Below are 57671 nucleotides of genomic sequence, written 5' to 3' on the forward strand. Positions count from 1 at the left end.
CATTAAATGTTTTGTATAATTCAAGAACAAAAGGATTGTCCGTATGGGTTTCCCTGATCCGGTTTTTTAATTTTAAATTGGCTTCAAACCACTTCAGGTATCTATCTCTCACAATATTTTCATTTTTCTTAGTCTCTTCCGCTGTGACCCAGTGGAATCCGGCAGTTTGATTACTCAAAGCCTGGCTGAAAAAATCTAATATCATCTGAACAAATGTCTGTCGTGAGTTTTGGATATGTGTACCGTCTTCTGGATATTCATCGAAAAACCATACATCAGGATTATCCGACTCATTTAAATAGAAAAACCTAAAAAAATCATATCTTCTGTGAGATATGGGAAAAACTTCTCTTTCAAAAGTAAAACCTGTTTCCGTTAAAGTATTTGTGACATATTCATTGATATCATCATAATCTTCAAATGACATTTGTTCCGCATCAAAAAATTCAAAAAGAAATTTCTTTCCTACGCTTTTAAGGTATTCCTTATAAGCTTCCGGTAATGCCGTTCCTATTCTACTTTCTATCGATGCTATCTCATGATCAGAACATCCAACAATTTTTCCATGGTCTATTCCCAATTCAATGATGAAATATTTTAATTCTGAAAAAAAATCATGATACCTATTCTCAGTCATGGTTAGTTTAATTATGCTTGTTTAGAGGGGTTGTATATGGTTCTCAAATTTACGTATTTCAACAATCAAACTTCAATAGATTACAGGAGATTATTTTAATTAAAAGTAAAAATTAGGTAAGGTAGAACCCTGGCGAGCCCAACATTGCTATAGAATTGATTGAGATAAAAAAAACCTCATAGACTTTTGAAATCTATGAGGTTTATAGGGTTATGTTTTTTTGAAAATTACATGGTTTCCATTTTGAAACTCATGCTTTCAATTACTTTCAGAATAGCTTCTACCGTATCCATTGACGTTAAACAAGGAACACCGTTCTCCACACTCATTCTTCTGATCTGGAATCCGTCTCTTTCAGCCTGCTTACCTTTTGTAGTGGTATTCACAACATACTGAACTTTTCCTTTCTGGATCAGGTCGATAAGGTTGACACTTTCTTCTCCGATCTTGTATCCTATTTTGCAAGGAATACCTTTTTCTCCGAAGAACTTCGCGGTACCTTCTGTAGCCCAGATTCTGAATCCTACCTCATGGAATCTTGCTGCCAGAGCTGCAGCTTCTTCTTTATGTTTATCTGCTACTGTAAATAGGATAGAACCATGCATAGGAACTTTTCTTCCTGCTGCAACAAGACCCTTGTAAAGTGCTTTTTCAAGCGTTGTATCTTTCCCCATAACCTCTCCTGTAGACTTCATTTCAGGTCCTAAAGAGATATCAACTTTCGTCAGCTTAGAGAAAGAGAAAACAGGAACTTTTACAAAAACACCTTCTTTGTTAGGAACCAGCCCGTCTTTGTAACCAAGGTCTTTCAGTTTTTGTCCTAAAATTGCTTTGGTAGCAAGGTTAGCCATAGGCACCTCTGTAATTTTAGATAAGAAAGGAACTGTTCTTGAAGAACGTGGATTCACTTCAATTACATATACATTTCCTTCGAAAAGTACGTACTGGATATTCATTAATCCGATAACTTTCAGTCCTTTTGCCAGTCTTTTTGTATAGTCTACCAAAGTATCAATCTCGCTTTGTGAAATATTTTGTGGTGGATACACTGCAATAGAGTCTCCGGAGTGAACTCCTGCTCTTTCGATGTGTTCCATAATTCCAGGAATGATTACTGTTTCACCGTCACAGATTGCATCTACTTCAATCTCTTTTCCTACCATATACTTGTCAACCAAAATTGGATGCTCAGGGCTTGCCTCAACCGCAAATTCCATATAATGCGCCAATTCTGCTTCTGTGTATACAATCTCCATCGCTCTACCTCCTAAAACATAACTTGGACGTACCAATACCGGATAACCGATTTCGTTGGCAATTTCTATCGCTTCTTCTTTTGAGGTTGAAGTCCTTCCTTTTGGCTGAGGAATTCCAAGCTCTTGTAATGCTTTTTCGAATTTATCTCTGTTTTCAGCTCTGTCAAGATCTTCCAGTGAAGTTCCTAAGATCTGTACTCCGTGAGCTGCTAATTTATCTGCAAGGTTGATCGCGGTCTGTCCTCCGAACTGAACCACTACCCCTTTAGGTTTTTCAAGATCGATGATGTTCATTACATCTTCTTCCGTAAGAGGTTCGAAGTATAATTTATCCGAAATCGAGAAGTCTGTAGAAACCGTTTCAGGGTTATTATTGATAATGATCGCTTCGTAACCCATTTCTTTGATTGCCCAAACCGAGTGAACAGTAGCATAATCAAATTCTACTCCCTGTCCGATTCTGATAGGTCCTGAACCCAGAACGATGATCTTCTCTTTATTGGAAACAACACTCTCATTTTCTTCTTCATAGGTTCCGTAGAAATAGGGAGTTTCACTTTCAAATTCTGCTGCACAGGTATCTACCATTTTGTATACCGGCATCACTCCGTTTTCTTTTCTGAAATTGAAAACTTCACGTTCCGTTACATCCCAAAGAACAGCAATATTGATATCTGCAAAACCTAGTTTCTTAGCCTGAATTAAAGTTTCTTTATCAAATTTATGATCTGCGATCACTTTTTCAAAATCAACTAATTTTTTCAGTTTCCAGATGAAGAACTTATCTATTTTGCTCCATTCTACAATCTGCTCCCAGTCATACCCTCTTCTTAAAGCATCTCCGATGATGAACAATCTTTCGTCATCACAAACTCTGATTCTTCTTTCAATTTCTTCCGCTGTAAGAGCCTCTGCCTGTTTTGTTTTTAATCCAAGGTGTTTGATTCCTGTTTCCAGTGAACGGATCGCTTTCTGTAAAGACTCCTCAAAATTTCTTCCGATAGCCATTACTTCACCCGTTGCTTTCATCTGAGTAGAAAGTCTTCTGTCAGCAGTTTCGAACTTATCAAATGGGAATCTTGGGAATTTCGTTACTACATAATCCAACGCCGGCTCGAAACATGCATATGTTTTTCCGGTCACCGGGTTCATAATTTCATCAAGTGTCAATCCTACCGCAATTTTTGCAGCAATCTTTGCAATAGGATATCCTGTTGCTTTACTTGCAAGTGCTGAGGAACGGGAAACCCTTGGGTTTACCTCAATGATATAGTACTCGAAAGAATGTGGATCCAACGCTAATTGTACGTTACATCCTCCTTCAATTCCTAATGCTCTGATGATTTTTAAAGAAGCATTTCTCAATAACTGATACTCTCTGTCTGAAAGTGTCTGAGAAGGTGCTACTACGATTGAATCTCCGGTATGAACTCCCACCGGATCTATATTTTCCATGTTACAAACCACAATCGCATTGTCGTTTGCATCACGCATTACTTCATATTCAATTTCTTTGAAACCAGCAATTGATTTCTCAATAAGACACTGTGTTACAGGGCTATATTTCAATCCCAGTTCAGCAATCTCCTTCAATTCAGCTTCAGTGGAAGCAATACCACCTCCTGTTCCTCCCATGGTAAAGGCAGGACGAACAATGACAGGATATCCGATTTGATCAGCAAAAGCAATTGCTCCTTCTACTGTATTAACGATATCAGATTCTGGAACCGGTTCGTTCAGCTCTCTCATCAACTCACGGAAAAGGTCTCTGTCTTCCGCTCGGTTAATTGCAGAAAGTGTAGTTCCCAATACTTCCACCTTACATTCTTCAAGAATTCCTGATTTCTCCAGTTCTACCGCCATATTCAGTCCTGTCTGACCTCCCAATGTTGGTAACAATGCATCCGGACGTTCTTTTCTGATGATGTGGCTTACAAACTGTAATGAAATCGGCTCGATATATACTTTATCTGCGATCTCCACATCCGTCATAATCGTTGCAGGGTTTGAGTTGATCAAAATTACCTTGTAGCCTTCTTCTCTCAAAGACAGACAAGCCTGCGTTCCTGCGTAATCAAATTCAGCTGCCTGACCAATGATAATAGGTCCTGAACCGATTACTAAAATTGTTTTTATATCTGTACGTTTTGCCATTTTTCTTTTTTTTAGATACAAGATGTTAGATTTCAGATGTCAGATTTCTAACATTATGTTTACTTTTTTAAGTTAGATTTGAATGAATAAATCATTCTTTGAATTTCATTCAGATTTGATATTAAACTGTTGACCGTTTCTAAATTTACCAGCTCTAATTCTTTTATTAAAATCAATTGGGTTTGCAATTCAAATGAAGAAGCATTTGCTACTCCAAGAAAATGATAAAATTCACTATCATTGTTCCTCCCTGCTCCTTCAGCAATATTTGAGGGGATTGAGATTACAGACCTTTTTATTTGAGAAATTAAACCAAACTTTTCATCTTTTGGTAGCTCAGCACAAATTATATAAACTTGTTTTGCAAGTTCTATAGATTTCTGCCAAAAAATTAATTTCTCAAAGTTGTGCATGATAAAGTCTGTTATCTGATGTCTAATATCTGAAATCTTATTACTTTTTAAAGTTCTCCATCATTTCGATAAACTCATCAAACAGGTAGTTTGCATCTTCCGGGCCTGGGCTCGCTTCAGGGTGGTACTGAACGGAGAAACAAGGATGGATTTTGTGTTTTAATCCTTCATTTGTTCTGTCGTTCAACGCGATGTGGGTTTCAATCAGATCTGTTCCTTTTAAACTTTCCTGATCTACTGCATACCCATGGTTTTGAGAAGTAATAGCCACTTTGTTTTTCTCCAGATCCAATACCGGGTGATTTCCTCCTCTGTGTCCGAATTTTAGTTTGAAGGTTTTTGCTCCGCAAGCTAATCCGATCAGCTGGTGTCCTAAACAGATTCCAAAGATCGGAACTTTCCCTAGTAATCCGCGGATCATATCCAATGCGTGAGGTACATCTTCCGGGTCTCCAGGACCGTTTGACAGCATAATTCCGTCAGGATTCATTAATAAGATCTCTTCTGCTGTCGTATCCTGAGAAACAACGATAATATCGCAATTTCTTTGAGACAGTTCTCTGATGATCCCCAGTTTAGCTCCAAAATCTACTAAGACTACCTTGAACCCACGGTTAGGGTTAGCATAAGGTGTTTTTGTAGAAACTGTTTCCACCTGGTTGATAGGGAAACTTGTAGTTTTTAGTTCTGCAGCAACTGCACTTTCATCAGCATCAGCATTCACAATTTTACCTTTCACTACTCCATAGTTACGAAGAATTCTTGTCAGTCTTCTGGTGTCAATTCCAGAGATTCCTGAAAGGTTTTTCTTTTTAAATAATTCATCTAAAGTAATCTGAGTACGGAAATTAGAAGGAAGATCGCAAAGTTCTTTTACGATAAGTCCTTTAATTGCAGGCTCGATACTTTCATAATCATCACGGTTAATACCATAATTTCCGATAAGCGGATAGGTCATACAAACTATCTGACCGCAATACGATGGGTCAGAAATCAATTCCTGATACCCTGTCATTCCGGTATTGAAAACTACCTCTCCTGCAGTTTCCAACTCTGCTCCGAAACCTTCTCCATGAAACACTTCACCGGACTCCAGTATTAATTTTTTCTTCATTTTTAAAAATTAGATATTAGATTTTAGAAGTTGGAAGTTAGACTTCCTTGTTCTATATTATTTTTTCTTTATTCTTTAATATAATGTCGGGTGTACACTGTATAATGTACTTCACCCCGACTTATATTTTGTTCATTATACTTTTTACCATTTACTTAAACGTAAATCCTTTTTCTTCCAGCGCTTCCTTCAGGATCGCCATTCTTGCGAAAACTCCGTTCTGCATTTGTTTAAAAACTCTTGAACGTTCGCATTCTACAAGATCTGAATCTATTTCTACCCCTCTGTTGATAGGTGCAGGATGCATAATAATTGCTTCTTTTTTCATCGCCTGCTCTCTTTCTTTGGTAAGGCCATATCTTTTATGATAATCCGAAGCTGTAAAACTCATCGCATCATCATGCCTTTCGTGTTGTATTCTTAACAGCATCAGAACATCTACATCAGCAATCAGTTCGTCTACGGAAAGGTAGGTTCCGTTGATTAAAGCTCCCTCATCAAACCATTGTTCCGGTCCTGAGAAATATACTTTAGCTCCTAATCTTCTTAAAGCTTCAGCATTGGAATTGGCCACCCGGCTGTGTTTTACATCTCCTACAATCCCTACTTTTAACCCTTCGAACTTTCCAAATTCCTGATAGATTGTCATCAGATCCAGCATACACTGTGAAGGGTGATTTCCTGTTCCGTCTCCTCCATTGATCACAGGAATTTTAATATTTTGTAATTCCTCAAAGTACCTGTCCTTTTTATCGCGGATCACTACTAAGTTTACCCCTATACTTTCAATGGTTTTCACCGTATCATAAAGACTCTCGCCTTTGTTTACCGAACTGTGTGAAGCATCAAAAGGAACAACCTGAAGTCCCAGTTTTCTTTCTGCAATATCAAAGCTCGTCTTTGTTCTTGTACTGTCTTCAAAAAAAAGGTTTGAGCAAAAAACTTCTCCTTCAATTTTAGCAGTTTTTCCATTCGCAAAAGCCATTGCTTCTGTCAGTATACTGTTGATTCTCTCGGTGCTTAGTTCTGTAATCGTAAACATAATTCTTAATTTTTGAGCATAAAAAAAGCGAAGACAAGATCTTCGCTTAATAACAATAAATATCGTAAAGGGCGCTTTCGCCCGGTAAATCTAATGATATAAATGCTTTTTTATTCATTAGGTGCAAAGATACAGTATTTTTACGAATCTACAAAAACAAAGTTTTAAAAAAATTTAAAACCTCAGTATTTTCCTATTCTCATTTAAAATTAATATTTTTGTTACAACTCAAATTAGTTTATGGATTTAAAAGACAAAATGATTCTCAGCATTATTCAGGAAGACTCTACTCTATCTGTTAAGGAAATTTCAGAAAAGATAGGCCTTACCTTTACTCCAACCTATGAGCGGATCAAACAGCTGGAGAAGCACGGAATTATTGAGAAATATGTAGGTCTTTTAAACCGTGAAAAACTGGGTTTGAATATCATAGTTTATTGTAATGTCCGTCTTAAAGAGCAATCCAAGAAAGTATTGGAAACCTTTGAGAAAAACATCGGAAAATATGATGAAGTACAGGAAATCACCAGCCTTTCCGGAGAATATGACTATATGCTAAAAATTATTGCAAAAGACATTAATTCTTATAACGAATTTGCAGTCAATGTCATCTCAAACCTTCCCAATATCGGACAATACCATAGCTCCATCGTTCTTCATGAGGTGAAAAAATCCACTAAATTCAAGATTGACCTGGAATAGTTCTTTATTGTAAATCGCTAAGAAATTGTAAGTGATTTACAAACATCTAAGAATTCACTACATCTTTGTTCTTACCACTACCTTTTCGGAATACAATAAAACCATTAAGATAACCTAAGCAGCTAAGATTTATTAAGATTAAAGATTCACAAACGAGTGTAAGGCAGTATGCTAAAAAAATAATTTTTAGAAATTATACTGATTCTGCTTAAGTGTTTCTATGACCTTAATGGTTTATATTATATTCTAACCCAATAATTTATTTTTCAGCTTATTAAACTGGTATTCTATTTTATCCAGACAGAGGTTTCCTATACTCCCCTGATGAGTATGATCCAGATTTCCCGGTTCAAAATCGAATGCATTATTTTCAATCTCCTGTCCTACTTTCACATAGGCGTCACGGAAAGAACTTCCGTTTTTCACTTCTTCATTGATCTTCTCTACGCTGAAAAGATATCTATATTTTTCATTTTCCAGAATCCCGTCTTTTACCTGGATATTGGGTAAGGTATAGCTTAAAATTTCCAGACATTCTTTCAGAGAGTCAATCGCCGGGAAAAGAATTTCCTTAGTCAGCTGTACATCTCTGTGATATCCCGACGGAAGATTATTCGTTAGCAGGATAAGCTCATTCGGAAGAGACTGGATTCTGTTGCATCTTGCACGAACCAATTCAAAGATATCCGGATTCTTTTTATGGGGCATAATACTGCTTCCTGTCGTAAATTCTTTCGGAAAACTTATAAAATCAAAATTCTGATTTAAATACAGACAGACATCATAAGCAAACTTCCCCAGTGTTCCTGCCAATGTTGCCATTGACATTGCCAGTAATTTCTCTGATTTCCCGCGGGTCATCTGTGCATACACTGAGTTATAGTTCATCGACTGAAAGCCTAAATTATACGTCGTACTCTCACGGTTAATCGGGAAAGACGAACCATAGCCTGCAGCAGATCCCAATGGGTTTTTATTGATGATATTTTTCACTGAAAACAGCATTTCAACATCATCCAAAAGTGCTTCTGCATAAGCTCCAAACCAAAGTCCGAAAGACGAAGGCATAGCAATCTGAAGATGGGTATATCCGGGTAACAAAACATTCTTATGCTGATCCGCCAGTTTGATTAAAATCTGGAAAAATTCATCTGTAAGAGCCGTTATTTCACGGATCTCATCCAACAAATACAGCTTGATATCCAGCAACACCTGATCATTTCTTGATCTTGCGGTATGGATTTTCTTTCCTGTATCCCCTAATTCTTCAATGAGAATAGCTTCTATCTGAGAATGGATATCCTCAGCTTCTTTATCAATTTCAAAACTACCTTCTTCAATTTTTTCTAAAATTTCATTCAAAACAAATAACATCTGCTCTGATTCTTCATGGGAAATGATCCCTGTTTCAGCAAGCATTTTACAATGGGCCATAGAGCCTTTTACATCGTATTTTGCTAAACGTTCATCAAAGTCAAGATCTTTTCCTACGGTGAACTGATTGACTAATATATTGGTGGCAAGGTTATCCTTCTGCCATATCTTTTTCATATGTAACTATTTAAAATATTAATTGGTTTTGACATGCCCAGCAGGCATTCCTTAAAATTACTATTAACTATAAAAAAACATTTCCTCAATAAAAGTTTCCATTTTTAATTTTCTTTTTTGCATAAATCCTTATTAAAAACTTAAACTTTCTACCTGCTGAGCGTTGTCAAAACATATATTTTTAGATATTCAGATGTCAGACTCTTTGATTTGTATCTGAGATCTGAGATTTAGTATCTGATATCTTTATAACACTTTTTCCAGAATTTGGATGTAGATCGCAATCCCTTCTTCTATTTCATGAACATAGATGAATTCATCCGCAGTGTGAGAGCGCCTACTGTCTCCGGGGCCTATTTTCACTGATGTACATGGAATAATGGCCTGATCCGAAGAGGTGGGAGAACCATATGTTGTCCTGCCAATTTCAAGACCTGCCCGTACAAACGGGTGATCCATTTCGATTTTCGAAGAATTGAGTCTGAAAGATCTAGCTGTAAGTGTTGATTTCATTTGAGACTGAATCATTTCAAAAGCTTCTTTATTGGAGTATTCATCTGTCACCCTTACATCCAGTGTAAAATGACAGGATTCAGGGACTACATTATGCTGTACTCCGGCATTAATACCTGATAAAGTCACTTTCACCTCTCCCAGATATTCTGAAACTTTTGGGAATTTAAATTCTAAAATATGCTGCAGATCCTGCATACATTTTATAATCGAGTTATCATTATTAGGATGAGCAGCATGGGAAGGGGTCCCTTTCATTTCTCCATCAATCACAAGCAGTCCTTTTTCAGCAATCGCCAGGTTCATCTGTGTGGGTTCTCCTACAATGGCAAATTCTATGTTGGGTAACTGTGGAAACAAAGCTTCTATTCCATCGAATCCTGAAATCTCCTCCTCTGCAGTTAAAGCAATTACCAGATTATATTTTAAATCTTCTTTATCATAAAAATGCAGGAAAACCTGTGCCATAGAAACCAGAGAAGCTCCGGCATCATTGCTTCCCAAACCATAAAGCTTCCCGTCTTTTTCGATCGGCACAAACGGATCCAAAGTATAGGCCTTATTAGGTTTTACCGTATCATGATGGGTATTCAGTAAAACAGAAGGTTTAAAAACATCAAAATTTTTATTGACTGCCCAGATATTATTTTTAAAACGCTTGGTCGGAATCTGATGCTTTTTGAAGAAATTTTCAATCTCCACCGATGTATTGAATTCATCTTTACTGAATGAAGGAATTTCAATCAGATTTTTCAGCAATTCAACTGCATTTTTCAGCAATTCTTCTTTATTATAAACAGATTTCAGTTCCTGCATGATGATTCTCTATATGATTTTTCAATTGGGTTTCTTTAATCAGAAACACCTTATTTACGTTATTTTTTATCGCTCCAAGAGCATTTTCAAGTTTGGGTAAAATCCCTTTATGCAGCTTTCCTTCTTTTTTCAACACATCAAAGTCTTCACCGTTCATACTTTTGATCAATGATTCCGGATCATTTACATTTTCCAGGACACCTTCTTTATCAAAACAATACAAGAGCTCAACCTCAAATTTCGATGATAAAGCCTGTGCCATCACCGATGCAATGGTATCTGCATTGGTGTTGAAAAGATTTCCTTTTTTGTCATGAGTAATCGCTGAAAATACAGGAATAAGATCGAGCTTCATGAATTTTGAAACCAATTTCTTATTCACACTTTTTTTATTAATATCCCCTACAAAACCAAAATCAATATCCGGATGCTCTCTTTTTTTAGCTTTAATCAAATTGCCATCCGCACCGGAAAAGCCTATTGCATTACAGTTTTTTTGTTGCAGTTTTTCAACAATATTCTTATTGATCCCTCCCGCATATACCATCGTTACAATATCCAATGTATCTTTATCCGTTATCCGCCTTCCATTAATCATCTTCTGCTCAATTCCCAGTTTATCAGCCAAAGTTGTTGCCAATTTACCACCGCCATGAACAAGGATTTTCTTTTCCTGGATTTCAGAAAATTGTTCTAAGAATTGAGTTAATAATTCCTCATCATCAATTAAAGCTCCTCCAATTTTTATGATGTATAACTTTTCCTTCATTTTGTAAACGTTTTGAGATACTAGCTCTTTTTGATCCTTGTCAAGGTTTAAAACCTTGACAAGGATCATTTGGCTTTTAATTCATCTAAAATTCCGCTGAATACTGCCTGCGCCGAGAAAATACGGTTCTTTGCCTGTTGGTAGATAATAGAATGCTCTCCGTCCATCACTTCATCACTCAGCTCTACGTTACGACGAACAGGGAGACAGTGCATTACTTTTGCCTGATTGGTATTCGCCAGTTTTTCATTCGTCAGCATCCAATCTTCCTGTACTTCCGGCATGGCTGCATAATCATCGAAAGAAGACCAGTTTTTCACATAGATAAAATCAGCATCTTTTAATGCTTCATTCTGATCATGGATTACTTTTACATCTTTTGTGAAATTTTTATCCAGATCATAGCCTTCAGGATTTGCAATCACCAATTCAACATCCATTTCCTGCATCCATTCTGCAAAAGAGTTTCCTACAGCCTGAGCAATTGGCTTGATATGCGGAGCCCACGTAAGCACTACTTTTGGTTTATAATCTTTTTTCCAGTTTTCAGTGATGGTAATACAATCTGCCAAACTTTGTAACGGATGACGGGTTGCTGATTCCAAAGAGATAACGGGAACTTTGGCATGCTGCTGAAACTGGCTTAAAATACTTTCATTGACGTCATCTTCTTTGCTTTTCATTCCTGCAAAACAACGCACAGCAATAATATCGCAATATTGATTTAATACCTCAATAGCATCTTTGATATGCTCTACCGTATCTCCGTTCATCACCGCTCCATCAGCAAATTCAAGATTCCATGCTTCCTGTGCTGCATTCAGTGTCAAAACATTTAACCCTAAATTTTGCGCTGCAATCTGGCTGCTCAAACGGGTTCTTAAACTTGAATTTAAAAATACAAGTCCTATGGTTTTCCCCTTTCCTTTTTCTGTTTCTGAAAGTGGGTTTGCTTTTATCTCTAAAGCTTTTTTTATGATTTCCTGTAAGTTTTCAACATCACTTACAGAGGTAAAATTCTTCATTGAATGAATGTTTTTAAAAATTGACTGACATATTAATTCTTTAATAAACCACAAAAGACATAAAAGTTTAACACCCTGAAAATATTAAAGTTCATATAAGATGAAAATCAAAGATTTTCAAGAACTTAAGTGTACTCCTTAAGCGTTTAATATTTTTCTTACAACCACTTAAGCGTTTATCTCTTTTGTAACTTTTGTAGTTTAAATTTTTTCCAATACTATTTTCAAAGCATTGATGAAAAGGTCGGTTTCCTCTTTCCTGATAGTAAGTGCCGGAAGAATCCTTAAAACACTTTTATCATTTGAGTTTCCTGTAAAAATGTGATGATCATACAACAGGCTTTTCCTTACTTCCGAACAGTCTCTGTCGAGTTCTATTCCAATCATCAGTCCCTTCCTTCGGATTGATTTAATATGTGGTAAATCCTTAATTTCATTTTCAATATACTCACCCATTTGCTGGGCATTATCGATAAGATTCTCTTCTTTCATGACATCCAGAACCGCAATAGACGCTGCACAAGCCAGGTGATTCCCTCCAAATGTCGTTCCCAGCAAACCATTACTTGCCTGGAATTTAGGATGAATTAAAACACCTCCCACAGGAAAACCATTCCCCATTCCTTTTGCCGTGGTGATGATATCCGGCTCTATTCCGAATTCCTGATGCGCAAAGAAATATCCGCTTCTTCCATATCCGGACTGCACTTCATCTAAAATCAGTACAGTGTTGTACTGATCGCACAATTCCTTAATTTTAGTCAGGAATTCTACTGTTGGAATCATGATTCCTCCTACACCCTGAATTCCCTCGATGATCACAGAAGAAATTTCGTTTCCAAATACTTCAAAAGTCTTTTCAAGCTGTTCGATATCATTCCAGTCCGACTTGATAAATCGTTCTGAAAAGTTCACCGGTGCCACAATTTTGGGATTATCTGTCACAGAAACCGCTGCAGAAGTTCTTCCATGAAATGAACCTGAAAAATACAGCACTTTGCTTTTCCCATTATGGAAAGAAGCCAGCTTTAAGGCATTTTCATTAGCCTCAGCTCCGGAATTACATAAAAAAAGGTTGTAATCTTCATAGCCCGAAAGCTTCCCAAGTTTCTCAGCCAGCTCAGTTTGCAATTCATTCTGAACAGAATTAGAATAAAAAGAAATTTTCTCTAACTGTTCTTTTAGTTTTGCCTGATAATGAGGATGATTATGTCCAATGGAAATTACCGCATGACCTCCGTAAAAATCAAGATACTGTTCTCCCTTATCATCCCACAGGAAAGATCCCTGAGCTTTAACCGGGTTTATATTAAATAATGGATATACGTTGAATAAATTCATGTCTTGTTATAAATGATAATTGATAAATAATGAACGATACGGAGTCCGAGTTTCTGGTCACGAACCGACGTACATTTTACTTTTTACTTTATACCTTAAAATGCGATTGGTTTCAGATTCAGCCCTTCATTTTCTTCCCAGCCCATGGCAATATTCATATTCTGTACTGCCTGTCCTGAAGCACCTTTCAACAAATTGTCAATCGCTGAATGGATCACTACTACATTTCCACATTTTTCGATCTGAATCACACAGCGATTGGTATTGACAACTTGTTTTAAGTCAATTGCTTTTTCACTTACCTTTACAAAAGGCGCTCCTGCATAAAAATCCTGATACAACTGATATAGGTCAGAAAGTTCCAAATCTGTTTTTACCGTAGAACTTGTAAAAATTCCTCTTGCAAAATCCCCTCTCCATGGTACAAAATTCAGGCTGACCTCTTTATGGTTAAACAAAACTATTTGTTGTAAAATTTCGTCCACATGCTGATGAGATAACGTTTTATACGCCGAGACATTATCGTTTCTCCAGGTAAAATGCGTAGTCGCCTGTAAAGACTGTCCTGCTCCTGTAGATCCTGTAATTCCTGTTGTAAAAACCTCATCCAGCACCCCTTTTTCAGCTAATGGTAAAAGGGCTAGCTGAATCGCCGTTGCAAAACAACCAGGGTTAGCAATACTCTTTGACCCTGACAGTTGTTTTTTATTGATTTCAGGCAATCCGTAGATAAAATCTCTGTTTCCGAAATCTCCTTGCAAACGGAAGTCATTTCCAAGATCAATCACCAAAGTCTCATCTTTCACAGGATTCTGGGTTAACCAATTCTGGCTTTCCTTATGTGGAAGACACAGAAAAAGAACATCCACCTCTTCAGGCTGATCCGTTAAAACCTGTTCGCAAACCGTCGTCAAATCCGGGTACAAGTCCGATATTCTTGTTCCCGAATTCGAACGACTATATAAAAAACTCAATGTCACATGGGGATGAAAAGCCAGTAAGCGTATCAACTCACTTCCTGTATAGCCGTTGGCTCCTACAATTCCTACTGTTTTCTTCATATTGATCGGATAGGATAACCTATCTTTATATTAATGTCCTTTCGGAACTAGTTGATATTTTGGTTAATTTGGTGGTATATATTTAAAGAGTTGCTTACAATTTTTGTATACCCTTTTACATCTTCCCCTGTCCATGCTCTGTTTGCCTCTCCATAGCTTCCAAATTGATCAGACATTAAATCATGAACAGATTCAATCCCATTTAAAACAAATCTGTAAGGATGAAGGGTAATAAATACTTTTCCACTTACTGTTTTTTGAGAATCCACTAAGAAAGATTCAATATTTCTCATCACAGGATCTAAAAACAATGCTTCATGAAGCCAGTTTCCATACCAATCGGATAGCTGAGATTTCATCATCTGCTGGTATTTTGAAAGAGTATGCTTTTCCAATAAATGGTGTGCTTTAATAATTACTGAAGCTGCTGCTGCTTCAAAACCTACTCTTCCTTTTATCCCTACAATAGTATCTCCAACATGGATATCCCGACCAATACCATAAACAGAAGCTAATTTTTCTATTTTCTGAATAGCATATACGGAATGTTCAAAACTTTCCCCATTCACAGCAACCACTTCTCCGTTTTTAAATTCGATCTCCAGTTCTGAAGCCTGAGTTTCCTGAATTTGAGAAGGAAATGCTTCTTCCGGCAGGTAATTTCTTGATGTCAAAGTCTCCTTTCCTCCTACAGAAGTTCCCCAAAGCCCTTTATTCACTGAATATTGCGCTTTATGAAACTCCATTTCATAGCCATGGCTTTTCAAAAACTCAATCTCCTCTTCACGGGATAAAGCCATATCCCGGATCGGGGTAATGATCTCCACATCGGGACACATTACCTGAAATATCAAATCAAAACGAACCTGATCATTTCCGGCACCTGTACTTCCATGAGCAATAGCATCTGCCTCAACTTCAATTGCATATTTTGCAATCTCCTGCGCCTGAATAGTACGCTCAGCACTTACAGAAAGAGGATAGGTATTATTTTTCAATACATTCCCAAAAATCAAATACTTCACACAAGAATTATAATAATCTTCCTGAGCATCTACGCACCTGTATGCTTTCACCCCTAGATTAAGGGCTTTTTTCTCCAGTTCCTTTTCTTCTTCTTTAGAAAAACCTCCGGTGTTTACAGTTACTGCATATACATCATACCCCAGTGTTTCACTAAGATATTTCGCACAGTAGGAAGTATCTAAACCTCCGCTAAACGCTAAGATGACCTTCTTTTTCATCTGAATTCTTTTTATTTTTGTTAATGGCCAGATGAAATTCACCAGGAGAATTTTGAGCAGAATACCCCAATCCCGTTTGGTTTATTTCATCATATTTATCTTTAGGCTGATCATTCACAACCTCATTTTTTGTTATATTTTCCGGAACAAACAACATTGCCGTACACAGGCAGTTTTTACGTTCCTTCTTCATTAAAATTTCGTAATTGACACAGTTTTTACAACCGCTCCAAAATTCCTCATCCTGAGTAAGCTCAGAATAAATGACCGGCTTGTATCCTAAATCACTATTGATTTTCATCACTGCCAGACCTGTAGTCAACCCAAATACTTTAGCTTCCGGGTACTTTTCTCTAGATAATTGGAACACTCTATGCTTGATCTGAGTCGCCACTCCTCCATTCCTGAATTTCGGAGATACAATTAATCCCGAATTGGCAACAAACTTTCCATGTGACCAGGTCTCTATATAGCAGAAACCCACCCACTCACCGTTTTCAGTAGCTACCACAGCATTGCCTTCTGAAATCTTTTTACTTAAATATTCGATGGAACGTTTTGCGATACCCGTTCCTCTGCGCTGTGCAGAATCATACATTTCCTGCTGTATTTCACTCACATACATTAGATGTTCGCATGAGGAAATTTCTATTTCCATTTATTTATCTAATTTTTTTGGCAAATTTAAAATATAATTTCTATAAAAACCAAATAAAAAAGATATTTTTTTTGTTTTAAAAAATTACACAGGTAAAATTATCTTTACAGGAAATTATATATTTGCTAATTTATTATATATTTGCTAAAAAAGTATAGCTATGGAAAATACATGTCCTAAATGCGGTAGTAATAAAGTAGTTAAAAGCGGGATCATCAATGAAAAACAACGGTTCCACTGCAAGAACTGCAAGTATTATTTCACGGTCAAAAAACTGGGAAAGCAGATTGACGACTACTATGTAACCAAAGCTTTGCAGCTCTACCTGGAAGGTTTAAGCTACCGTGAAATCGAAAGAATTATTGGGGTTTCCCATGTTACGATCAGCTCATGGATCAAAAAATATAATATTACCAGACCTCCCCATTCTGAATTCCATCCCGTTTATAAAATATTAAAACAGAATGAATTAATTGAATACATCGCCCAGGAAGAAAACATTAAAAACTCAGGCATTATCATTACCCAGTTTGCCGATAAGTACATGCTGATCAAATGGGAGAGATTTAAGAAGTAGAGAGAAGATGTTAGAAACTAGATATCAGATTTTAGACAAAGTCACTTAACTGTATTTCTCGATCTCGCAACACACATCTCGCACCTCTTATCAAAAAAACTATATAGTTACCACTAATATATATTAAATTTTTATAAATAAATTATTAATTCCAATTTGGCATTCACAAAAAACAACGCCAAAAATTGATAATTTATGAAGAAATTACTTACATTCATTGGAGTAGCCTTAATCAGCAGTTCTTTATACTCGCAAGGTTCTCCTGATTACGGCAGCGGATTAAAAGTCAACCTCAACCCGGACGGAGATAAGTTCATCAGATTTATTTTATGGGACCAGCTCTGGTTAAGAAACACTTCTATGAACCCCGGTAGTATGGTGGGAAGTGAACCCACAGACAATTCCTGGAGCATAGGAAACAGAAGATTACGGGCTTTAACGTATGCTCAGATCTCCAAAAGATATATGATCCTCCTTCATTTCGGAATTAACAATCAGACCTTCATCAACGGAGGTGCAACAGGAACTTCGGGAACAGGAGGTTATGGAAACGGAAAGAAAACCCAGCTGTTTTTCCATGATGCCTGGAATGAATATGCAGTTATTTTACCTGGAGAAGCGGGAAAATTCAGTTTATCTTTAGGGGCAGGGCTCCATTACTATATGGGACTTTCCCGAATGACGATGGCTTCTACACTAAATTTCCTGACTGTAGACTCCCCTGTTTTTTCATGGCCTCTTATTGACAATTCAGACCAGTTTGCCAGACAGCTCGGAATGTTTGCCAAAGGAAAATATGGAAAACTGGAATATCGCCTCAGCTTAAACAAACCTTTTGCAACAGACCTGACACCAATGAATGTCACTGATCCTTCGAGAGCGGTAGCGGTAGATAATAATGGAAACCCAAGTTTTTCAAAGGCAGGGTATCTTGAATATCAATTCCTCGATGAAGAGTCCAATACACTACCTTTCAAAGTAGGTTCTTATCTGGGAACAAAGAAAGTTTTCAATGTGGGGGCAGGGTTTTATCATCAGGCAGATGGGACAAGAACTTCCGTTAATTCCAATATTGAGAAGCATGATATCACTCTTTTCGCAGTTGACGCTTTTGCAGATATTCCACTGGGAGAAGCCAAAAATAAAATGGCCGTTTCTGCTTATGCGGGATATTACAACTACAATTTCGGACCCAATTATGTAAGAAATCTGGGAACAATGAACATTGCTGCCACAGACCCCAATTTCATAGGTAATAAAGCCATTGCAGGGCCGGGAAACTTACAGCCTACTATTGGAACAGGTAATATTATCTACGCTCAGGCAGGCTTACTTTTACCCAGCCAGGCTGAAAAACCAAAGATCAGAATACAGCCTTTCGCAGCCTACACACATAAGAGTTTTGAGGCATTCGACAAGTCTTCCTCTCAGTTTGACGTTGGAGCCAACTGGTTTATCGATGGCCATCATGCAAAAATCACCACACAATATTCAACACGACCGGTTTATACCAGCCCCACTGAAAGTCCTTCTTCAAAAGGCGAATTCATTGTACAGTTTCAGATTTACCTATAATCCACCGTCAGCAATACACAGCATTAAGGCAATGAAAACAATATAACCTGATAAAAAATTCAGAGGAATTATTATCATTTTCTACTAATATCAAAAACTAATCAATATGAGCGAAAAGCACTACGAAAGCTACGAAAATATGACCGACAGGCAGAAAAACCGCACCATATGGAGCGTTATTACAGCCTCATCTCTCGGAACCCTGATTGAATGGTATGACTTTTACATTTTCGGAAGTTTAGCCATCGTTTTAGCAACAAAATTTTTCCCTGCAGATAATCCCACCGCTGCCTTTTTATCTACATTGGCAACATTTGCTGCCGGATTTGTAGTAAGGCCTTTCGGTGCTTTATTCTTTGGAAGGCTGGGAGATCTTATCGGAAGAAAATATACCTTCCTGGTGACTTTACTGATTATGGGGTTTTCCACTTTCCTTATCGGATGTATCCCAAGTTATGAAACCATTGGATTTATGGCTCCAGTTTTAGTTTTAATCTTAAGACTATTACAGGGTTTAGCTCTTGGAGGTGAATATGGAGGTGCGGCAACGTATGTCGCAGAATACGCACAACCTCATCGAAGAGGTTACTGGACTTCATGGATACAAACCACAGCTACTGCCGGACTTTTCATTTCTTTAATTGTTATTTTGATCACAAGAAAAACTCTTTCTCCTGAAGATTTCGATACCTGGGGATGGAGGGTTCCTTTCTGGATTTCTATTCTCATGGTAGGTGTTTCTTATATCATCAGAAAAAATATGAAAGAATCTCCGCTTTTTGCCAAGGCTAAGAGCGAGGGGAAAACGTCTAAAAATCCTTTAAAAGAAAGTTTTGGCAATAAATTTAACTTCAAATTTGTCCTGCTTGCTTTATTTGGAGCAGCGATGGGACAAGGGGTCATCTGGTACACCGGGCAGTTCTATGCTATGAGCTTTTTACAAAAGGTAATGAATGTGGAATCTTCCCAGGTAGATTTACTAATGGCAACAGCCTTGCTTTTAGGAACTCCTTTCTTTGTATTTTTCGGTTGGCTCTCTGATAAAATAGGCCGAAAAGCAGTCATGATGACCGGGATGCTGGTCGCTATTTTAGCCTACAGACCAATATACGACAGCATGTTTAAAAGCGTAAATCTTGAAAATAAAACCGTAGCAGCCAATGGAATTACAGAAAAAAGAACAGCCAAAATCCATAATGACATTGCTACAGACAGCTTGGTTACCATTCATAAAGAGACCCTTTTTACAGATGGAACTTTAGTTAAAAAAGACAGTATTGTCCACTGGTCACCGACCGGTCCGGTTATAAAAGACGGAAAAGCTGAGGAAGCAAAAGTATCCCAAACCGTAAAATTAAGTGATGACACGAAATGGTATCTGGTCTTCCTGGTATTTATCCAGGTGATATTTGTAACCATGGTTTACGGCCCTATTGCCGCATTCCTTGTGGAAATGTTCCCTGTAAGAATCCGTTACACATCCATGTCTCTGCCGTATCACATTGGAAATGGGGTATTTGGAGGTCTTCTTCCGGCAGTTGCCACGTATCTGGTGACTACAGGAAAAGAGGCAGGACATGCAACATGGTACCTTGAAGGTCTTTGGTATCCTATCGGAGTGGCAGCTGTCTGTCTTCTCATTGGATTAATTTATCTTAAAAATAAGAACAATAATCTTCACGATTAGGCATTGAATCACTCAAATTTTTATTAATTTTAAAACTATTAAAATGAACGGACTAAAAAAAATATTAGGCATTCTATGGATCGCAATTGCTGTGATCGTAGGATATTTCGGAACCACGGTAATGGGAATTCCCAAAATCACTTCCGGAAAACAGGAAGATCTGGTTTTTGGCATCATCATTTTGTTTGTACTGATGCCCATTGTCTCGGGTGGAATGGCCGTTTTCGGTTATTATGCGTTAACGGGAGAATATTCGGACGACAAAATTTAAAAAATAATATGGATAATTGATGGATGCTGCATTCATCAATTATCTTTTATCAATCATCATTTATGAAAAAAAGACACGAACAGAAACTCATTATCTTAAGCATCGGGCTGATGATTGCTTTCAGCATTCCCATTTCATTGATTTTCAACAGTGAGAAAAGTGTTTTGGGCTATCCTATGATTCTGGTATACCTGTTTGCGGTCTGGATGATTTCCATCGTGATATCTTTTGTAATCGTAAAAAAATATGATGAGTAGTTTCGCTTTATTTTCTGTAGTCTTGTTTTATCTGGCCCTTTTGTTCTTAGTTGCCTATCTGGCAGAGAAGAAGAAAAGCAAGGTCTGGATCAACAATCCTTACATTTATGCTTTGTCTCTTGCCGTATATTGTACGGCATGGACTTACTATGGAAGTATTGGTGTAGCAGCTACAAGCGGATTAAACTATTTACCGATCTACATCGGTCCCATCATGATTATTCCTGCATGGATTTATATCAATACACGGATTGTAAGGATTTCAAGAGTCAATAAAATCAGCAGTCTTGCAGATTTCATTTCATTGCGATACGGAAACAGCAGAAGCTTCAGTGCTATTATTACCATAGTATGTCTTTTTGCCATTGTCCCTTATATTGGATTGCAGATTAAAGCGATTTCCGAGACCTTCCATCTGGTTACCGAAACACCGATGTCAAAAGATATCCTTACTGACAATGCTACTTTTGTAGTCGTTTTAATTGCTTTATTTTCCTCTTATTATGGAACGCGATATGTAGACGCTTCGGAAAAACGGCTTGGAATTATTTCAGCCATTGCCCTGGAAAGTTTTTTAAAATTATTCTTCATTATCATTCTTGGCTTTTTTGTCATTTATTATGTATTTGATGGTTTTTCAGATATTTATCAGAAGGCAAGCCAGTTTAAAGATTTTAAAGAAAAAAATACATTCAACGGAACTGAGGGCGCTATGAACTGGATGCTCCTGTGTATGATTTCCGCTACAGCCATCTGTATTTTGCCCAGACAATTCCATACCGCTATTGTGGAGAACAGACAGGAGAAACATATTAAAACAGCTATTTGGTTCTTCCCTCTTTACCTGTTGATTTTCACTGTATTCATCTTTCCTATCGCCTGGGGCGGAAGATTGATTTTCGATGGGCAGAAAGTAAATCCGGAGTTCTATTCTATTTTAATTCCACAACATTTTGACAACACGCTGATTACAGTCTTGGTTTTCCTTGGCGGGTTAAGCTCGTGCATTTCAATGATCATTATCTCAGCCATTACTTTATCCATCATGTTATCCAATAACCTGATCATTCCTTATGGCTTGCTTGGAAAGTTCAAATCCGAAAGTGAAGAACAGAACACAAGAAATATTACCAACATCAGAAAATTCAGCATTTTCGCACTGATTATCATGGCTTTTGCCTTCTATAAATATTTTATACTGAAGACCTCTCTTGATTCTGTAGGTTTGATTTCATTTGTTGTCATCGGACAATTAGCTCCTTCATTTTTTGGTGCTCTATTCTGGAGGAGAGGAAGTTATAAAGGGGCTATCATCGGGCTTATCGCCGGATTGGCAATCTGTTATTTCGGATTGATTATTCCTCAATATTATTTTTCTTACAACCAGGAGTTCAAAGGAGTGTTGAGAGAAATGTATGATGCTTTCGGCTTTTTCACCATCCCTTATTTAGGGAGAATTCCACAGATATTTTTCTGGTCAATTTTGGTGAATACCGGTTTATTCACCATCATTTCCGTGAGTACCAAAGGAAATTACAGAGAAAGAAACTTTGCAGAACTGTATGTAGATATCGACAAATATATTCAAAATCACGAAAACGCTTTTATATGGCGAGGTACAGCTTATATTTCCGATATCCAGAATATCCTCGAAAGGTTTTTAGGTAAAAGTAAAACAGAGCAGGCTCTAAGAATTTTCAACTTAAAATACAATATCGATTCTAATACAGAAACGGCAGATTCAAGATTTATTAAATTCTCGGAAAATCTTTTAGCAGGAAGAATAGGCACTGCGTCAGCAAAAATTTTGATTGAAGGTGTAACGAAAGAAGATAAAATATCTCTAAAAGAGGTATTGAATATTCTGGAGGAATCCCAGGAAAACATCAGCTTAAATAAAAAATTGACAGAGCAGTCTGAAGAACTCCAAAAACTTTCTGATGATCTGCGTACCGCCAACGAAAACCTGATTGTCAAAGACCGTCAGAAAGATGATTTTCTGGATTCTGTTGCCCACGAACTGAGAACCCCGATTACAGCTATCCGTTCCGCTGGAGAAATTTTAGCGGATGACGACGATATCCCTTTTGATATCAAACAGGAGTTTTTAAATAATATCATCACAGAATCTGACAGATTAAGTGAAATCATCAACGATATTCTTTACCTTGACAAGCTTCAACATGGAGAAATCCTGCTAAGTATTCAGAAAAACAACATCATTGAAACTTATAAAAAAGCATTGAACCCACTCCTCCACCTGATCCAGCAAAAAAATATTCATTTAAGTGAAGTGAATCTTCTGAATCAGTTTATATTTGAATATGATGAAGCAAGGATGATCCAGCTTTTTCAGAATATTTGGGGAAATGCATTGAAATTCACCGATGAACAAGGTACTATACAAACCAAACTTTTTGAAAAGGAAAGCCAGCTAATCATTTCTATTTTCAACACGGGAAAACATATTCCTGAGGAAGACCTGGAAATGATCTTTGACAAGTTTTACCAATCCAAAAACCAGAATATTTTAAAACCTACAGGAAGCGGACTCGGGCTCGCGATTTCTAAAAAAATCGTACAGGCTCACGGTGGAAGTATCAAAGCTGAAAACAGCGGACTTGGCGTTACTTTCACCATCAGTATTCCTGAGAAAATAATAAAAGAGATTAAAAATGAAGTTGAACATTCTTAAAAAGCACCTATGAGAAAGATAATCATCGCAGACGACGAACACAAAATATTAATGTCGCTGGAATACAGCTTTAAGAAAAACGGATATGACGTCTATATTGCACGCGATGGAACAGAAGTTCTGGAGTTCTTAAAAACAATGGTTCCCGATGTAATCCTCCTCGATATCATGATGCCTAATCTTGATGGATACAGCACGCTGGATCTCATCAAACAGGATGACAAAATGAAAGACACAAAAGTCATCTTTCTCAGCGCCAAAAATAACCCGAGAGACATTGAAAAAGGTCTTGAAATGGGAGCTGACGCCTATGTAACAAAACCTTATTCGATTAAGAAACTGATGCAGCAGATTGAGGAAATGTTTGGATAGAGGTAAGATGCTGGATTTCAGATAAGAGATAAGAGATAAGAGACACGAGATATGAGACATGAGATGAAAAGAAGGGACTGTTTCGCCTTTAGATCACACTAAAACGACTACTTACCCTTGTCAAGGTTTAAAACCTTGACAAGGGTATTAAACCAAACACACGACTATTCTTATGAAGACAGATACGTTATTTAAACAAAGTATAGAAGATAAAGAAGGCTTCTGGAAAGACAAGGCCGCAGAAATACAATGGTTTGAGTTCCCACAAAAGATCCTTTCCAAAGATGGTAACAACTACCCTCAATGGTTTTCTGACGGAAAACTTAATATGTGTCATTTATGTATTGACAGGCATATTGAAGATGGTTTTGGGGATCAGAATGCCCTTGTTTATGATTCACCCGTAACCGGTGCGAAGAAAACCTATACTTTCAATCAGGCCAAGGAAGAAATTTCAAAATTTGCGGGAGGATTATCTTCTTTAGGATTAAAAAAAGGAGACACCGCAGTCATCTATATGCCCATGATACCGCAAACCCTTTTTGCCATGCTGGCATGCGCAAGAATTGGAGTTATTCATAATGTGGTTTTTGGCGGTTTTGCCCCTCATGAATTAGTGGTGAGAATTGACGACTGCAAACCGAAAGTATTAATCACCGCTACAGCAGGTATAGAAATCGCTAAAAGAATCCCCTATCTTCCTTTGGTAGAAAAAGCAATTGAACTGGCCCAGGATAAAGTGGACCATATTGTCGTTTACAACAGAAAATTGGTAGATAACCAGCATGAAATGTTTGACGGACTTATTGATTATGAAGAGCTGGTACAGAAGTCAGCACCGGCTGATTGTATTTCAGTGGAATCTACCCACCCCCTTTACCTTCTTTATACATCCGGAACTACGGGAAAACCTAAAGGGATCGTCCGTGATACCGGGGGCTATGCTACAGCCCTACAATTCTCTATGAAATATGTGTATGGAGTTGAACCGGGAGAAACCTACTGGGCAGCTTCTGATTTCGGATGGGCCGTTGGGCATAGTTTTTCTGTGTATGGACCGCTGATCAATAGAAATACGACCGTTATTTTTGAAGGAAAGCCTATCATGACTCCTGATGCGGGAACTTTCTGGAGAATTATTTCAGAATATAAGGTTTCCGTTATGTTTACGGCTCCTACCGCTATCAGGGCCATCAAGAAAGAAGACCCCAATGGAGAATTGGTCAAAAAATATGATCTTTCCCATTTTAAAAAACAGTTTTTAGCAGGCGAGCGCTGTGATGTAGCAACACTGGACTGGTTTGCAGAGCATATCGGAGTTCCGGCTATTGATCATTGGTGGCAAACAGAATCAGGATGGCCCATGCTGGGATTACTGACTTCAGATCAGTATACCATCAAAAGAGCTTCTGCAGGAAAACCTATTCCTGGATATGATATTAAAATTTTTGATGAAAACGGATTAGAACTCGACCCTCATCACGAAGGCTACCTTGTGATCAAACTCCCCCTTCCTCCGGGTGCATTACTTGGAATATGGAAAGACTATGAACGCTTTGAGGACAGCTATCTATCCCAATACAACGGTTATTATTTTTCGGGAGACGGCGCTATCCAGGATGAAGATGGTTACATTTTTATTACCGGAAGAGTGGATGATGTAATCAATGTTGCCGGACACAGGCTTTCCACCTCGGAAATGGAAGAAATTGTTTCATCCCATCCTGATGTCGCAGAATGTGCTGTTGTGGGTATTGATGATGATTTAAAGGGGCAGATTCCTTTTGCAACAGTGGTTTTAAAAAACGGAACACGAGTATCAGAAGAGGAAATAGAAAAAGAGATCATCAAAATGGTTCGTGAAAAGATTGGTGCGGTAGCCTTTTTAAAAAACGCTATGGTTGTCAAGCGCTTACCCAAAACACGATCCGGAAAGATTTTAAGAAAGCTGATCAGAACATTGCTTGATGGGAAAGATTTTCAGATCCCATCAACCATTGATGATGAGAAAATCATTGAAGAAATCCAGGAAAAAATCGAGGTTTATAAGGCTTAAACGAGAATTTAAACATAAATTTAAAGTATAATAAAATTTCAAAAAAACGAAAGGGATATGAGAAATTACTTAATAGAAGATTTACCACAATATTTTGAAGATTATAAAAAGTCTATCAAAAATCCTAAGAAATTCTGGGATAAAGTAGCGGATCAAAACTTCGTGTGGTATCAGCGATGGAGCAAGGTGGTTAAGTATGATATGAATGAAGCAAAAATCACATGGTTCAAAAATGCCAAACTCAATATTACGAAAAACTGTATCGACAGGCACCTTGCCATAAGAGGAGACAAAACAGCTATTATCTGGGAACCCAATGACCCTAAAGAAGAAGCTCAGCATATATCTTATAACGAACTCTACACCCGCGTCAACAAAACAGCCAATGTTTTACGGGATATGGGCATTGAAAAAGGAGACAGGGTCTGTATTTATCTCCCGATGATTCCTGAATTAGCAGTTACGATGCTGGCTTGTGCTAAATTAGGAGCTGTTCACTCTGTTATTTTTGCAGGGTTCTCAGCTGCTGCAGTAGCCTCAAGGGTGAATGACTGTGAAGCTAAAATGGTTATTACTTCAGATGGAAGTTATAGAGGGAATAAAGTTTTGGATTTAAAAAGCATTGTAGATGAAGCCCTGGAAAAAACCCCGACTGTAGAAAATGTACTGGTGGTAAAAAGAACTCATAATGAGATTAAAATGAAGGACGGCAGAGACCATTGGTTGTCTGATCTGTATGAAAAAGCATCTCCTGATTTCGTTACAGTCATTATGGATTCCGAAGATCCTCTTTTCATCCTTTATACTTCCGGATCTACCGGAAAACCGAAAGGAATGCTTCATACCTGCGCCGGTTATATGGTGTATACCGCTTATACTTTCAAAAATGTATTCAACTATAAAGAAAATGATATTTACTGGTGTACAGCAGATATCGGATGGATCACAGGGCATTCTTACATTCTTTACGGACCGTTATTAAACGGTGCTACTACCGTTATCTTTGAAGGAGTTCCTACCTACCCTGAACCGGACCGTTTCTGGGAAGTGATTGAAAAACACAAGATCACGCAGTTCTATACCGCCCCTACCGCGATCCGTTCTTTGGCTAAAGAAAGTGCAGAATGGGTAGACAAGCATGATTTAAGCTCTTTAAAAGTAATAGGCTCTGTAGGTGAACCTATTAATGATGAAGCATGGCACTGGTTCAATGATCATGTTGGAAAGAAAAAATGTCCGATTGTAGATACGTGGTGGCAAACCGAAACGGGAGGGATTATGATTTCACCTCTTCCATTTGTAACTCCTACAAAACCAACCTATGCTACACTTCCTTTACCTGGAATACAGCCGGTTTTAATGGATGACAAGCGCAACGAAATTACAGGAAACCAGGTGACAGGAAACCTCTGCATCCGCTTTCCATGGCCAGGAATTGCAAGAACAATCTGGGGAGATCATCAAAGGTATAAAGAAACATATTTTACAGCTTTCCCTGGAAAATATTTTACAGGAGACGGAGCTTTAAGAGACGAGGTGGGTTATTACAGAATTACAGGCCGCGTGGATGATGTGATCATTGTTTCGGGACATAATCTAGGAACAGCCCCTATTGAAGACAGTATCAACCAACATCCAGCTGTTGCAGAATCAGCAATCGTAGGGTATCCGCATGATATTAAAGGAAACGCTTTATATGGATATGTTATGCTTAAGGAGTCCGGAGAGGGGCGTGATAAGGAAAATCTTAAGAAAGAAATTAACCAATTGATTTCTGATCAGATCGGACCTATTGCCAAGCTTGATAAGATCCAATTCGTTTCAGGACTTCCTAAAACCCGTTCCGGAAAAATCATGCGTAGAATATTAAGAAAAATTGCGGAAGGCGACTTTAGCAACTTCGGAGACATCAGTACTTTGCTGAACCCGGAGATTGTAGAGGAAATTAAGAATGAAAGAATTTAATTACTTCCAGCATATAAATACAGAGGCTGTTTCAACCGTTGAAGCGGTCTCTTTTTATATTACCTGTCATCAAGCAGCATTGATTTTCAGTTTTTTTGAAAGTTAAACATAGTATACAAATACATGGAAAACCTCATAAATCAGCGAGAGATAAATTAGACTTACATCACGGCAATGATTTTCAATCCCTTGGTATCAGAGGAACCTACAGATGTTATATGAGAAATATTATGATTTACTTTAATCACAATATTAAACATGCGTTCAATAGACATTCTTAAAAATTTTAACATTGTATTATAGATAGAACATTAATAGATAAATTTTATTGTTTTTTATTCAAATAAATCAGAAAATTATTACTAACTTTAATAACAACTTTAAAACCCATTAATTATGTCAAATATATTAGCTGGGCTATTTGAGCACAACAGCGATTACAAAAAGCTTGAAAATGATCTGGAAAACTCAGGATTCGGAAATTCAGATTACATCATATACCTTAATAGCGAAGATAATCACGCACAATATCTGGCGAGTGTGGCGGTGAAGGACAGCAGCCAGGCAGAGAGTGCCCGGAACATTTTCAACCAGCATATTGTCTTAAAGACGTATTTGTTTGAAAATATGAGCATCGATCAGGCCAATTACGACACTATTAAAAAATATATCGATGCAAGAAATAGGGCTGAAATCCATAACAGTCCTGACATTAAGATCAAAACGTCAAGTGACGGTATGAATTCTGAAGTAAAGTTCTAATCAATATAAAAACCTAGTAACCGGGAATCCGTAGAAATATTCTACGGATTTTTTATGTTTGAAAAACGTAAAATTTTTCGTATTTTCGTCTAAATATAGGTATTTACACAAATGAGTTACGACTTAGAACAAGAGAATAAAGAAATCCTTGCGAGATATAAAGATCTGATTTCTAACACCTACAGGACTTTGGATGAGGAAAACAATAAACTCATCCGAAAAGCCTTCGATATTGCTTTGGACGCCCATAAGGATCAAAGGAGAAAATCCGGAGAGCCCTATATCTATCATCCTATTGCTGTTGCTAAAATTGTAGCGACTGAAATTGGGCTGGGAGCAACTTCCATTGCCTGTGCTCTTCTTCATGACGTTATTGAAGATTCCGACTATACCTATGAAGATCTGAAAAAAATCTTTGGAGAAAAAATCGCAAGCATCGTGAATGGATTGACCAAAATATCCATCATGAACCATCAGAATATCTCCGTACAGTCTGAAAATTACAGAAAACTTTTACTGACACTGTCTGAAGATTTCAGGGTAATTCTTATCAAAATTGCGGACCGTCTTCACAATATGCGGACTTTGGAGAGTATGGCTCCGGATAAGCAAAAAAAGATCGCTTCAGAAACAGTTTATATTTATGCACCCATGGCTCACCGTTTAGGTTTGTATAATATTAAATCTGAGCTGGAAGATCTTTCATTAAAGTACAACAATCCGGAGGTATATAATGAAATCACGGAAAAGTTGGAATTGGCAAAAGAAAACCGTGAAAGATATATTGAGGAATTCAAAACCGAGGTTTCAGAGAGACTGAAAGAAGAAGGACTGAACTTCACCATCAAAGGCCGAGCAAAAGCTATTTCCTCTATTTACAGGAAAATGCTGAAACAGGGTGTTTCTTTTGAAGAGGTTTTTGATAACTATGCGATCAGAATTATTTATAAATCTGATGCTAAAAACGAAAAATTCCTGGCCTGGAAAATTTATTCTATCGTTACCGACGTATACCACAGTAATCCTTCCAGAATGCGAGACTGGATCACACAGCCGCGTTCAACAGGCTACGAAAGTTTACATTTGACTGTTCTGGGGCCTGATAAAAAATGGATCGAAGTACAGATCCGTTCCGAAAGAATGGATGAAATTGCTGAAAAAGGAGTTGCTGCCCACTACAAATACAAAGAGGGCTATAAACAAAGCTCCGATGACAGGAATTTTGAAAAATGGGTAACGGAAATCCGTGATGTGCTTGAACAGCAGCAGAACCTTTCTACCTCCGAGCTTTTGGATAATATTAAACTTAATTTATATTCTAAAGAGGTATTTGTCTTTACACCAAAAGGAGAAATCAAGATTCTGCCAACCAATGCCACTGCTCTGGATTTTGCTTTTTCCGTTCACTCGGATTTGGGAATGAAGTGTTTAGGAGCGAAGATCAATGGGAAACTGGTTCCTATTTCCTATACGCTTCAAAATGGTGATCAGGTCGACATTCTATCTTCTCAAAATCAGAAACCAAAATCTGACTGGCTGGAATTTGTAGTGACTTCCAAGGCCAAATCCAAGATCAAAAGTTATCTGAATTCGCAGAAAAATCAGCTGGTAGAAGATGGAAAAGAAATTTTACAAAGAAAACTGCGTCATGCAAAGATCAACTTTAATGACGAGGAGATTAATAAACTTCAAAAATTCTTTAATTTAAAATCATCACAAGAGCTCTTCCTTAAATTCCAAAGTAACGAACTGGATGTAAGCAGCTTAAGAAAATACATTGAAAGTAAAAACGTATTCAACAACCTGCTTTCAAGATTCAGAAAATCTCCTACAAAAAATCAACATTTCGAAGAGCCGAAAGAGGAAAACCTGGACATGATTGTTTTTGGTAAGGATGAAGAAAAACTAAACTACAGCTATGCAAAATGCTGTACGGTAATTCCCGGTGACAAAATTTTCGGATTCATTACCATTTCTGATGGGATCAAAGTACACAGTGACAACTGTCCGAATGCCATCAACCTTAGAGCGCAATACGACTATCGCGTCATCCCTGCCAAATGGGTAAATGCAGAAAGCTTCAAAGACAGAGTGAAAATCGAAATTGAAGGACTGGACAGAATGGGAATGATTAATGACATCACAGCCGTCATCAGTGGAAGTATGGGAATGGATATGAAAAGTATGTCTATTGAATCGAACAATGGAGTTTTCACAGGAAACATCAACCTTGAAGTAAAAAATAAGGGTCAACTGGAGGAAACTTTCAAAAAACTTAAAAGTATTAACGGCGTTTCCATTGTAAGACGTCTACAATCATAAATATGAATTTATCTCTTTATTTTAAAAAATTTTTCAACAACAGTCAGGCTTCAGGAATCATTCTTATCTTCTGTGTGCTTATTTCATTGCTGATTGCCAATTCATCAGCTGCTGAAGCATTTCAGCACTTTTTAGACAAGGAAGTAGGGACTCACATATTTGGACTGGAATACCCTGTCAGCATCTGGATCAATGACGGTCTGATGGCTGTATTTTTTCTTTTGGTAGGGCTTGAAATAAAAAGAGAGCTTGTAGAAGGCGAGCTATCTTCTTTTAAGAATGCTTCGCTGCCTATTTTTGCTGCAGTAGGCGGAATGCTGGTTCCTGCAGTTATCTACAGTATATTCAATTCCGGAACGGAATATGGCAGTGGCTGGGGAATCCCTATGGCTACAGATATTGCTTTCTCATTAGCTATTATTTCAATGCTGGGAAAGAGAATTCCCAATTCAATCAAGATATTTCTTGCTGCCTTAGCAATTGTAGATGATCTGGGAGCGATCCTGGTTATTGCTATCTTCTATACGGAGCAGATCCATTGGAGCTATCTCCTGTTATCACTGGGAGTGGCTGCTCTTCTTTTCCTATTAAATTTTTTAAAGGTTACCCGTATTATATTTTATATTATTCCGGGGCTATTTTTGTGGTATTTCCTTCATCATTCAGGTATCCATGCAACGATCGCCGGGGTTTTACTTGCATTTTCAATTCCAACGAATGCTTCTCATGTAGATATTTCGCCTTTGGAAAAGCTTGAACATAAGCTTCACATTCCTGTAAGTTTTCTGATCATGCCTATTTTTGCATTAACCAACACCAATATTACTTTCTCCAGCGAAATGGTTGCAGGCATTACAAGTACATTGGGACTGGGAATTATCTGCGGGCTTATATTAGGAAAGCTGATTGGAATTAATTTATTTTCCTTTATTGCGATCAAAATGAAATTGAGTTCCTTACCCCAAAACAGTAACTGGGTTCAAATGATCGGTGTAGGTTTACTGGCCGGAATCGGATTTACCATGTCTATTTTTATAGCATTACTGTCCTTTAAAAACGAAATTCCGATCCAGGATGAAGCTAAATTTGCTATTCTGATTGCCTCATTCTTAGCTGCTGTGCTAGGATATACCATATTAAGTATGAGTTCTAAAGAACGTCCGGAGCTGGAAGAAAATTAATCTTTCTTCCGGTTTTCCAGCTTCCATTGATGTTCCTTATTATTCTCAAAATCCGGTTCTGTGATCTGAGTGTGGTAATGAGCGGCCTCTTTTTGAATTTCATCAGACAATAATTTCTCTATTCTAAGCTTTCTGATAGCCATATTCAGTTCGTTTCCAAAGAGAAGAAGATAGACATTCACATTCACCCAAACCATCAGCAGGATCATACTCCCTATGGAACCGTAAAGCACATTATAACGGGCTATATCTTTAACATAAATGGCGAAAATATACGTCGTAAGAACAAATAATATGGTCGTAAGGACTGCTCCCGGCACCGCCTGTCTGAAACGGGTAATTTTCACAGTTCCCAGCCAGTAAAATAAAGTCAGAAGAATAAAGTAAAACAGCGGAAAAGAAACAAATCCAATAATACGGGAAAGGTTATCTACCAGCCATGTAACATCATAGGCCGGTGTAAAAAGTTTCATGACAACCTCTACATAGTAAACCCCGAACAGGGCTAAAAATACAATGGTAATAAAGCCAATGGTGATAAAAAATGAAAGAATAAATTCTTTGACATCACTGAGCTTTTCATCTGCATTTTCATTAAATCCATTGATAAGGGAAAATGTACCGTTGGTAGCAAAAACCAATGCCAGCACAATGGTCAGATTACTGATCCCTTTCATATTGGGAATAATATTGGTTTCTATATATCCTCTGACATCTCCCTCCATATTGGAAGGGAAAACATTATGCATCAATACTTCGAAAATATAAAACTGAAGCTTATCATAATGGGGCATATAAGGCAAAACGGAAAGTAAAAACAGAAGAAACGGAAATAAACTGATGGTAAAGCTCCAGGAAATAGCAGCTGCTTTTCTTCCTATTTTTCCTTTAAAAATCCCTGAGATATAAATTTGAAACATCTGCCATAGCGATATTCCCAAAACGGGAATATGAATGTCATCAAAAAACTCTTGAACTTTCAGGATAAATCTGGGAACCTTTATACTCATCTATGTTATAATTTGGCAATTAGGAGAGCAATAAAAATCTGAAAACACCCATTTTAATAAGCATTTCCGTAAATTTCATTCATCTCTCATTACAAATATAAACATTTTCTGCCTCCTGCTTCCAAAGCTGAATTGTATAGAACTGAGGTTGATAGACAAGAATTATAAAAATCCTGAAATATTCGTCGTTATTGATGCAATACTTTTTAAAGCAAACAAAAAGGTTTTAAAATAATTCAAATAACGTTTTAACATCAGGCATTAAACTGTCTTAAATGATGATCCATATGTTTGTACACAAAAATACCGATATCCTCTGTTTTCATTTTACCAAAAAAATCATGGATAAATTCCGGATTTGAAAAATTTTCATAAGCAGCCATCTGCGCAAGCCATATCTTTTTCTCATCCTGTATATCTCCATTTTGTTCTTTGATCGTAAAGATACCGGCTGGAGCATTCTTTTTCATCGGCTTATCATCTTTTACCATACCTTTTAAAACCATTTTTCCAAACAGCTTCCCCAGAAACTCCTGCCTATAAGAATACCCTCCGTTTCCCAATACCCAATCATTCCATCGGGTACAGTGTTTCATCATCTGATACAGGTTCATTTTACCCCATTGAGCCGTATTATGGGAATTCAGTGTATTGATCCTTTCAATCAGCTCTTCCCTTTCTGCTTTGTTAAATATAGTTTTCATAACCAATCTTTTTGTAAAATTACGCCAGCTGTTACAGACTGTCCCTACGTTAAAATGACATTCTGTAGTGGATTTTGTGCCAAAATTTGCTTATTTTTAAGATCCCTAGCTTCCATATCATGAAACATATTTCAATTATAGTGTATGATCATATCATGTCTACTGCTGTATCCACCACTGCAGCATTATTGTCCAGTGCGAATGAAGCTGCGGTAAAAAGAGGTATGCCTGCTCCTTTTTGTATAGAGCTAATTGGAGTTCATCAGAAAACAGTACCATCTAATCTTCCCATACAATTTCAGTGTACAAAAACAATATCGGATAAATTTGATACTGATGTTATCATTATTCCTCCAACAAGTATGGACCTTCAGCTAATAGATGTATTGCTTAAAGAAAACCATGCATTGATTGACTGGATAAAAGAAAAATATCAGGAAAAAGCCGAAATTATCAGCTTATGTACCGGTGCTTATTTTTTGGCAGAGTGCGGTTTGCTCGACGGGATGCCAGCCACCTCACATTGGGGAGCTATGGAAGATTTACAAAAGAGGTATCCACAGATAGATTTTAAACCCGATCATGTAGTTACTCACTCCAAAGCAATCATTACCGGTGGCGGAGGCTTCTCTTCATTAAATGCCCTGTTATATTTCATCGAAAAAAACTGCAGCAAAGAAATCTCCATCGAACTCAGTAAGTATTATGCTTTGGACTACGGGCGGACATCTCAAAGCATTTTTACTGTTTTTTCTGGGCAACGTCTTCATAATGACCATGAAATCCACCAGGCGCAAACCTATATCGAAAAAAAATTCAAAACAGACATTTCTGTTGAGCACATTGCCCGCCATGTGAATATGAGCAAACGGAACTTTATCCGACGGTTTAAGACCGCTACTACATTGAACCCCATAGAATACATTCAACGGATAAAAGTAGAAGCAGCAAAAAAAGCATTGGAATCCGGTGAAGGCAATATTGCTGATGTCACCTACAGTATCGGATATAATGATTTGAAAACATTCAGGACCTTGTTTAAAAAAGTTACGGGATTAACCCCTGCAGATTACAGGAACAGATATAAAAGCCGTGTTATGGATTAATGCGGAATAATATTGGAGACAGAGAGCTATGAGAGCTATGAGAGTAGAGACATGAGATGTTGAGATCGGAGACTGGAGATGTTGAGATGTGAGAAAGGAAATATAAGATTGGTTGGATGGCTCATATGGGCTTACAGTCTAAATATGGATCAGTCCTGATAAATTAAAAAGGCTTATCTTTGCGGCCTCAAACTTCTTATAATGCGAATCAGTTTACTTTGTATCGGCAAGACGGACGATAAAGAAATTACTTCCCTGATCAATTACTATCTCAATCGCCTGCCCAAGCACTGGAATTTTGAAATTACAGAAATCCCGGATGTCAAAAATGCAAAAAACTTATCTGCAGATCTTCTAAAAAAAGAAGAGGCTAAGCTATTCTTCAATCATATTGACAAAAACGATCTTGTTATCATCCTGGATGAAAAAGGAAAACAGTTTACCAGCCGTGAATTTTCTCAGAAAATTGACAATTGGATGAACTCTTCTGTAAAAAAAGTACATATCCTGATTGGTGGTGCATATGGTTTTTCAGAAGAAATGTACAGCAGGGCCAATGAAAAAATGTCATTATCTAAAATGACATTTACCCACCAGATGATCCGGTTATTTATTGTTGAACAGCTTTACAGAGCTGATCAAATCCTGCAGGGAAAGCCCTATCATAATGATTAAAATGGTCTATTATAGGAAGCTGTTTTAGTTTCCCCACAACCATCAGTCTTATTTGACACCCCTTACCAGGTATATATATTATGCTTTTGAGTTAATCTGTCTTTTAGCCTCCCCTACTACAAATGCCACAGAATTGGCAATATTAAAACTCCTGATTAATTTTGACATGGGAATCGTTAAATGATTTTCAAAACGGTCCAGTACTTCTTTACTTAGGCCTTTACTTTCCTTTCCGAAAACCAGCCAGTCCCCATCCTGGAAATCAGTTTCCAAATATGATTTTTCAGCATGCGAACTCATCAGGAAAACCCGTGAAAGATCCGGAATATTTTTCACCCATTCATCCACATCTGCATATTCTGAAACATCAAGATGCACCCAATAATCCAATCCTGAACGTTTCAGGTTTTTATCATTAATTACAAATCCAAAAGGATGAACCAAATGTAATTTACTTTCTGTTCCTACACATAATCTTCCTATATTCCCTGTATTATTAGGTATTTCGGGTTCTACTAAAACAATATTTAACATTTATTTTTCTTTATCTACTTCATTCACTTTTCAGAAGTACACTTTATTATTGATGAATTATTAATCAAACCCGATCATAGTGCATGATAGGGAAACGAAAATTTATATTGAAATGACTATGATTTCCTGATACATTTAGCGTAATAGTCTGCCAATACAGCTTTTTCATACCCAAAGGTTACTGCTTTATCAAGATTTTCACAAGCTTCTTTAGGTTTGGCAGTATCAAATAAAACCAATGCCTTGGTGACATAAGATTGGGCAAATTTGGGATCAATAGAAATTGCTTTATTGGCATCTGTAAGGGATTCTTTGTACTTTTTCATTTTAAGATAAACATCTGCACGTCCATTATACAAAAGTGATTCCGGCTTTTCAGCAATAAGCTGGTTATAATCTTTTAAAGCCCCATCAAGATCACCGCTATTTTTTTTCAGATTTGCCAATCCCGTTTTGGCAAAAATATTATCTGGTGCAAAAGTCAGAATTTGATTAAGATCTTTAATAGCCAGATCTTTTTTCCCCTGGCTGTCATAGATTTTGGAACGGGTCAGATACAGGTCCGTATTTTCAGGATCTACCTGAAGACCTTTTTCCACATACTCCAGCGCTTTTGCTTTATTTCCTTTCTGACTGTGTAGTGACGCCAGGTTGGCATATACAGGAGCAGACATAGGGTTTGCAATCAGTGCAGATTCATAGGATTTAAAAGCCATTGTAGCCTTCCCCAGCCTTCTTTGTGCTGTTCCCAGATTATTGTAATATTCGGATTGAAATTTTTGGATCTGTTCCTTTTCAGCTAGTTTTGAATATTGCTCCTCAGCACATTTATAATCTGCTTTTTTAAAGCATTCCTCAGCTATTTTTTTATCCTGAGCAAAGAAATTGAGAGAGAAACAAATAGAAGCTAAAAGTAATAAAGGTTTTTTCATGGTGTTATATTTTGTTTGTTGATCACTTTTTTGGCGAGTGCACCAAATATCACTCCCAATAAAGAACCAGCAAACGCCCCCACCAAAATATCTATCGGAAAATGCACTCCTAAATAAATTCGGCTGTAGGAAACCACTATAGCCCATACAAATATAGCATATGGGAACCATTTAATTTTCTTTTTTAATAAAATTCCCAGATAAGACGCTAAAAAGAAGGTATTGGAAGCATGTGCAGAATAAAATCCATACTGCCCTCCACATTTCACAATCCTCATAGAATGTTCCAGCGTAGGATCGTGACAAGGCCTCAACCTGGCAACCCCAAATTTGAAAACATTAGCCAGCTGGTCAGAAACCGTTGCTCCCAATGCTAAAAAAATCAGGATAAAAACTAAAGATCTCAGTTTATAGTTTTTGTACAAAAAATAAAGGAATATAATATAAAGAGGCACCCAGATCCAGGTACTGGAAATCAGCATCCAGAGTTGATCGAAAGAAGGGTCTCCCAAATTATTAAGGTATAGAAATACCGTTTTATCTTCCTGAATAATCTCCTCCATACCTTATCTGCTTACAGGCCCTTCATAAGTTTCATCTTCAGAAGGTTTTAGTTTTGGAGGTTCATTAGATGCAAGAGGTTCTGTTAAAATATCTTTCTTGATATCATTAACCGGGTTGAAATCTTTGGCAGCATCTTTTACCTTTTCGATTTCACGTTTGATCTCGGAAACAGGATTATCCGTTTCTTTCATAATCTCAGTTTTGATATCTTCCACCGCTCCACGCATTTTTCTTACACCTGATCCTAAATCACGTGCAATCTGAGGAAGTTTATCCGGTCCGAATAATACAACGATTGCAATGGCAATGAGTGCCATTTCTCCAATGCTTAATTCCATGCTGTAAAATTACGAAAGATTATAACATCTCTTTAATGTAATTTAAAATTTTAAACAAATTTTAAGATTTCATACCCTCAGTTTACCGTTTAAAGTTTGAAATTAGTATGCATCCGGCATTTCCCCACTCTTTTATCTCCTATCTCTTGTCTCTTGTCTCTAATCTCAACCTCTCCCGTCTCTACTCTCCTATCTCTCCGCAATACCTCATTTCCGATTCTCAAATCTTTTCATCATAAAGTAACCTATTAACAAATAATTAATTCAAAAAATTGAGAATTATATTTTATTTAAGTACATTTACTGTACACAATCTAAATACCTATTTATATGAAAAAATTACTAACTTCCTTTAAATTTCTTGCTGTTCTGTCAGTACTGGCTCTGGGCAGTTGCCAGAATGAAAGCAATGAAATTACACAACAGGAAACAGCTCAGGCTAAAGTTTCTGTATCGGATCTTAAGAAGGAAATCACTCCCGGTGTACAAGCAATTCCCCAAGCCGTACAGGTTCAGCTTGATGAATCCAAAAAAAATCTTGAAAAACATCTGAACAATGATCTGCAGATCACAGGAATTAATGTTCTGGGAAAAATTTCGACACAAAAAGGTCTTGAAATTTCTCAAAACCTGATCTCTAATAAGGATCAGATTATTGGGTTGGGAAATATAGCCGATCCTTCTTCTGTAAAAATTGGTAAAATCGGAGATCTATATTCAGGAGACCACCTGATCACTGCTCAGAAAGGATTAAAAGAAATGGCTACCGATGAGATAAAAGCAGGTATTAATGTCCTGGAAGTATCATGGGATGGTAAACATGGAAAGTTTACGACGCTATGTTTTTATAATGACTCAGGTATTGTCTGGGATAATGTCTTTGGCGGATTGGTACTGATGGATACAAGAGGAAATTCTGAGGTATCCAACAGCTCAACGGCAAAAGTTGTCTCTAAATGGTATAAACAATGGTGGACTGCCAATTGGCTTTGGGGTTCTAAGAGAGGAGAAGTAGGATATCAGATTACCATCTATTATACCGGTTCTACTGTTTCAAACGTTGATGTAAGTGACTGGGGGAACATCAGCTTAGGAAAAGCAAAAAGCGAAAGTAAAGTTATTAAAAGAACAGGGGCATATGGACAGTGTCAATATGCGTTAGGCCTTTGCACGCCTACCGGGTCTTTAAGTTTTAACGCAAGCAATTTCTCAGTATCCTTTTCAGGATTGGGAAGTAATATTGTAAGCAATGGTACCAAATCACTTTATCCCTAATTTTCATAAGAATTCAAATTTTTAAAAAAGTAAAAGGAAGTCTATAGGCTTCCTTTTATTCTTATACTCTAAAGAATCATTTTTCTTTCCCCGTAAAATTACTCCTTTGTTATTTTTTCCTTTAAAAGCTTCACCGAATTTTCTTTTAACCCGAAAATATCTTTCAGTATCTGAAATAGCTGCTCATCACTTTCTATGGCTACTGATTCTTTTTCGTTTGTTTCCTTTCGGATATTCAATGTGTGATCGCTAAAAGTATATCTTGCCTCTTCATCCACTTTTGAGAGTACCAGGTTTTTCTTAAACATAGATTCGGGATAGGTAGAGAGGTACCAGTTGGCAATGTCTAAATCTAAAGGTTCTACATATTCCAGTGCAAAACGATAGACCGGCAGCCATTTTTCTTTCCAAAACCAAAGAATATATAGCTCTTCTTTTTTTGAGATTTTAAACTGTCCATTCGGGGTTTGCTGGGACTCTTCATTATGTAAAAGTAAAGGAGCTGTAAGAGTCACTATCCCGAAACCACAATCTACAAGATATTCCTGCCCATGCATATTCACAATCAATAATAAATGTGTTTTGGCGGCAATGGCATCTTCTTCTCTCTTCCATACTACCCTGGCCTGTTGCAACCTGGTATCAAATCCTATATATTTCAACACTTCACGTAAAAGCAGATTCTGCTCAAAGCAATAGCCTCCTCTTGATTCCGTCACCAATTTATTAAAAACATCATCCAGATTCAGAGACGGAATATTTCCGGTATAAGGGTCAATATTTTCAAAAGGAATGTACTGAGGATGTAGCTGATGAATTCTTTTCAGTGTTTCCATATTCATTTCCGGGGCTTCGGAAAAATGGATTCTTTCCAGGTATTTTTCTAATTTTAATTGATCCATGACACTCATTTATAATTATTTTTTTAGGGTATTTTTAGTAGAAATCCAATGGTCTACTGATAATTTCCCTCCTCCTTCAATAAGCAAAGTTACAACTATTCCAATCGCAAGAATATCAAACTGACATCCTTCTCCTTTTTGGGTACCAAACCAGTTCATAAAAAATCCGTTATCCAAATGAGAAGTAAACATAATTCCGGTAAGCAATCCTATAAATGATAGAGCCCAGAATCTGGTTCCCCAACCCCATAGCAATGATATTGAACCCAAAAATTCTACCAAGATTACGATACATGCAACACCATATGGAAGATGTAAATTTTCTGTAAAAAGCTCCATTGTTTTGCTCCATCCCATTCCTCCAAATAAACCCAACGTTTTTTGAAGCCCATGAGGAATAAATACAATACCTATTGTCCATCTTAGTAAAGTCCCGGTCCAGGTATTATTCGTTTGAAAAATTAAATGTTTCATGTTAATAAAGAATAAAAATAGTTATAGTAAAAAATGTATACTGTTAATGAAATAGCCTGATCGCAGCAAATACGCCAAAATTCTGTTTACTTTCCTTCAATGGTCCATAGCGATCCCAATTGGCACCCAATCCAAAAGTGAGTGGTTTATAACTGACCCCAAGCCGAAGCATCAGATAACTTCGGGCGTGCCCTCCATCTTTTATAGTTTCCGAATAAAGAGCCTGGACGCGCGAATACCCTTTCCAGTTTTCGTTGATTGCAGGTTTGTATTCCAATAACATCATCCCTTCTGCTATACTTTTTTCAGAAAATCCAATAAATCTGGGATTGACAATAAGTAAAAATTCGGGAGTACTTAATGAATATAATATTCCTGCAGTGGGTCTAAGCCCGGTAGTAGGAGTATAATGCATTCCACCCAGTACCCGAAAATTTTTAATCACCTCAAAGGTTATATTCGCCTGGATCATCGCATCATTGGAACGGTCTTCATTCCATTTTGAAGAAATATTGGCAGCACTAAAAAACCCCAACCCTCTGACCTCCTGAAAACATTTATTGATTGTCATCTGGCTAGCAATTCCCTTATTGCCGGCTAAAGCTTCAAAGACAACAGGAGGATTGGGAGCTTGTTTATTATTTTGAGAAAAAAATAATAAGGGTACTATTCCAACACTGAAAAGTAATATTTGTTTCATTTTCTAAACCATCATAATTGTACTTACAAAATTCTTAAATACAACAAGATAAGGTTAGAACATATGCATCCATTAGTAGGATAAATCAATCCCTTTTCTATATTCTGACGGACTGATACCGGTATGTTTTTTAAAAAGACGGGAAAAATAGGAAACATCTTCTATTCCCAAGACCAGAGCAACCTCAGAAACGGTATATTGAGGTAGGGAAAGTAAAGCCTTTGCCTCCATCAGAAGAGCTTCGGTGATAATCTCAGAAGCCGTTTTTCCGGTTGCTTTTTTTATTGTTTTATTCAAATGATTAGGAGAAACATTAAGCAGATCGGCATATTCTTTTACAGCGTGTAAATTCTGAATCTGACTGGTTATCAATCTCCTAAATTTTAACGCAATGGTTTCATTAACCGAGAGATTCTGCTTCGGAAGCTTTTCTATAAAATGCCGGATCTCTCCCAATAGGGTAAAAAGATACAGTCTCAGCAGTTCCATATTATCAGTGGCTGCATAAAGGCTTTCCATCTGCTGCAGGATCAGGTAAATTCTTTCTTCATGCTGCTCATCCAGATAAAGGGTAGGATTGTTTTTAATCTCTGTATAACTCAGAATATCCTGCAGATATTTCAAGCCGGGGCCTTCTGCAATAAAATCATCGGAAAAATGGCAGTAGAAACCTTCAACATCCGGTGTGTTTTTAAGAAAGGTACGGATCTTATACGGGGGAAGAAGGATGATCATATTTTCCTGTACGGCAAACGTATCTGAACAAACCATTTTTTCAAGAAATCCTTTTTTAATAAACACAAAATCGTTTACTGTTTTACGATGGGGCTGGGAAGGAGTCTTTGCTTCACTAAGAACCTCAAGGGGCTCTATAAAGAATTCATTCAGCCCTTTTTTCAGCATAGTCTTCCCTGCCCAATCCAGATTAAGGATCGGTTTAAATTCATCCGGCTTGTATTGAGGAATACGCTTCATATCTTAAAAGTAATGATTTATTCCTTCCGGCCTTCTCTTAAAAATACAAAATTTTAGATTTTCTTTTTTTTCTTAAAAACAGAATAAGTAACGATTACACTGATGGCCATTAAAATAAATGCTAAGAAAAATGGTGCTCCGGAAAATTTAAACGGAGCTTCATCGTGAGTAAAAAAGTAGAACAGATTGGTCATCATCGGAGGTCCTATAATTGAAGTGGCACTCATCAGACTCGTCAATGCCCCCTGAAGCTCTCCCTGTTCGTTAGCCGGAACACTCTTTGTAATAACTGATTGCAGAGCGGGACCGCAGATCCCTCCCAGACAATATGGAATCAGAAATACAAACATCATCCAACCCTCGGATGCGAAAGCAAATAAAAGCATTCCCACAGCATAAAAAGCTAATCCATAGTAAATACTTTTCTCTTCTCCCAGCCTTGGGGTTGTCCACCTGATTAAACCTCCCTGTACCAATCCTACTAACAATCCTACTACCCCCAGGGAAATCCCTACCATTCTTTCTGTCCAGTCAAACTTATACATGGTGAAAAAGCTCCAGTTACTCTGTACAGCATGGCCTGCTATATAAATTAAAATCAATGCAAATACCAATCCTGAAATTTCAGCATGCTTTCCCAAGAATTTAAATGAACCCACAGGATTTGCGCGCTTCCAGTCAAATTCTCTTCTTTTATCTTTACTTAAACTTTCGGGAAGAATAAAATAGCCGTAGAGGAAATTAAGCAGACATAGACCTGCCGCCGCATAAAAAGGAACCCTGGCTCCGTAGTGCCCTAATACACCTCCCAGAACCGGACCAATAATAAATCCGAGACCGAATGCAGCTCCTATCATCCCAAAGTTTTTGGCTCTGTTTTCATCTGTTGAAATATCTGCAATATAGGCACTGGCAGTGGTGATACTAGCTCCTGTAACCCCTGCAATAATCCTCCCTAAAAACAGCCACCAGATACTTGGGGCTAATGCCAGAAAGATATAATCCACTGCAAACCCAAAAAGAGAAATCAAAATAATGGGTCTACGTCCATATTTATCACTCAGATTTCCTACAATCGGAGAAAATATAAACTGTGTAAACGCATAGGCAAATCCCAGCCAGCCTCCATATTTTGCAGCTTCACTGATATCGGCATGAATAAGCTCCTCAATTAACTTTGGAACTACGGGAATAATGATTCCCCAGCCGGTAATATCAATAAGTAGTGTAATAAATATAAAGCTTATCGCTGTATTTTTTTTTGATTTTTCCATGATGCTGCAAAATTAATCAAATCTTAAAAATAATGATTCTAAATTTCATTATATTAAAGAATATCCTCCTGAATAATAGATCAGTACCCAAAAAAGCTTTTATTTTTAATATAAATCTTAATAATCATCAGAAAAAAAATTAAAGATTTTTTAGAAAATAGGGAATAAAAAACCTATTTCAATATCAGCATGAAATAGGTTTTTCTAAAGTTGTGAATATTGTATTAATTGCTGTTAAGCTTTGTATAAGTCATTCTGTTGGTTATAATGCATTTAATCAGGCAGCTCTGTTTCACTGTAATCTTAACTGCATTAGTGTACTGATAAGCAGTAACATTTCCATTAAGAACAGATCTTACGCCCCGACGGTAATAAGTAGTCTGTGTAACCGGTGGCGCATCATAAGTTGCAGAAGTTGCATTGGTAATATTTACAAATGTTATGCTATCTGTAGAGCTCTGCCACTGATATTCGGCAGTTCCTGTTACCTGAGCAGCTGTAACCTGTGTAAATGCCGCAGGATCATTGTTGATATCCATACATAATGTCTGATCTGCAGCAATCGTTCCCGGATTATTTACGGAATTAACAAAAAGCCTTCCTATAGTAGAAATAGCCTGGAATGAGCAGGTATAAAAACTTGATTTTGCAACCACCCTGTACTGATTATTGTTAAAACCTACCGGAACATTATTGATAGCAAGCGTTGACGAAGTCACATTACTGTAATTGGTACCATTCGCCAGATCTGTCCATGTACTTCCGTTAAGAACCTGCCATTGGTAGGTAATATTTTCAGGTGTTTCATCTGTAGGGGTGTTGTTGATAACCGCAGTCATAGTGGTAGATCCACCCACTGCCACAGTTTTATCAGAAGGCTGAGATAAATAGGTCATAGGGTCTATATAATACTCAGACAGTATATTATAAACTCTCATCTGACTAAATGAAAATCCGACACCGATAACCTCTGCAAATGTTAACCGTACTTCATCCCACGCTGCCGTAGGAATCACTTTAATAATCCGACGTTCCTGATTATCTCCAAAATCAAAGAAAATATGTCCGTTAACTCCTGTACGATAAATTTCCTGTCCATTATTATAAAAGACAAAATTTCCCCCATTAAAACTGGGATTAAAGTTGAATCCATCAGAGGCAAAGTCTATATAAACAGGTTTATTAGCAGGAAAATCAGCTCCTGTTGTTCCTACGCCTACATGCATACTACAAAAAAGACCTGCACCTGTACCCGGCTTTAAAGAAGCAAAAGAGTTCACATCAATATCTGTCATATTAGCAGGATTAGCTGCTTCTTTCCCCAACCTGAAACATAGAAGTCCACCATTATTTGCACTGGAAGTATTAGTATCCAGTAGCCTACCACAACCACCATTCGGAAGGGAAACCATCTCCTGAGATGCCATTTTGCCAGACACAAAAAAGCATATTGCTATAAAAATATAGCCTAATATCGAATTTGTTTTCATCATTAATAATTTTAAGCAATTAATTATACGCGGAAGAATACTCATCCTTGGGTAAGGATGCTCATATGACGTTATGTCACTTAAAATTATTTGATTACAAATACAATATTAACAAAAGAACATGCGGTAGCAGTTCCAATTACATCATAGCGCAATATTCCATTGGCATCAATACTTACATTCCGTAAAACATTGCCATCAAAATCTGTTACATAATAATACAGATCCGAAGCATTCAAGAAAAAAGGAATAGCAGTGGGGGCTCCCACACTTACAACTTTTGGAGTAGAAAACTGTGTTTTATATAATTGGTACAAATCCAGTGTTCTTCCTGTCCCTATAGTAGAGGTATCAATACTGATGGATGGCATATAGAAGAACTTCACTATATTTCCACTGATCGGCACCCAGTTTGGGCTGGCTGGTGTTCCAATATTCTGAGCTAATGCCTGTCTTTTAAGATCATAGACCAATAAACCATTCGCGGGAGTGGGTATTGTGGTAAGATCAGAAATTCGGGGGATTAATACTCCTTTATTAGAACCGGTCACATCTAACATTGCGCTTTTATCAGGACTAGCATTCCCAATACCTACCTGCGCAAAGGCAGTGCTGCTGGCAATTAATGCCGCAGCAACGAATAATTCTTTGAATTTCATATTTGCTCTGTTTTTTACAAATATATAATAAATTAATACACATTAATCCATTACTTTGATTTATTTTCATCAAAATACGATAATTCATGAAAAACTTATAATTCACACATGTGTTCATCAATAATAAAGTAATATTTTTAACAGATTAACTATTATTCATTTAAAAAATTAACTCAAACCTTCAATCAACTCCTACAAAAAATTTTAATAATGGCAAAAAACACATTTCTATCTTCCCAAAAAAGTGATTCGCATCTTACAAAAGACATTTTGAGTTATGCAGTCTTAAGTACAGCCATCAGGTAATGACAGAAAACAAAAAAAGCCTTTCTTCCGAAAGGCTTTTACTTATTTATTGTAGTTTATATTACTTTGAAGCAAGCACTTCTTTTTCAGAAGTACTTTTTCCATGTACATCTTCTTCTTTTCCTTTTTTCAGGAAGTCATAAGCAATTGCAGATGCAATAAAGATGGATGAATACGTACCAAATCCAATACCGATTAACATCGCAAACATAAACCCTCTCAAGTTATCACCACCGAAAATGAAAATCGCCAAGATTACCAAAATCGTAGTAAATGAAGTGTTGAATGTTCTACCTAAAGTACTTGAAATAGAGTCATCAAATAATCCAGCTAATGTTAAGGCTTTCTTCTCTCTCAGATATTCTCTAATTCTGTCGAAGATAATTACCGTGTCATTAATAGAGTATCCTAGTACCGTAAGGATTGCAGCAATGAAATCCTGGTTAATCTCCATATTGAACGGCATGTATTTGTGAAGTAGTGAATACGTTCCTAAAATAATAACCGCATCGTGGAATAGAGCTGCTACAGCACCTAAAGAGAACTGCCATTTTCTAAATCTGAATAAGATATAGATAAAGATACCTGCAAGAGCAGCAACAACGGCAAGAATACCATGTGTCTGAATATCGTCAGCAACTGTAGGACCTACTTTTTCAGATGAAATAATCCCAGCATGGTCTTTATCCGCGGATTTAAAATCCTGCAGAGTAAGGGTAGCAGGAAGATCTCCTTTTAATCCTTCAAATAATTTCTGCTCAATAGTCTGGTCAGCTTTTAAAGACTCATCTTCGATAAGGTAATCTGTAGAAATTTTCAACTGGTTTCCATTTCCGAAAGTTTTAGCTTCTACAGAAGAGTTTTTACCATCTTCAGTTTTGAAAATCTTTACCAATTTTTCTTCAACATCATTAGCATTAACCTCTTTATCGAATCTTACGATATAGTTTCTACCTCCTGTAAAGTCGATACCATATTTGAATCCGTGGGTAACCATAGAACCAATACAGATCACTGTTAAAACAGCAGAGATAATGTATGCGTATTTTCTTTTTCCGATGAAATCAATCCACGTATTTCTGAATAAGTTTTTCGTTGGAGGAGTCCATACAGAAAGGTGTTTTCCTTTATTTAGTCTACTGAAGATCATTACTCTTGAAAGTAATACCGAAGTAAACAATGTCATAATAATACCGATCATCAAGGTCAAAGCAAATCCTTTGATAGGCCCTGTACCGAAGAAGAATAACACAACAGCGGTCAGTAACGTAGTTGAGTGACCATCAATAATCGCACTTAATGCGTGTTTGAAACCGTCTTTATAAGCTTCTAAGATATTCTTACCGGCAAATAATTCTTCTTTCGTTCTTTCGTAAATAATTACGTTCGTATCCACTGCCATGGCCATCGTCAATACGATACCTGCGATACCAGGAAGGGTAAGCGTAAAGTCTCCGGAATCCATAATTCCGAAAATATAGAAAAGGTTAATAACCATTGCAATTACAGCATATACTCCCGCACCACCGTAATAGAAAATGATATAAACAATGATAATTAAAAATGCAATAGCAAATGAAATCATACCGGCGTTGATAGATTCCTGTCCAAGAGATGGACCTACCTGAGTAGCCTGAACTACTTTAGCACCAGCTGGCAATTTACCTGCTCCTAAAACGTCAACTAATTCTTTAGCTTCTTCCTGAGAGAAGTTACCGGAGATTTGAGTTCTACCGTTAGGAATAGCATTTACCACATTAGGGGCAGTATATACTCTACCGTCAAGAGTTACCGCAACCGGCTTCCCTACGTTTTTCTCTGTTAAAGTTTTCCATTCTTTAGCTCCTTTAGAATCCATCTGCATATCTACCACTACTCTTCCAAGTTCGTCATAGCTAATGCTTGCAGTTTCTACAGCACCGTCTACCGGAGCTTTTTGATTGATGTTACTTCTGATTGCATACAATACCAAATCGTCCGGACTTGTAGCTTCAGGTTTGTAACCCCACATGAACTGTGTATATTTAATGTTTGCAGGGCGTAAAGCCTGTCCTACTTTGCTGTTTAAAATTTTATTAACAACGGCAGTATCAGATAACTTCACATTAGCAACACCATTACTTCTTAATTTGTCAAGCTGTATAAGTTTCATGAAGTTTACATTCTTTGCAACTCCCATAGAATCTCCTTTTGCAGCAATCATAGTTGTCAAAGTCTGGAAATAAGGCGCAATTTCAGGAACCTGCTGTACTTCCCAGAACTGAAGTTTTGCAGAAGTCTGAAGCATTTTCTTCACCTTGTCAATATCCTTCATACCAGGCATTTCTACAGAAATTCTAGCAGTACCAGGTACTCTCTGAACATTTGGCTGGATAGCTCCAAGCTTATCTATTCTCGTTCTGATTACTTCGAAAGCTGTACCTACAGAAAGATCAACTCTTCTCTTTACAATACTTCTTACCTGCTCATCAGTAGTGTTATACTTGATTTCAGATAAGTTTGTATTTCCGAAAAGATCCGGATCTGCAAGCTTCAGGTTTGACCCCTTCGCTTTGTTGATTGCATCGAACTGCTCAAAAAAGTTGTCGATGTAAGATTTTGTAGAGCTTTTCTGAACTTCATCAGTCTTGTTTAAAGCCTCAATAAGAATAGGATTGGTAGAATAATTAGTTAAATCATTTACCAGATCTCTTTGGTTAATTTCCAAAAGAACGTTGATCCCTCCTTTTAAGTCAAGACCAAGCTTCATCTCCTTGTCTTTAGCTTTTGAATAATAAAGCTTTGTATACCCAAGATTAAGAGTATCTTCCTTGATTCGTTTGATCTCTTTCTCGTTTCCTTTCGCAGCTTCGATCTGCGATTCAATTTTGCTGGCGTACCAGGTTGGTAATAGCTCGTTTAAGCAAATCAACCCCAGGACAATAGCAACAATTGTAATAAGTCCTTTTCCTTGCATTTTGTTATAACTACGTTAAATTAAGTCGGCAAATATAATGATTTTCTTGTATTTTATGAATTTTTAACAACAGAAATGGTTTATTTTCAGATATATTGGTATTTCGACTTCTATTTAAGATTTAACAATTTTTTCATGGTATCTTAATGAAGTTTTCAAATTTTGAATGGTATAAAATTTTCATTCATTTATCAACACACTAACTATCAAAATATTATGAAAAAGTTACTATTTATGATCAGTATGCTTTCTTCCTTATTCGTTAATTCTCAAAGTATTAATTTGGAAGAATTTGCTACCGGACTTACCAGCCCGGTAGAGATTACAAACGCTAATGACAGCCGTCTCTTCGTGGTACAGCAGAATGGTATTATTAAAATTATCCAGCCTACGGGAGTTATTAATGCTACCCCTTTTCTGAATATCGCTTCAAAGATTGTTTTCGGCGGAGAAAGAGGTCTTTTAGGACTTGCATTCCATCCCCAATATTCCAGCAATGGCTATTTTTTTGTTTATTATAATAATCCTGCTGGAAATATTATTGTAGCAAGGTACAAGGTAAGTTCAACAGATCCCAACATTGCCGATCCCAACTCTGAAAAAATCTTACTGAATATTCCCAAACCTTTCGAAAACCATAACGGAGGAAGCATACATTTTGCTCCGGACGGAAAACTCTGGATCATCACCGGAGATGGAGGAAGTGGTGGAGATCCGCAGAATAATGCCCAAAATAAAAATTCACTGTTGGGAAAAATGCTGAGAATTGATGTAGACGCTACAGGGCCTTATAATATTCCTTCTGACAATCCGTTCGTGGGTAGCGACGGAGCCGATGAGATATGGGCGTATGGGCTCCGAAATGCCTGGAAATTTTCTTTTGACCTAACCAGTGGAAATGTACTCATTGCTGATGTGGGCCAGGGAGCTTTTGAGGAAATCAACAGAACTTCCATCACCCAGGCCGGACTTAATTACGGATGGCGTTGCTACGAAGGAAATACAGCTTATAATACCGCAGGATGTCCAGGTATTGGCACCATGACATTCCCTGTTGCGGTTTATGATCATTCCGGGGGGAAATGCTCCATTACCGGAGGGTATATTTACAGGGGATCCCAATACCCCTCTCTTCAGGGCAAATATTTCTTCGCTGATTACTGCTCTACACAAATCGGTATCCTGGATACCAATAATGCTATCACATGGTCTTCTGCTTACAGTGGGAATAATTTTTCCACTTTCGGGCAGGATTCTCAAAAAGAGCTTTATGTAGCAGCCGTCACCAGTGGCAAAATTTTTAAAATTTCAACGGGAACTTTAGGTGTACAGGAAGGCACTGCTTTAGGCAAAATAAGTATCTATCCTAATCCTGCATCCAAAGAAATCTTCATCAATGGCATTGGAGGCAAAAAAGTAAGCGCAGAAATCATGAGTACAGAAGGCCGGAAAATTTGGGAAACTGATGAAGTTATCAATGGCAAAAGTATGGATATTTCCGCCCTACCTGCCGGAGTTTATTTCATCAATCTAAAATCAGGAAACCTGAATTCCTATAGTCAGAAATTAATTATTAAATAATGGAATAGTATTTTAACACACGCTACCAGCTATTACTTTTTAACGTAATATGCCGCAAAATATTCATATCAGCTGAATAAAAAATTCATGAAAAAGTATGTCAACTAAAATTTTAAATACATAAAAAAAGCGGCTCAAAACTGAACCGCTTTTTATTTTATATCGTCATCGAGAAAATTCTCGTTTCAGGTTTATTTCTCATCATCCTAAGGTCAAAAACCATTGCAACATTTCTTGTGAATGCTCTTCCGGCCTCCGTAATTTTAACTTCATGACCATTGATTTCAACCAATCCGTCTTTTTCCATTTCCTTCAGCATTTCCAATGCATTTTCAAGTTCCGGGAAAGAGTTATGAGTATGGAAAGTAGTTTCAAGCTGGCACATCAGGTTGAGGATATGTCTTCTTACCTTCAGATCTTCCTCATCCAGAACATGGCCTTTCACCACAGGAATCTCTCCTTCTTCTACAGATTTCTGATAATCTTCCACCGTTTTCACATTCTGCCCGAAAGCATACCATGAATCTGAAATTGCAGACATTCCAAGTCCTACCATCAGCTGTGTATTGCTTGAAGTGTAACCCATGAAATTTCTGTGGAGTTTTTTATGAATTAAAGACTGGTAGAGATCATCATGTTCAAGAGAAAAATGATCCATTCCCACTTCAATATAGCCTAAGTCCTGAAGCAGCTTTTTACCGTCTTCATATAATCTTCGCTTTTCTTCTCCACTAGGCAAGTCATTTTCATCGAACCCTCTCTGACCTACTCCTTTTACCCATGGAACGTGTGCATATGAGTAAAATGCAAGCCTGTCCGGTTTCAGCTCCATTGTTTTTCTTATGGTATGTTCCATCGCTTCCCAGTTTTGATGCGGAAGCCCAAAAACCAAATCATGGCTGATTCCTCTGTAACCAATTTCTTTAGCCCATTCTGTAACATTTTTTACATTTTCAAAAGGCTGAATTCTATTGATCGCTTTCTGCACTTTAGGATCGTAATCCTGAACTCCGAAACTTACTCTTCTAAAGCCTAGATTATACAACGTCTGAAGGTGTTCCTTCGTGGTATTATTCGGGTGTCCTTCAAAAGAAAATTCAGGATGTTCAGCAATATCTACTGTTTCAAAAATCCCTTCCAGAAGGGTTTTCAAATTTTCAGGCGAGAAAAACGTAGGTGTACCTCCTCCCAGGTGTAATTCTTTCAGCTTAGGTCTTTCATTGAAAAGAGCAAGGTAAAGATTCCATTCTTTTAATACACTTTCCAGGTAAGGAATTTCAACACTATGTTGTTTTGTAATACGTTTATGGCATGCACAAAAGGTACACAATGCCTCACAGAAAGGCAAATGGATATAAATAGAAATCCCCTCCTCTGCATTACTTTCATGAAAGGACCTGATTACGCTTTCTTTCCATTTTTCCGGTGAGAATGTAGTTTCATCCCAATATGGAACTGTAGGATAAGAGGTGTAACGTGGTCCGGGAATATTATACTTATCTATTAAAGAGTTCATTTCGAAAATTAAAATTTTATAAGGTCATGAAATTTAATGGTCTTAAAACTTCATTCTACAAAATTAACCATTAGTTATGAATTTTGACCTATGAAATATATTAGGTTCTATTTTATAATGAGTCTAAATACTGTCTGTAAGGCCTTTCCTTACTAATGATAAATTCTATATATACTATTTGTTTTTTAGATATATCCATTTCCCAACAGGATGTATCTCCTGTTTTTATATCTTCAACATTTTATTACCGTTGATCTTACATCTTTTACCCCTTCAATGTCATCACTGCAATTCTGTTTTTTCCAGCAAAAACAATATGATTTTTATCGATCCATTGACAGACAAAAAAACCTTTTTCATCAGAGATCTTTTTCCATGTTTTTCCAAAATCTGAGGAATAACTGATATGCTGATCTCCTACTGCGATGATTTCTTTTCCTTTTGAACCCGGCTTAATTTTCACGCAGGTAGTATATCCTGCATTCTGCCCGGATGCCTGAATCTGCCAGGTTTTACCGCCATTATTCGTGGTAGCAATATTATTGACATTCGCCTCCTGCTTTGTATAATCCCCTCCTACTGCAATTCCGAAATGATCATCACTGAAATCTATGGAATACATTCCATTCGAAGATTCTCCCTGGATAAACGGAGTATTGAAAACTTCAAACTTTTCATTTTTCAGGTTCAGTCTTAAAATTCGTGAGGCCTTACCTCCTGTTGCAATCCATACAAAGTTTTTAGTAGAAGAGATATTGGTATTACTGGCTGCAAAAGCTGCTTCTCCTTCATGCAGTGTGACTGCATTTTTAAGCATACCCCATTTTCCATCCTTATATATTGCCAATTTTAATCCATGATCTTTATCGGCATCACTAAATGTGTATGCCAGTTTTTCATTTACAAAGTGCAGTGCATCGTAGAATGCCGTTTTTGTAGTATCAGTAAAAACAACCTGTGATTTTAAATCTTTTTTATCAATGGTAAAGAAATGAGCAGGACTTCCAATATTAATGGCATAAAAAGCGGCTTTATCCTGTGCCAGGGTTCTGAACTCAAGTTTATCTTCTGATAATATAATCTGTTTTTGGTTCTTTGGATCTTGTATGTCTACAAACCCAAACTTAGAATCTGTACCACTGTACCAAATCTTATGATCATACAGCTCAAGAGCTCTGATGCTTATTTTGTCATTAAAAATAGTTTCCATGCTTTCCACCTGCTGAGAAAATGCACAAATTCCTACGGAAAGAAATAGAATAGAGAAGATCTTTTTCATATGCTATAAAAAAAACCGCCGAAGCGGTTCTATATTAAATTAATCTACGTTTTTATATTTTTCAGGATTGTTCAGTTTACTGTTTGATTTTCCATAACTGAAATATACCACACCTCCTAAGAAAAGCCATACAGCAGAAAGTTCCAATGCATGAGCACTTAAGTTGAATATTAAATATATATTGATAAATACTCCTAATGCCACAACGATTTTATAAGCCGGAACTTTGAAAGGCCTGATCAAATCCGGTTCTTTTTTTCTCATCACCCAAACCGCAATACATACCAATGTAAATGCAAACAGAGTTCCGAAACTGGTCATATCTGCCAATGTTGAAATTGGGGTAAATGCTGCGATAAGCGCTACTATGATTCCTAACAGGATAATTCCTTTATAAGGAGTTTTTGTTTTTGGGTGAAGCTCTCCGAAAAATCTAGGAATCAAACCGTCTTTTGCCATTCCGATAAAGATTCTGGACTGTCCCATCATCATTACCATTACTACAGAGATCAAACCTACTGTAGCGGCAATCGTTACTACATTACTTGCCCAGTGTTTTCCGGCAATTTCAAAAGCATATGCCACCGGTGCTTTGATCGCATCAGGATATTTTCCTTCAGGGTTAAAGTCTGTATAATGCATCATCCCTGTCAATACAAGAGATACACAAATATATAATGCAGTACACACCAATAGTGAAGCAATAATAGCGAAAGGCACATCTTTTTTAGGATTAATAGCCTCCCCTGCCTGTGTAGAAACAGCATCGAAACCAATATAAGCAAAGAAGATAGCTGCTGCTCCGGAAATAATTCCTTTAATACCATAGGCAGAAACCAGATCGCCTTCAGAATTTTTAATTTTTATCTGATCAGGGATAAAAGGATTCCAGTTTTTCACTCCATCTACAGCATTGTAAAGATCTGTATTAGAGAAGATAATATAAACCCCTGCAATGATTACGAAAATAACCGCAGAAGTCTTCATAAGTACAATTAGGTTATTCGCTCCGGCAGCTTCCTTGGTTCCTTTTACCAGCAGGGCTGTAATCAGTAAAACAAGAATGAAGGCAGGCAGGTTCATTGAAAAACCATCTCCTGTATAACTCGCGGGATCTGAAGTAAGATATCCCGGCAGGTGAACTCCAAAAATTTTCAAAAATTTGGTAAAGTATCCGGACCAACTCACAGAAACGGCCATACTTGCCATGGCATACTCCAGGATAAGACACCAGCCCATTGCCCATGCAAAAATTTCCCCTACCGTTCCGTAGGCATAGGCGTAGGCAGAACCTTCAACAGGAATAATGGATGCAAATTCCGCATAGCATAATGCTGCAAAAACACAGGCAATACCTGCTATAATGAAAGAGATTGCCAGTGCCGGCCCTGCGTGATAATAAGCTCCGGTTCCGGTAAGAACAAAGATTCCACCACCAATGATAGCACCTACTCCAATTGCTGTTAAACTCCATTTTCCAAGGACTTTTTTCAGCTCACTTTTCTTCATATCTGCCTCATAGGCACTTAGCGGCTTCTTAACCCAAATTTTAGACATGTTTTTTTTATTTATTAAGGATTTACGAAAATATAAAAATTTTACGGACTCTCATGTTTATTGACAAACTTTCGTCATTTATTTTAAATAAAAAAATCTAAAAACCTGACCGACACATTATTCAAAGTATTTTATCAAGTGTTAAATTTTGTTTATTTTTGATCGCATGAATATCTATGACCTTTTCGTCAAACCCTATGAAAATTATACAGCAGCACAGATTTTACTGGAGTCTTCAGGAGCTATTTTCGGCACTTTAAGCGTTTATTTTTCTATCAAAAAAAATATCTGGGTATACCCTACCGGCATTATTTCCACGTTGATTTATGTATATATTCTTTTTAATTTCGGATTATTGGGAGACTGCCTGATTAACGTATATTATACCATAATGAGTGTGTACGGATGGATCTTATGGTCTAAAAATTCCAAAGACCATGTTCATGTGGATGTTACCTGGGCAACAAAAAAGGAATGGATTTATGCAGGGATTCTTTTCATCCTGAGTTTTGCATTGGTTATTCTTATTTATTATTACAAACCCTATATTGACAATTTGGAGGGTGGTCTTGGATTATATCATTTAGATTGGGCAAATTGGCTGGATATTTTTACCACTTCTATATTTTTAGTAGGAATGTGGTTTATGGCCAAACAGCGCATTGAGAACTGGATTTTCTGGATTATCGGAGATTTTATTTGCATGCCTATGATGATTTTTAAGGGACTTGGCATCACTTCGGTTCAATATTTGGTATTTACTATAATGGCTATCTTAGGATACCTTAGTTGGAAAAAAAGTTTTAAAGAGAAAAAAGTACAATAAAGTCATGAAAAATTTATTAAAAATAGCAGCCAGTATTGTTGCATTTGCCAGTTTAACATCTTGTTTAGCATACTCAGACGGATATGCCAATAATGGCGGTTATGGTGATCCATATTATAACAATGGATATTATTATGCACCATCCGGATATTATGGGAATGGTGGATATTATGGTAATGATGGATATTATTACAGAGACAATGTTAATTATTATTACGACAATGGTGTTCCTTACTATTACTATAACGCTAATAACTCAAGAAGAAAAGTATATGTAGAAAGGAGATCAGATAATAACTCTACTAGACCGAATACCGGATTCAGAGGAGAACCTTATTACGATCGTAATAATAACAATAACAATGGTTTCAGAAACAACAATGGTTCTCAAAATAACCAGGGTAACAGAAACCAAAGCAGTGGAGGTTTTAGAAATAACAGCAACCAGAATAATCAGGGAAGTCAAAACACCAATAATAGCGGCGGATTCAGAAACCAGAACAGCACTTATCAGGCTCCTCAAAGAAGCTCAAATAGTGGTGGATTCAGAAGTTCAGAAAGTAATACAACCCCTCAACCCTCTTCAAACAGTGGAGGATTCAGAGGAAGTTCCAGTAGCAGCTCTGGCAGTTCAAATAACTCAGGAAGCACAAACAGACAGAACACCGGAGGGTTTAGATAAAAACGGTTAGATAAAACGATTATAAATAAGGAAACGAACAGTTAACACTGTTCGTTTTTCATTTTAAATATATTAATTTTGCTTCTTTAATTTAGATAAAAAGTTATGGAATTTTATAAATATCAGGGAACAGGAAATGATTTTGTGATGGTAGATAACCGTGACCTTCAGTTTCCTAAAAATAAAAAAAATATTGAAAAGCTATGTGACAGACGTTTCGGAATTGGTGCAGACGGCCTAATCTTATTGGAAAACGATGATCATTATGATTTCAAAATGGTATACTATAATTCTGATGGTGGAGAAAGCACGATGTGTGGAAACGGAGGAAGATGTTTGGTGGCATTTGCTTTTTTCCTGGATATTTTTGAAGATAAATGTAGGTTTATTGCTATAGACGGTGAGCATGAAGCGGAAATCCACAACGGGATTGTTAAGCTGAAAATGATTGATGTAAATACCATTTCTCATGACGGTAATGATTCTGTTCTTAATACCGGTTCTCCTCATTATGTAAAATATGTAGAAGATTTAGCAAATTATAAGGTGTATGCAGAAGGAAATGGGATCAGAAATTCCGAAAATTATAAAGAAAATGGGATTAATGTCAACTTTGTAGAAAAAATTTCTGATAATGAAATTTTTGTAAGAACCTATGAACGAGGCGTTGAGGATGAAACTTACAGTTGCGGAACAGGAGTTACAGCTTCCGCTTTAACTTTTTTACAAAAAGACAATCTAACTTCTGTAAAAGTTAAAACTTTAGGAGGAAATCTGAAGGTATATGCTGAAAAAAATGGAGATTCTTTTCAAAGCATTTGGCTGGAGGGTCCTGCAAAGCAAGTTTTTAAAGGCAAAATAGACATACTTTAGAAACCATAAACTTTTAATCAATAGTATAAGAATGAAAAAAGCTATTCTCATTGTCATTCTGCTGGTTTTTGTAATCGCAGGATTTTTTGGATTGAGATTTTATAATAAGTACTTCGGAAATAACGTAGAAAAAGACGGGTATGTATTGATTCCTCATAAAGCGGATTTCAAACAGATCATGGACTCTATAGCTCCCTATATAAAAGATAAAGAATCTTTTGAAGCAGTGGCTAAAGATAAAGGTCTTACTACAGCCTTTAAAGCCGGGCGTTATCATATCGAGGAGGGCAAAGGAAACTCTGATCTTGTGAATATGATTAAAGCGGGTAATCAAACAGCCAATTCTTTCAGAATCGGAGATTTTGGAGATATGTACCAGATGATCGGCAAAGTGACTAAAAAAACAGAATTGGATTCTTTACATTTTGTAAAAGATCTTGACGGGATTTCACAGGAAAAAGGCTACA

Annotated in this window: 51 protein-coding genes (2 of these 51 cut by a window edge); 21 read left to right on the forward strand and 30 right to left on the reverse strand. The window is 37.1% G+C overall.

The features are described 5' to 3' along the window. The 5 genes from B8967_RS09540 to B8967_RS09560 all read right to left on the reverse strand — a co-directional run. Positions 1 to 637, reverse strand: the 5' portion of a protein-coding gene (locus B8967_RS09540) for an SMI1/KNR4 family protein (protein ID WP_084085937.1). It extends 164 nt beyond the left edge of the window; the window shows 637 of its 801 coding nt (coding positions 1-637); its start codon is at positions 635 to 637; its stop codon lies off the left edge, out of view. A 227-nt stretch (positions 638 to 864) separates the two neighbouring features. Beyond that, entirely contained in the window at positions 865 to 4047 is a 3183-nt protein-coding gene (carB, locus tag B8967_RS09545) for a carbamoyl-phosphate synthase large subunit (RefSeq protein ID WP_047485171.1), read from the reverse strand. 59 nt (positions 4048 to 4106) lie between these two features. Next, positions 4107 to 4460 carry a four helix bundle protein gene (locus B8967_RS09550; protein WP_084085938.1) on the reverse strand — a complete coding sequence of 118 codons (354 nt, stop codon included), beginning with the start codon at positions 4458 to 4460 and terminating at the stop codon, positions 4107 to 4109. Positions 4461 to 4500: 40 nt separating this feature from the next. Further along, positions 4501 to 5574: a carbamoyl phosphate synthase small subunit gene (locus B8967_RS09555; protein WP_047485174.1), complete on the reverse strand. Its 1074-nt coding sequence runs from the start codon at positions 5572 to 5574 to the stop codon at positions 4501 to 4503. Between the two features lie 151 nt (positions 5575 to 5725). After that, positions 5726 to 6616 carry an aspartate carbamoyltransferase catalytic subunit gene (locus tag B8967_RS09560; RefSeq protein ID WP_047485176.1) on the reverse strand — a complete coding sequence of 297 codons (891 nt, stop codon included), beginning with the start codon at positions 6614 to 6616 and terminating at the stop codon, positions 5726 to 5728. A 240-nt stretch (positions 6617 to 6856) separates the two neighbouring features. Here B8967_RS09560 and B8967_RS09565 point away from each other — a divergent pair, with 240 nt between their 5' ends. Next, positions 6857 to 7318, forward strand: coding sequence for an Lrp/AsnC family transcriptional regulator (locus tag B8967_RS09565; protein WP_047485178.1), 462 nt, complete (start codon positions 6857 to 6859; stop codon positions 7316 to 7318). A gap of 246 nt (positions 7319 to 7564) precedes the next feature. Here B8967_RS09565 and argH read toward each other — a convergent pair whose 3' ends face one another. The 8 genes from argH to B8967_RS09605 all read right to left on the reverse strand — a co-directional run bounded on the left by argH (position 7565) and on the right by B8967_RS09605 (position 16296). Continuing rightward, positions 7565 to 8869: an argininosuccinate lyase gene (gene argH, locus B8967_RS09570; protein WP_084085939.1), complete on the reverse strand. Its 1305-nt coding sequence runs from the start codon at positions 8867 to 8869 to the stop codon at positions 7565 to 7567. Between the two features lie 246 nt (positions 8870 to 9115). After that, positions 9116 to 10198 carry a M20 family metallo-hydrolase gene (locus B8967_RS09575; RefSeq protein WP_084085940.1) on the reverse strand — a complete coding sequence of 361 codons (1083 nt, stop codon included), beginning with the start codon at positions 10196 to 10198 and terminating at the stop codon, positions 9116 to 9118. Further along, entirely contained in the window at positions 10173 to 10967 is a 795-nt protein-coding gene (gene argB, locus B8967_RS09580; protein ID WP_047485186.1) for an acetylglutamate kinase, read from the reverse strand. The genes B8967_RS09575 and argB overlap by 26 nt, the downstream gene beginning before the upstream one ends. A gap of 65 nt (positions 10968 to 11032) precedes the next feature. Continuing rightward, a complete protein-coding gene (locus tag B8967_RS09585; protein WP_084085941.1) occupies positions 11033 to 11992 on the reverse strand; it encodes an N-acetylornithine carbamoyltransferase in 960 nt (319 codons plus the stop codon). 201 nt (positions 11993 to 12193) lie between these two features. Then, the gene (locus B8967_RS09590; protein WP_084085942.1) at positions 12194 to 13333 is read right to left on the reverse strand and encodes an aspartate aminotransferase family protein; all 1140 of its coding nucleotides are present in this window, start codon (positions 13331 to 13333) and stop codon (positions 12194 to 12196) included. Positions 13334 to 13428: 95 nt separating this feature from the next. Beyond that, positions 13429 to 14394, reverse strand: a complete 966-nt coding sequence (argC, locus tag B8967_RS09595; RefSeq protein ID WP_047485193.1) for an N-acetyl-gamma-glutamyl-phosphate reductase — start codon at positions 14392 to 14394, stop codon at positions 13429 to 13431. 47 nt (positions 14395 to 14441) lie between these two features. Then, positions 14442 to 15638 carry an argininosuccinate synthase gene (locus tag B8967_RS09600; RefSeq protein ID WP_084085943.1) on the reverse strand — a complete coding sequence of 399 codons (1197 nt, stop codon included), beginning with the start codon at positions 15636 to 15638 and terminating at the stop codon, positions 14442 to 14444. After that, positions 15610 to 16296, reverse strand: coding sequence for a GNAT family N-acetyltransferase (locus B8967_RS09605; protein WP_084085944.1), 687 nt, complete (start codon positions 16294 to 16296; stop codon positions 15610 to 15612). The genes B8967_RS09600 and B8967_RS09605 overlap by 29 nt, the downstream gene beginning before the upstream one ends. Before the next feature lie 160 nt (positions 16297 to 16456). Between B8967_RS09605 and B8967_RS09610 the strand changes: the two genes are divergently transcribed. The 12 genes from B8967_RS09610 to nhaA all read left to right on the forward strand — a co-directional run bounded on the left by B8967_RS09610 (position 16457) and on the right by nhaA (position 32016). After that, a complete protein-coding gene (locus B8967_RS09610) occupies positions 16457 to 16873 on the forward strand; it encodes an IS1/IS1595 family N-terminal zinc-binding domain-containing protein (protein WP_047485199.1) in 417 nt (138 codons plus the stop codon). Between the two features lie 195 nt (positions 16874 to 17068). After that, a complete protein-coding gene (locus tag B8967_RS09615) occupies positions 17069 to 18448 on the forward strand; it encodes a porin (RefSeq protein ID WP_084085945.1) in 1380 nt (459 codons plus the stop codon). A gap of 106 nt (positions 18449 to 18554) precedes the next feature. Beyond that, positions 18555 to 20135, forward strand: coding sequence for an MFS transporter (locus B8967_RS09620; protein ID WP_084085946.1), 1581 nt, complete (start codon positions 18555 to 18557; stop codon positions 20133 to 20135). 43 nt (positions 20136 to 20178) lie between these two features. Then, positions 20179 to 20406 carry a DUF6814 family protein gene (locus B8967_RS09625; protein WP_047485203.1) on the forward strand — a complete coding sequence of 76 codons (228 nt, stop codon included), beginning with the start codon at positions 20179 to 20181 and terminating at the stop codon, positions 20404 to 20406. Positions 20407 to 20468: 62 nt separating this feature from the next. Further along, positions 20469 to 20663 (forward strand): hypothetical protein, encoded by a 195-nt coding sequence (locus B8967_RS09630; RefSeq protein ID WP_047485206.1) that lies wholly within the window; start codon positions 20469 to 20471, stop codon positions 20661 to 20663. Next, positions 20656 to 23358, forward strand: coding sequence for an ATP-binding protein (locus B8967_RS09635; RefSeq protein WP_179140059.1), 2703 nt, complete (start codon positions 20656 to 20658; stop codon positions 23356 to 23358). Before B8967_RS09630 ends, B8967_RS09635 begins: the two co-directional genes overlap by 8 nt. Before the next feature lie 9 nt (positions 23359 to 23367). Then, entirely contained in the window at positions 23368 to 23730 is a 363-nt protein-coding gene (locus B8967_RS09640) for a response regulator transcription factor (protein ID WP_047485210.1), read from the forward strand. 172 nt (positions 23731 to 23902) lie between these two features. Further along, positions 23903 to 25786 (forward strand): AMP-binding protein, encoded by a 1884-nt coding sequence (locus tag B8967_RS09645; protein ID WP_084085948.1) that lies wholly within the window; start codon positions 23903 to 23905, stop codon positions 25784 to 25786. 57 nt (positions 25787 to 25843) lie between these two features. Further along, positions 25844 to 27751 carry an acetate--CoA ligase gene (gene acs, locus B8967_RS09650; RefSeq protein WP_084085949.1) on the forward strand — a complete coding sequence of 636 codons (1908 nt, stop codon included), beginning with the start codon at positions 25844 to 25846 and terminating at the stop codon, positions 27749 to 27751. Between the two features lie 396 nt (positions 27752 to 28147). Next, a complete protein-coding gene (locus B8967_RS09655; RefSeq protein WP_047485218.1) occupies positions 28148 to 28513 on the forward strand; it encodes a hypothetical protein in 366 nt (121 codons plus the stop codon). Between the two features lie 111 nt (positions 28514 to 28624). Continuing rightward, positions 28625 to 30835: a RelA/SpoT family protein gene (locus B8967_RS09660; protein WP_047485221.1), complete on the forward strand. Its 2211-nt coding sequence runs from the start codon at positions 28625 to 28627 to the stop codon at positions 30833 to 30835. 2 nt (positions 30836 to 30837) lie between these two features. Next, positions 30838 to 32016, forward strand: a complete 1179-nt coding sequence (gene nhaA, locus B8967_RS09665) for a Na+/H+ antiporter NhaA (protein WP_084085950.1) — start codon at positions 30838 to 30840, stop codon at positions 32014 to 32016. Here the strand turns inward: nhaA and B8967_RS09670 are convergent. Together B8967_RS09670 and B8967_RS09675 are read right to left on the reverse strand one after the other, a co-directional pair. Then, positions 32013 to 33026 carry a YihY/virulence factor BrkB family protein gene (locus B8967_RS09670; RefSeq protein WP_047485226.1) on the reverse strand — a complete coding sequence of 338 codons (1014 nt, stop codon included), beginning with the start codon at positions 33024 to 33026 and terminating at the stop codon, positions 32013 to 32015. The two genes, nhaA and B8967_RS09670, sit on opposite strands and share 4 nt — an antisense overlap. Positions 33027 to 33280: 254 nt before the next feature. Further along, entirely contained in the window at positions 33281 to 33730 is a 450-nt protein-coding gene (locus tag B8967_RS09675; RefSeq protein WP_084085951.1) for a DUF1569 domain-containing protein, read from the reverse strand. Between the two features lie 119 nt (positions 33731 to 33849). Here B8967_RS09675 and B8967_RS09680 point away from each other — a divergent pair, with 119 nt between their 5' ends. Together B8967_RS09680 and B8967_RS09685 are read left to right on the forward strand one after the other, a co-directional pair. Continuing rightward, positions 33850 to 34836 (forward strand): GlxA family transcriptional regulator, encoded by a 987-nt coding sequence (locus B8967_RS09680; RefSeq protein ID WP_084085952.1) that lies wholly within the window; start codon positions 33850 to 33852, stop codon positions 34834 to 34836. 201 nt (positions 34837 to 35037) lie between these two features. Beyond that, positions 35038 to 35511, forward strand: a complete 474-nt coding sequence (locus B8967_RS09685) for a 23S rRNA (pseudouridine(1915)-N(3))-methyltransferase RlmH (RefSeq protein WP_084085953.1) — start codon at positions 35038 to 35040, stop codon at positions 35509 to 35511. Between the two features lie 78 nt (positions 35512 to 35589). On the opposite strand, the gene B8967_RS09690 is transcribed toward B8967_RS09685, so the two are convergent. The 4 genes from B8967_RS09690 to B8967_RS09705 all read right to left on the reverse strand — a co-directional run bounded on the left by B8967_RS09690 (position 35590) and on the right by B8967_RS09705 (position 37879). Then, positions 35590 to 36045, reverse strand: coding sequence for a tRNA (cytidine(34)-2'-O)-methyltransferase (locus B8967_RS09690; RefSeq protein WP_047485234.1), 456 nt, complete (start codon positions 36043 to 36045; stop codon positions 35590 to 35592). 116 nt (positions 36046 to 36161) lie between these two features. Continuing rightward, complete coding sequence (locus B8967_RS09695) at positions 36162 to 36977, reverse strand: tetratricopeptide repeat protein (RefSeq protein WP_084085954.1); 816 nt, start codon at positions 36975 to 36977, stop codon at positions 36162 to 36164. Then, positions 36974 to 37540, reverse strand: a complete 567-nt coding sequence (locus B8967_RS09700) for a phosphatase PAP2 family protein (RefSeq protein WP_047485239.1) — start codon at positions 37538 to 37540, stop codon at positions 36974 to 36976. Before B8967_RS09700 ends, B8967_RS09695 begins: the two co-directional genes overlap by 4 nt. Positions 37541 to 37543: 3 nt before the next feature. Then, on the reverse strand, positions 37544 to 37879 hold the full coding sequence (locus B8967_RS09705; RefSeq protein WP_047485241.1) for a Sec-independent protein translocase subunit TatA/TatB: 336 nt from the start codon (positions 37877 to 37879) through the stop codon (positions 37544 to 37546). Between the two features lie 330 nt (positions 37880 to 38209). Here B8967_RS09705 and B8967_RS09710 point away from each other — a divergent pair, with 330 nt between their 5' ends. Continuing rightward, positions 38210 to 39154 (forward strand): hypothetical protein, encoded by a 945-nt coding sequence (locus tag B8967_RS09710; protein ID WP_084085955.1) that lies wholly within the window; start codon positions 38210 to 38212, stop codon positions 39152 to 39154. A 98-nt stretch (positions 39155 to 39252) separates the two neighbouring features. On the opposite strand, the gene B8967_RS09715 is transcribed toward B8967_RS09710, so the two are convergent. From B8967_RS09715 to secD, 8 genes are all read right to left on the reverse strand, one after another. Continuing rightward, positions 39253 to 40056: an arylamine N-acetyltransferase family protein gene (locus B8967_RS09715; protein WP_179140052.1), complete on the reverse strand. Its 804-nt coding sequence runs from the start codon at positions 40054 to 40056 to the stop codon at positions 39253 to 39255. Positions 40057 to 40071: 15 nt separating this feature from the next. Beyond that, positions 40072 to 40530, reverse strand: a complete 459-nt coding sequence (locus B8967_RS09720; protein WP_084085957.1) for a DoxX family protein — start codon at positions 40528 to 40530, stop codon at positions 40072 to 40074. Between the two features lie 43 nt (positions 40531 to 40573). After that, entirely contained in the window at positions 40574 to 41230 is a 657-nt protein-coding gene (locus B8967_RS09725) for a hypothetical protein (RefSeq protein ID WP_228406110.1), read from the reverse strand. A 72-nt stretch (positions 41231 to 41302) separates the two neighbouring features. Then, positions 41303 to 42205, reverse strand: coding sequence for a helix-turn-helix domain-containing protein (locus tag B8967_RS09730; RefSeq protein WP_084085958.1), 903 nt, complete (start codon positions 42203 to 42205; stop codon positions 41303 to 41305). A 53-nt stretch (positions 42206 to 42258) separates the two neighbouring features. Next, a complete protein-coding gene (locus B8967_RS09735; protein ID WP_047485247.1) occupies positions 42259 to 43479 on the reverse strand; it encodes a TCR/Tet family MFS transporter in 1221 nt (406 codons plus the stop codon). A 224-nt stretch (positions 43480 to 43703) separates the two neighbouring features. Next, positions 43704 to 44969, reverse strand: a complete 1266-nt coding sequence (locus B8967_RS09740; protein ID WP_143330498.1) for a hypothetical protein — start codon at positions 44967 to 44969, stop codon at positions 43704 to 43706. Between the two features lie 86 nt (positions 44970 to 45055). Next, positions 45056 to 45628 carry a hypothetical protein gene (locus B8967_RS09745; RefSeq protein WP_047485251.1) on the reverse strand — a complete coding sequence of 191 codons (573 nt, stop codon included), beginning with the start codon at positions 45626 to 45628 and terminating at the stop codon, positions 45056 to 45058. Positions 45629 to 45995: 367 nt separating this feature from the next. Continuing rightward, positions 45996 to 48890 (reverse strand): protein translocase subunit SecD, encoded by a 2895-nt coding sequence (gene secD / locus B8967_RS09750; protein WP_084085960.1) that lies wholly within the window; start codon positions 48888 to 48890, stop codon positions 45996 to 45998. Positions 48891 to 49106: 216 nt separating this feature from the next. Here secD and B8967_RS09755 point away from each other — a divergent pair, with 216 nt between their 5' ends. After that, positions 49107 to 50471, forward strand: coding sequence for a PQQ-dependent sugar dehydrogenase (locus B8967_RS09755; protein ID WP_084085961.1), 1365 nt, complete (start codon positions 49107 to 49109; stop codon positions 50469 to 50471). 157 nt (positions 50472 to 50628) lie between these two features. Here the strand turns inward: B8967_RS09755 and hemN are convergent, their stop codons facing one another. The 3 genes from hemN to B8967_RS09770 all read right to left on the reverse strand — a co-directional run bounded on the left by hemN (position 50629) and on the right by B8967_RS09770 (position 54823). Continuing rightward, on the reverse strand, positions 50629 to 51987 hold the full coding sequence (hemN, locus tag B8967_RS09760; protein WP_047485257.1) for an oxygen-independent coproporphyrinogen III oxidase: 1359 nt from the start codon (positions 51985 to 51987) through the stop codon (positions 50629 to 50631). A gap of 265 nt (positions 51988 to 52252) precedes the next feature. After that, the gene (locus B8967_RS09765) at positions 52253 to 53266 is read right to left on the reverse strand and encodes a WD40/YVTN/BNR-like repeat-containing protein (protein WP_084085962.1); all 1014 of its coding nucleotides are present in this window, start codon (positions 53264 to 53266) and stop codon (positions 52253 to 52255) included. Between the two features lie 39 nt (positions 53267 to 53305). Beyond that, positions 53306 to 54823: an amino acid permease gene (locus tag B8967_RS09770; RefSeq protein WP_047485261.1), complete on the reverse strand. Its 1518-nt coding sequence runs from the start codon at positions 54821 to 54823 to the stop codon at positions 53306 to 53308. A gap of 166 nt (positions 54824 to 54989) precedes the next feature. On the opposite strand from B8967_RS09770, the gene pnuC reads away from it, so the two are divergent. The 4 genes from pnuC to mltG all read left to right on the forward strand — a co-directional run. Further along, the gene (gene pnuC / locus B8967_RS09775; RefSeq protein WP_084085963.1) at positions 54990 to 55649 is read left to right on the forward strand and encodes a nicotinamide riboside transporter PnuC; all 660 of its coding nucleotides are present in this window, start codon (positions 54990 to 54992) and stop codon (positions 55647 to 55649) included. 4 nt (positions 55650 to 55653) lie between these two features. Beyond that, positions 55654 to 56331 (forward strand): hypothetical protein, encoded by a 678-nt coding sequence (locus tag B8967_RS09780; RefSeq protein WP_084085964.1) that lies wholly within the window; start codon positions 55654 to 55656, stop codon positions 56329 to 56331. 105 nt (positions 56332 to 56436) lie between these two features. Further along, positions 56437 to 57204, forward strand: a complete 768-nt coding sequence (gene dapF / locus B8967_RS09785; RefSeq protein ID WP_084085965.1) for a diaminopimelate epimerase — start codon at positions 56437 to 56439, stop codon at positions 57202 to 57204. Positions 57205 to 57235: 31 nt separating this feature from the next. Beyond that, positions 57236 to 57671: the 5' portion of an endolytic transglycosylase MltG gene (mltG, locus tag B8967_RS09790; RefSeq protein WP_084085966.1), read on the forward strand. Its footprint extends 590 nt past the window's final position; 436 of the gene's 1026 nt are visible here — the first part of the coding sequence; the start codon lies at positions 57236 to 57238; its stop codon lies off the right edge, out of view.

Origin of the sequence: Chryseobacterium sp. YR221 (assembly GCF_900176315.1) — a bacterium.
GTDB classification, from domain to species: Bacteria; Bacteroidota; Bacteroidia; order Flavobacteriales; family Weeksellaceae; genus Chryseobacterium; species Chryseobacterium rhizosphaerae.

Excerpts from the sequence above, each read along its gene's own strand:
- carB (WP_047485171.1), bottom strand. The coding sequence starts at position 4,047 with ATGGCAAAACGTACAGATATAAAAACAATTTTAGTAATCGGTTCAGGA.
- B8967_RS09550 (WP_084085938.1), bottom strand. The coding sequence starts at position 4,460 with ATGCACAACTTTGAGAAATTAATTTTTTGGCAGAAATCTATAGAACTT.
- B8967_RS09555 (WP_047485174.1), bottom strand. The coding sequence starts at position 5,574 with ATGAAGAAAAAATTAATACTGGAGTCCGGTGAAGTGTTTCATGGAGAA.
- B8967_RS09560 (WP_047485176.1), bottom strand. The coding sequence starts at position 6,616 with ATGTTTACGATTACAGAACTAAGCACCGAGAGAATCAACAGTATACTG.
- B8967_RS09565 (WP_047485178.1), top strand. The coding sequence starts at position 6,857 with ATGGATTTAAAAGACAAAATGATTCTCAGCATTATTCAGGAAGACTCT.
- argH (WP_084085939.1), bottom strand. The coding sequence starts at position 8,869 with ATGAAAAAGATATGGCAGAAGGATAACCTTGCCACCAATATATTAGTC.
- B8967_RS09575 (WP_084085940.1), bottom strand. The coding sequence starts at position 10,198 with ATGCAGGAACTGAAATCTGTTTATAATAAAGAAGAATTGCTGAAAAAT.
- argB (WP_047485186.1), bottom strand. The coding sequence starts at position 10,967 with ATGAAGGAAAAGTTATACATCATAAAAATTGGAGGAGCTTTAATTGAT.
- B8967_RS09585 (WP_084085941.1), bottom strand. The coding sequence starts at position 11,992 with ATGAAGAATTTTACCTCTGTAAGTGATGTTGAAAACTTACAGGAAATC.
- B8967_RS09590 (WP_084085942.1), bottom strand. The coding sequence starts at position 13,333 with ATGAATTTATTCAACGTATATCCATTATTTAATATAAACCCGGTTAAA.
- argC (WP_047485193.1), bottom strand. The coding sequence starts at position 14,394 with ATGAAGAAAACAGTAGGAATTGTAGGAGCCAACGGCTATACAGGAAGT.
- B8967_RS09600 (WP_084085943.1), bottom strand. The coding sequence starts at position 15,638 with ATGAAAAAGAAGGTCATCTTAGCGTTTAGCGGAGGTTTAGATACTTCC.
- B8967_RS09605 (WP_084085944.1), bottom strand. The coding sequence starts at position 16,296 with ATGGAAATAGAAATTTCCTCATGCGAACATCTAATGTATGTGAGTGAA.
- B8967_RS09610 (WP_047485199.1), top strand. The coding sequence starts at position 16,457 with ATGGAAAATACATGTCCTAAATGCGGTAGTAATAAAGTAGTTAAAAGC.
- B8967_RS09615 (WP_084085945.1), top strand. The coding sequence starts at position 17,069 with ATGAAGAAATTACTTACATTCATTGGAGTAGCCTTAATCAGCAGTTCT.
- B8967_RS09620 (WP_084085946.1), top strand. The coding sequence starts at position 18,555 with ATGAGCGAAAAGCACTACGAAAGCTACGAAAATATGACCGACAGGCAG.
- B8967_RS09625 (WP_047485203.1), top strand. The coding sequence starts at position 20,179 with ATGAACGGACTAAAAAAAATATTAGGCATTCTATGGATCGCAATTGCT.
- B8967_RS09630 (WP_047485206.1), top strand. The coding sequence starts at position 20,469 with ATGAAAAAAAGACACGAACAGAAACTCATTATCTTAAGCATCGGGCTG.
- B8967_RS09635 (WP_179140059.1), top strand. The coding sequence starts at position 20,656 with ATGAGTAGTTTCGCTTTATTTTCTGTAGTCTTGTTTTATCTGGCCCTT.
- B8967_RS09640 (WP_047485210.1), top strand. The coding sequence starts at position 23,368 with ATGAGAAAGATAATCATCGCAGACGACGAACACAAAATATTAATGTCG.
- B8967_RS09645 (WP_084085948.1), top strand. The coding sequence starts at position 23,903 with ATGAAGACAGATACGTTATTTAAACAAAGTATAGAAGATAAAGAAGGC.
- acs (WP_084085949.1), top strand. The coding sequence starts at position 25,844 with ATGAGAAATTACTTAATAGAAGATTTACCACAATATTTTGAAGATTAT.
- B8967_RS09655 (WP_047485218.1), top strand. The coding sequence starts at position 28,148 with ATGTCAAATATATTAGCTGGGCTATTTGAGCACAACAGCGATTACAAA.
- B8967_RS09660 (WP_047485221.1), top strand. The coding sequence starts at position 28,625 with ATGAGTTACGACTTAGAACAAGAGAATAAAGAAATCCTTGCGAGATAT.
- nhaA (WP_084085950.1), top strand. The coding sequence starts at position 30,838 with ATGAATTTATCTCTTTATTTTAAAAAATTTTTCAACAACAGTCAGGCT.
- B8967_RS09670 (WP_047485226.1), bottom strand. The coding sequence starts at position 33,026 with ATGAGTATAAAGGTTCCCAGATTTATCCTGAAAGTTCAAGAGTTTTTT.
- B8967_RS09675 (WP_084085951.1), bottom strand. The coding sequence starts at position 33,730 with ATGAAAACTATATTTAACAAAGCAGAAAGGGAAGAGCTGATTGAAAGG.
- B8967_RS09680 (WP_084085952.1), top strand. The coding sequence starts at position 33,850 with ATGAAACATATTTCAATTATAGTGTATGATCATATCATGTCTACTGCT.
- B8967_RS09685 (WP_084085953.1), top strand. The coding sequence starts at position 35,038 with ATGCGAATCAGTTTACTTTGTATCGGCAAGACGGACGATAAAGAAATT.
- B8967_RS09690 (WP_047485234.1), bottom strand. The coding sequence starts at position 36,045 with ATGTTAAATATTGTTTTAGTAGAACCCGAAATACCTAATAATACAGGG.
- B8967_RS09695 (WP_084085954.1), bottom strand. The coding sequence starts at position 36,977 with ATGAAAAAACCTTTATTACTTTTAGCTTCTATTTGTTTCTCTCTCAAT.
- B8967_RS09700 (WP_047485239.1), bottom strand. The coding sequence starts at position 37,540 with ATGGAGGAGATTATTCAGGAAGATAAAACGGTATTTCTATACCTTAAT.
- B8967_RS09705 (WP_047485241.1), bottom strand. The coding sequence starts at position 37,879 with ATGGAATTAAGCATTGGAGAAATGGCACTCATTGCCATTGCAATCGTT.
- B8967_RS09710 (WP_084085955.1), top strand. The coding sequence starts at position 38,210 with ATGAAAAAATTACTAACTTCCTTTAAATTTCTTGCTGTTCTGTCAGTA.
- B8967_RS09715 (WP_179140052.1), bottom strand. The coding sequence starts at position 40,056 with ATGGATCAATTAAAATTAGAAAAATACCTGGAAAGAATCCATTTTTCC.
- B8967_RS09720 (WP_084085957.1), bottom strand. The coding sequence starts at position 40,530 with ATGAAACATTTAATTTTTCAAACGAATAATACCTGGACCGGGACTTTA.
- B8967_RS09725 (WP_228406110.1), bottom strand. The coding sequence starts at position 41,230 with ATGAAACAAATATTACTTTTCAGTGTTGGAATAGTACCCTTATTATTT.
- B8967_RS09730 (WP_084085958.1), bottom strand. The coding sequence starts at position 42,205 with ATGAAGCGTATTCCTCAATACAAGCCGGATGAATTTAAACCGATCCTT.
- B8967_RS09735 (WP_047485247.1), bottom strand. The coding sequence starts at position 43,479 with ATGGAAAAATCAAAAAAAAATACAGCGATAAGCTTTATATTTATTACA.
- B8967_RS09740 (WP_143330498.1), bottom strand. The coding sequence starts at position 44,969 with ATGAAAACAAATTCGATATTAGGCTATATTTTTATAGCAATATGCTTT.
- B8967_RS09745 (WP_047485251.1), bottom strand. The coding sequence starts at position 45,628 with ATGAAATTCAAAGAATTATTCGTTGCTGCGGCATTAATTGCCAGCAGC.
- secD (WP_084085960.1), bottom strand. The coding sequence starts at position 48,890 with ATGCAAGGAAAAGGACTTATTACAATTGTTGCTATTGTCCTGGGGTTG.
- B8967_RS09755 (WP_084085961.1), top strand. The coding sequence starts at position 49,107 with ATGAAAAAGTTACTATTTATGATCAGTATGCTTTCTTCCTTATTCGTT.
- hemN (WP_047485257.1), bottom strand. The coding sequence starts at position 51,987 with ATGAACTCTTTAATAGATAAGTATAATATTCCCGGACCACGTTACACC.
- B8967_RS09765 (WP_084085962.1), bottom strand. The coding sequence starts at position 53,266 with ATGAAAAAGATCTTCTCTATTCTATTTCTTTCCGTAGGAATTTGTGCA.
- B8967_RS09770 (WP_047485261.1), bottom strand. The coding sequence starts at position 54,823 with ATGTCTAAAATTTGGGTTAAGAAGCCGCTAAGTGCCTATGAGGCAGAT.
- pnuC (WP_084085963.1), top strand. The coding sequence starts at position 54,990 with ATGAATATCTATGACCTTTTCGTCAAACCCTATGAAAATTATACAGCA.
- B8967_RS09780 (WP_084085964.1), top strand. The coding sequence starts at position 55,654 with ATGAAAAATTTATTAAAAATAGCAGCCAGTATTGTTGCATTTGCCAGT.
- dapF (WP_084085965.1), top strand. The coding sequence starts at position 56,437 with ATGGAATTTTATAAATATCAGGGAACAGGAAATGATTTTGTGATGGTA.